The 53,791-nt window shown below is 44.3% G+C and carries 43 protein-coding genes and 3 tRNA genes; 14 read left to right on the top strand and 32 right to left on the bottom strand.

Annotation, left to right across the window (positions count from 1 at the left end; all coding sequences use genetic code 11):
• Positions 1 to 407 precede the first annotated feature (407 nt).
• Positions 408 to 1,046 (bottom strand): helix-turn-helix transcriptional regulator, encoded by a 639-nt coding sequence (locus DWV53_RS08700; RefSeq protein WP_006847727.1) that lies wholly within the window; start codon positions 1,044 to 1,046, stop codon positions 408 to 410.
• 87 nt (positions 1,047 to 1,133) lie between these two features.
• The gene (locus tag DWV53_RS08695) at positions 1,134 to 3,737 is read right to left on the bottom strand and encodes a DUF5686 and carboxypeptidase-like regulatory domain-containing protein (protein ID WP_259305855.1); all 2,604 of its coding nucleotides are present in this window, start codon (positions 3,735 to 3,737) and stop codon (positions 1,134 to 1,136) included.
• Positions 3,738 to 4,101: 364 nt separating this feature from the next.
• Between DWV53_RS08695 and DWV53_RS08690 the strand changes: the two genes are divergently transcribed.
• The 9 genes from DWV53_RS08690 to DWV53_RS08645 all read left to right on the top strand — a co-directional run bounded on the left by DWV53_RS08690 (position 4,102) and on the right by DWV53_RS08645 (position 19,019).
• Positions 4,102 to 4,644 carry a phosphatidylglycerophosphatase A family protein gene (locus DWV53_RS08690; protein ID WP_117694481.1) on the top strand — a complete coding sequence of 181 codons (543 nt, stop codon included), beginning with the start codon at positions 4,102 to 4,104 and terminating at the stop codon, positions 4,642 to 4,644.
• A gap of 72 nt (positions 4,645 to 4,716) precedes the next feature.
• Complete coding sequence (locus tag DWV53_RS08685; protein WP_118063543.1) at positions 4,717 to 5,385, top strand: CDP-alcohol phosphatidyltransferase family protein; 669 nt, start codon at positions 4,717 to 4,719, stop codon at positions 5,383 to 5,385.
• Between the two features lie 35 nt (positions 5,386 to 5,420).
• Complete coding sequence (locus DWV53_RS08680; RefSeq protein WP_118152982.1) at positions 5,421 to 6,257, top strand: phosphatase PAP2 family protein; 837 nt, start codon at positions 5,421 to 5,423, stop codon at positions 6,255 to 6,257.
• Positions 6,230 to 6,643 (top strand): GtrA family protein, encoded by a 414-nt coding sequence (locus DWV53_RS08675; RefSeq protein ID WP_117587282.1) that lies wholly within the window; start codon positions 6,230 to 6,232, stop codon positions 6,641 to 6,643. The genes DWV53_RS08680 and DWV53_RS08675 overlap by 28 nt, the downstream gene beginning before the upstream one ends.
• A 356-nt stretch (positions 6,644 to 6,999) precedes the next feature.
• Entirely contained in the window at positions 7,000 to 8,022 is a 1,023-nt protein-coding gene (locus tag DWV53_RS08670) for a LacI family DNA-binding transcriptional regulator (protein WP_118152986.1), read from the top strand.
• Between the two features lie 55 nt (positions 8,023 to 8,077).
• Complete coding sequence (locus DWV53_RS08665; RefSeq protein WP_118152980.1) at positions 8,078 to 12,214, top strand: hybrid sensor histidine kinase/response regulator transcription factor; 4,137 nt, start codon at positions 8,078 to 8,080, stop codon at positions 12,212 to 12,214.
• A gap of 114 nt (positions 12,215 to 12,328) precedes the next feature.
• Entirely contained in the window at positions 12,329 to 15,283 is a 2,955-nt protein-coding gene (locus DWV53_RS08660) for a TIM-barrel domain-containing protein (protein ID WP_118152978.1), read from the top strand.
• A gap of 1 nt (position 15,284) precedes the next feature.
• A complete protein-coding gene (locus DWV53_RS08655; protein ID WP_118152976.1) occupies positions 15,285 to 17,786 on the top strand; it encodes a glycoside hydrolase family 2 TIM barrel-domain containing protein in 2,502 nt (833 codons plus the stop codon).
• A gap of 657 nt (positions 17,787 to 18,443) precedes the next feature.
• A complete protein-coding gene (locus tag DWV53_RS08645) occupies positions 18,444 to 19,019 on the top strand; it encodes a GNAT family N-acetyltransferase (RefSeq protein ID WP_022120562.1) in 576 nt (191 codons plus the stop codon).
• Between the two features lie 247 nt (positions 19,020 to 19,266).
• On the opposite strand, the gene DWV53_RS08640 is transcribed toward DWV53_RS08645, so the two are convergent.
• From DWV53_RS08640 to DWV53_RS08630, 3 genes are all read right to left on the bottom strand, one after another.
• Entirely contained in the window at positions 19,267 to 20,643 is a 1,377-nt protein-coding gene (locus tag DWV53_RS08640; protein WP_118152972.1) for an alanine/glycine:cation symporter family protein, read from the bottom strand.
• A gap of 78 nt (positions 20,644 to 20,721) precedes the next feature.
• A complete protein-coding gene (locus DWV53_RS08635) occupies positions 20,722 to 21,294 on the bottom strand; it encodes a DUF4230 domain-containing protein (protein ID WP_118081534.1) in 573 nt (190 codons plus the stop codon).
• A 17-nt stretch (positions 21,295 to 21,311) separates the two neighbouring features.
• Complete coding sequence (locus tag DWV53_RS08630; RefSeq protein WP_118152970.1) at positions 21,312 to 21,983, bottom strand: DUF4230 domain-containing protein; 672 nt, start codon at positions 21,981 to 21,983, stop codon at positions 21,312 to 21,314.
• A gap of 371 nt (positions 21,984 to 22,354) precedes the next feature.
• Between DWV53_RS08630 and DWV53_RS08620 the strand changes: the two genes are divergently transcribed.
• Positions 22,355 to 22,924: a DUF4738 domain-containing protein gene (locus DWV53_RS08620; RefSeq protein ID WP_118152966.1), complete on the top strand. Its 570-nt coding sequence runs from the start codon at positions 22,355 to 22,357 to the stop codon at positions 22,922 to 22,924.
• Positions 22,925 to 23,354: 430 nt separating this feature from the next.
• On the opposite strand, the gene DWV53_RS08610 is transcribed toward DWV53_RS08620, so the two are convergent.
• The 3 genes from DWV53_RS08610 to DWV53_RS08600 are packed head-to-tail and all read right to left on the bottom strand — an operon-like array spanning position 23,355 to position 24,992.
• The gene (locus DWV53_RS08610; protein WP_117586697.1) at positions 23,355 to 23,735 is read right to left on the bottom strand and encodes a hypothetical protein; all 381 of its coding nucleotides are present in this window, start codon (positions 23,733 to 23,735) and stop codon (positions 23,355 to 23,357) included.
• 56 nt (positions 23,736 to 23,791) lie between these two features.
• Positions 23,792 to 24,268: a 6,7-dimethyl-8-ribityllumazine synthase gene (gene ribH / locus DWV53_RS08605; protein WP_006846254.1), complete on the bottom strand. Its 477-nt coding sequence runs from the start codon at positions 24,266 to 24,268 to the stop codon at positions 23,792 to 23,794.
• A gap of 28 nt (positions 24,269 to 24,296) precedes the next feature.
• Positions 24,297 to 24,992 (bottom strand): tetratricopeptide repeat protein, encoded by a 696-nt coding sequence (locus tag DWV53_RS08600; protein ID WP_118085965.1) that lies wholly within the window; start codon positions 24,990 to 24,992, stop codon positions 24,297 to 24,299.
• Between the two features lie 209 nt (positions 24,993 to 25,201).
• On the opposite strand from DWV53_RS08600, the gene recF reads away from it, so the two are divergent.
• Both recF and DWV53_RS08590 read left to right on the top strand, forming a co-directional pair.
• Positions 25,202 to 26,299: a DNA replication/repair protein RecF gene (gene recF, locus DWV53_RS08595; RefSeq protein ID WP_118152962.1), complete on the top strand. Its 1,098-nt coding sequence runs from the start codon at positions 25,202 to 25,204 to the stop codon at positions 26,297 to 26,299.
• Positions 26,300 to 26,584: 285 nt separating this feature from the next.
• Positions 26,585 to 26,875: a DUF721 domain-containing protein gene (locus tag DWV53_RS08590; RefSeq protein ID WP_118152960.1), complete on the top strand. Its 291-nt coding sequence runs from the start codon at positions 26,585 to 26,587 to the stop codon at positions 26,873 to 26,875.
• Positions 26,876 to 26,895: 20 nt separating this feature from the next.
• Here DWV53_RS08590 and DWV53_RS08585 read toward each other — a convergent pair whose 3' ends face one another.
• The 17 genes from DWV53_RS08585 to DWV53_RS08505 all read right to left on the bottom strand — a co-directional run bounded on the left by DWV53_RS08585 (position 26,896) and on the right by DWV53_RS08505 (position 43,397).
• Positions 26,896 to 27,441, bottom strand: coding sequence for a 5-formyltetrahydrofolate cyclo-ligase (locus DWV53_RS08585; RefSeq protein ID WP_118152958.1), 546 nt, complete (start codon positions 27,439 to 27,441; stop codon positions 26,896 to 26,898).
• A gap of 3 nt (positions 27,442 to 27,444) precedes the next feature.
• Entirely contained in the window at positions 27,445 to 29,172 is a 1,728-nt protein-coding gene (locus DWV53_RS08580) for a S41 family peptidase (RefSeq protein WP_118152956.1), read from the bottom strand.
• A 45-nt stretch (positions 29,173 to 29,217) separates the two neighbouring features.
• Entirely contained in the window at positions 29,218 to 29,670 is a 453-nt protein-coding gene (locus tag DWV53_RS08575; protein WP_118152954.1) for a deoxycytidylate deaminase, read from the bottom strand.
• A gap of 4 nt (positions 29,671 to 29,674) precedes the next feature.
• Positions 29,675 to 31,762 (bottom strand): M3 family metallopeptidase, encoded by a 2,088-nt coding sequence (locus DWV53_RS08570; protein ID WP_118064258.1) that lies wholly within the window; start codon positions 31,760 to 31,762, stop codon positions 29,675 to 29,677.
• Between the two features lie 95 nt (positions 31,763 to 31,857).
• Positions 31,858 to 32,532 (bottom strand): Crp/Fnr family transcriptional regulator, encoded by a 675-nt coding sequence (locus tag DWV53_RS08565; RefSeq protein WP_118152952.1) that lies wholly within the window; start codon positions 32,530 to 32,532, stop codon positions 31,858 to 31,860.
• A gap of 6 nt (positions 32,533 to 32,538) precedes the next feature.
• Entirely contained in the window at positions 32,539 to 33,558 is a 1,020-nt protein-coding gene (locus tag DWV53_RS08560; protein WP_118152950.1) for an FAD:protein FMN transferase, read from the bottom strand.
• A gap of 21 nt (positions 33,559 to 33,579) precedes the next feature.
• A complete protein-coding gene (locus DWV53_RS08555; RefSeq protein WP_367379681.1) occupies positions 33,580 to 34,275 on the bottom strand; it encodes a DUF6048 family protein in 696 nt (231 codons plus the stop codon).
• Positions 34,226 to 34,705, bottom strand: coding sequence for a DUF6452 family protein (locus DWV53_RS08550; RefSeq protein WP_118152946.1), 480 nt, complete (start codon positions 34,703 to 34,705; stop codon positions 34,226 to 34,228). Before DWV53_RS08550 ends, DWV53_RS08555 begins: the two co-directional genes overlap by 50 nt.
• Complete coding sequence (locus DWV53_RS08545) at positions 34,693 to 35,664, bottom strand: glycosyltransferase family 2 protein (protein ID WP_117727737.1); 972 nt, start codon at positions 35,662 to 35,664, stop codon at positions 34,693 to 34,695. Before DWV53_RS08545 ends, DWV53_RS08550 begins: the two co-directional genes overlap by 13 nt.
• Positions 35,665 to 35,699: 35 nt before the next feature.
• A complete protein-coding gene (locus DWV53_RS08540; RefSeq protein ID WP_117691990.1) occupies positions 35,700 to 36,314 on the bottom strand; it encodes a DUF4199 domain-containing protein in 615 nt (204 codons plus the stop codon).
• A gap of 207 nt (positions 36,315 to 36,521) precedes the next feature.
• Positions 36,522 to 36,595: transfer RNA gene (locus DWV53_RS08535), tRNA-Thr, on the bottom strand.
• A gap of 192 nt (positions 36,596 to 36,787) precedes the next feature.
• Positions 36,788 to 39,361 (bottom strand): endonuclease MutS2, encoded by a 2,574-nt coding sequence (locus DWV53_RS08530; RefSeq protein ID WP_118152944.1) that lies wholly within the window; start codon positions 39,359 to 39,361, stop codon positions 36,788 to 36,790.
• A gap of 106 nt (positions 39,362 to 39,467) precedes the next feature.
• On the bottom strand, positions 39,468 to 40,148 hold the full coding sequence (locus DWV53_RS08525; protein WP_118152942.1) for a thiamine phosphate synthase: 681 nt from the start codon (positions 40,146 to 40,148) through the stop codon (positions 39,468 to 39,470).
• Between the two features lie 41 nt (positions 40,149 to 40,189).
• A complete protein-coding gene (gene thiD / locus DWV53_RS08520; protein WP_118152940.1) occupies positions 40,190 to 41,011 on the bottom strand; it encodes a bifunctional hydroxymethylpyrimidine kinase/phosphomethylpyrimidine kinase in 822 nt (273 codons plus the stop codon).
• A gap of 8 nt (positions 41,012 to 41,019) precedes the next feature.
• The gene (locus DWV53_RS08515) at positions 41,020 to 41,922 is read right to left on the bottom strand and encodes a radical SAM/SPASM domain-containing protein (protein WP_259318949.1); all 903 of its coding nucleotides are present in this window, start codon (positions 41,920 to 41,922) and stop codon (positions 41,020 to 41,022) included.
• Between the two features lie 181 nt (positions 41,923 to 42,103).
• Positions 42,104 to 42,188 (bottom strand) — tRNA-Ser (locus DWV53_RS08510).
• Between the two features lie 333 nt (positions 42,189 to 42,521).
• Positions 42,522 to 43,397 (bottom strand): FAD-dependent thymidylate synthase, encoded by an 876-nt coding sequence (locus DWV53_RS08505; protein ID WP_022121629.1) that lies wholly within the window; start codon positions 43,395 to 43,397, stop codon positions 42,522 to 42,524.
• A gap of 111 nt (positions 43,398 to 43,508) precedes the next feature.
• Between DWV53_RS08505 and tsaA the strand changes: the two genes are divergently transcribed.
• Positions 43,509 to 44,189, top strand: a complete 681-nt coding sequence (gene tsaA / locus DWV53_RS08500) for a tRNA (N6-threonylcarbamoyladenosine(37)-N6)-methyltransferase TrmO (protein WP_006846275.1) — start codon at positions 43,509 to 43,511, stop codon at positions 44,187 to 44,189.
• A 27-nt stretch (positions 44,190 to 44,216) separates the two neighbouring features.
• Here the strand turns inward: tsaA and DWV53_RS08495 are convergent, their stop codons facing one another.
• The 6 genes from DWV53_RS08495 to sppA all read right to left on the bottom strand — a co-directional run bounded on the left by DWV53_RS08495 (position 44,217) and on the right by sppA (position 50,794).
• Complete coding sequence (locus DWV53_RS08495) at positions 44,217 to 45,620, bottom strand: glycoside hydrolase family 28 protein (RefSeq protein WP_118152936.1); 1,404 nt, start codon at positions 45,618 to 45,620, stop codon at positions 44,217 to 44,219.
• A 134-nt stretch (positions 45,621 to 45,754) separates the two neighbouring features.
• Positions 45,755 to 45,827: transfer RNA gene (locus tag DWV53_RS08490), tRNA-Phe, on the bottom strand.
• Positions 45,828 to 45,938: 111 nt separating this feature from the next.
• Positions 45,939 to 47,051, bottom strand: coding sequence for a thiamine-phosphate kinase (gene thiL, locus DWV53_RS08485; RefSeq protein WP_040552461.1), 1,113 nt, complete (start codon positions 47,049 to 47,051; stop codon positions 45,939 to 45,941).
• Positions 47,052 to 47,074: 23 nt separating this feature from the next.
• The gene (locus tag DWV53_RS08480; RefSeq protein WP_082231209.1) at positions 47,075 to 47,884 is read right to left on the bottom strand and encodes a purine-nucleoside phosphorylase; all 810 of its coding nucleotides are present in this window, start codon (positions 47,882 to 47,884) and stop codon (positions 47,075 to 47,077) included.
• On the bottom strand, positions 47,769 to 48,944 hold the full coding sequence (lpxK, locus tag DWV53_RS08475; protein WP_117727747.1) for a tetraacyldisaccharide 4'-kinase: 1,176 nt from the start codon (positions 48,942 to 48,944) through the stop codon (positions 47,769 to 47,771). Before lpxK ends, DWV53_RS08480 begins: the two co-directional genes overlap by 116 nt.
• 65 nt (positions 48,945 to 49,009) lie before the next feature.
• A complete protein-coding gene (gene sppA / locus DWV53_RS08470; RefSeq protein WP_118152934.1) occupies positions 49,010 to 50,794 on the bottom strand; it encodes a signal peptide peptidase SppA in 1,785 nt (594 codons plus the stop codon).
• Between the two features lie 264 nt (positions 50,795 to 51,058).
• Between sppA and DWV53_RS08465 the strand changes: the two genes are divergently transcribed.
• Positions 51,059 to 51,868, top strand: a complete 810-nt coding sequence (locus DWV53_RS08465; protein WP_259318948.1) for an alpha/beta hydrolase — start codon at positions 51,059 to 51,061, stop codon at positions 51,866 to 51,868.
• 393 nt (positions 51,869 to 52,261) lie between these two features.
• Here the strand turns inward: DWV53_RS08465 and DWV53_RS08460 are convergent, their stop codons facing one another.
• Positions 52,262 to 53,659, bottom strand: a complete 1,398-nt coding sequence (locus DWV53_RS08460; protein ID WP_259318947.1) for an undecaprenyl-phosphate glucose phosphotransferase — start codon at positions 53,657 to 53,659, stop codon at positions 52,262 to 52,264.
• Positions 53,660 to 53,791 lie beyond the last annotated feature (132 nt).

Genomic DNA, 53,791 nt, shown 5'->3' with positions numbered 1-53,791 from the left:
TATTATATAATAAGGTACGCGAGGGGGACCATGCAAAAAACAGCTGTTAACTGTTAACCCTGTTAACCCCCCCCACTAAAAAAGTTGATAGTTTATAGTTGATAGTTAATAGGGCTTAGCCGTTTGCAAGATTGCTATAAACTAACCGAACTCAAGTTTCGTAAGTAAGCCCCACACGCCCTGAAAGGGCAGAAGCTCCTAGCCCAGGGCATCGCCCTGGGTGTTTATGGGCGCAAACCTGTCGCCCTGTAAGGGCAAAAGCTTTCAAATACCTGACAATATACAAAGCTTTTGCCCTTACAGGGCGCCTTGCTGATTGTCATTATACCCAGGGCGATGCCCTGGGCTGGGAGCTTTTGGGCCTTCAGCCCGTACTTGAACCACATGCGAAACTTCAGTAACCGAAGTTAAATATAGTATTCTGCCGAATCAACCAAACCGGCTCTCAGCGCATATTTCGTAGCCTCGTGAACGTTGTTTACGCCCAGCTTGCGGAATATGTTCTTGCGGTGGGTATTGACCGTATGGAAGCTGGAAAAGCGCTTCTCGGCTATTTCTTTCGTTGTCATTCCCAACGCAATGTCTTTCAGAATCTCTGTCTCAGTTTTGGTGAGGTTGATTTTCTCCTGCTCCTCCTGTTTCGGAGCCAGAAGAACCTCCATCATGCGCTGGCAGACAAAACGGTTGCTTGCCACACAGAAACGTATCGCCTCCTTGATTTCCATTAGCGAACACTCCTTCAGCAATACGCTGAACTGCGTACTGCTGGCGATGAGAATCTTCACGAAATCGGCACTCAGATCCTCACTGAACAGTAGCCAGCGCGTGTATGGGAAACGCTGGTTTAAAATAAGTAACTCGGCAGCATCATTGATGTCGAAAAGGGTGTAGTCGAGTATTACAACCGTATCCTCATTCTCCTTTAAGGCAAGCATCAGGTCTGCCTTGTCTTCGATGGTCCGGGTTTCCAAACCCTCTATCTTACTGATCACATAGCTCAATCCGGCTCTTGTGATGTCCTGTTTGTCTGCTAGTAGAATCTTCATTGTGTTTACTCTCTTATATGTTGTTTATATATGTACGCAAATGCCTTGATGCAATGAAAATACTGCATCAAGGCATCTTTTTTCTTATTAGAATGACATGAGGAAGCCCATACGGATGCCCCATTTTGAGATGTTTGCATGGTCATAATAGTTGAGGCGGCGAACATAATCTATTCCGAAGAACTTGAAGATGTTGTGCACGCCGGCTACAAACTCCCAGTATGGCGTCTTGCCAAAGGTATAGGAGTTGGTAGGGAATTTGAAGAGCTTCTCATCATTGAGGTTCTTGCTCGGGTCGTTCTTGCTGGTCAAATCGCCCCATACACCCTTGATGGCTACATATTCACGCCACTTCAGCTTCTTGATGAGCGGAATGCGGTTGAGCAACTTGCCGTTCATATCCCAGGCTACTGACCAGAACAGCTGGCGGTCGCTCAGGAACTCCCAGTCCTTCATCATGCTGATGGTTGCCTCCTGCTCGAAGAGAGAGAGGTTGACCGGTGGCTGGATGAGCATGGTGAAAGGCACTTTGCTCCACTGCGCCTTGCCCACGATGTTGAAATCCATATAGCCGAAGCTTCCCAGCCACTGGCGCTTGTAAATGCCCAGCGTGGTGAGGTTGCTCTGATACTGGCCGCCCATGAATCCGTCTAAGCCCATGGTGTGGCGAAGCGAGATTTCAGGACTGTCGAGGTTGATAGGCAGGCGCTGCTGCTTGGTGTTGACATAGGTGACACCCGGGTTGTAATCTAAGCCTACACTCGCCTCTGTGGTGCGTATCTTGCGTATTTCCTCGCCGTCGCTCACCCTGAAGTAGTGGAGATTGCCCACGGTGCGGTTGCTCTGCCAGCGGAGGCTGGTGTCGAAGCGGAAGCCCCAGTCGGTTTCGTAGGTGAAGGTCACCTTCTGGCGGTGATACTGATACATCTGGTCCTGCGTAGTGGCACGGAGGGTCATGAAGAAGTTGTCCTTGTTGTGCAGCAGGTTATCATCGGATGGAGATGTAATATCATGCCCCAGTTCGAAGGTAAGCTTGCGCATCGGGAACTCGAACGGACTGTTCTTCTTCTTGTTGAACGAATAGGTGAGCACATGGCCGTAATACCACTTGTTGCTCTTCAGACCATAGGCGCCGTAACCATCCCAGAAGAAGTGAGGGTTGAGGGCTGCCATCGTCCTGCCCGCCAGACGCAGGCGCACGCCGTCTACGTAGTTGTTGGAGAGGAACGTGTTGATAGGTCCGAGGTCGAAGAGGCTACGGCGGTCGTTGATGATGCTGTCTCTTTCAACACCCAGACTGTCTTTCACCGTTACCTTTTTGCCCTTGGTATGAGCCACTTCCACATAGTTCTCCATCAGGGCTCTCACACCGAAAATGATGTATTTGAATCCCTTGGAGTTCTCCATGCGGTGGATAAAACTGTCCATCGACGATTCACTCTTCGTGAGGTCCACCTGCCGGTATTTGTTCCAGTATGCCTCATCGCGGTTCATCGCATCCATATCGTGCCTGATCTTCGCCTTGCCCTTGAAGAGCTGCTTCGGCAAGGCATCGAAGGCATAATCGGTGATTCGCGTGTTTCGCACCACCAGCAGGTCCTGAAGGAGCTTGTTGACGTGCAGTTCGGCTATCATATCGTCTTTAGAGAGCACCCACTCGCCGTTGTCGAGTTTGGTGTACTCCTGTTCAATCTTCATGTCAGTAACCCAGTTTACATCGCTGTTGTGAGGCATGTAGAGGTTACATTTCTTCACGTGCAGGCTGCTGTCGGCAAGCACATAGAGTTCGCCTCGGAATCCGAAGTCCTGGCTGTTGGCTGGGATAAACTGCAGATGGTAGCAGAGATCTCTTTCCACATACACCGTATCTTCGATGTAATAATGGTAGAAGCTGATGGCTGTTCTGCCGATAGGAGATGGGAAGGGATACTGCAGCAGGCGCACGTAATCATCGTAGATGTCCACATCGGTGAACACCTCTTTCAGGGCGGTGTTGAGAATCTCTCCGGTCTGGATTACCTGTCCGATTCCATTGCTCTGCTGACCCTTGATGATGTCCTTTTCGGTCTTCGGATCTTTGCGGTAAATATGCTGTGAAACCGTCTCGTCGATGCTGACAGGCAGGGTGAGCTTTCCGTTGTATGGAGAGGTTTCTACCTGGTCGAGGAGATACTGGCGGCGCTGGAAGAACTTGCTTTCGAGCTGTTCTTTCTTCAGGTCGTTGAGCGCGAGCGTAATCTTCTGGTACTTATCATATTGCACATAGTCGTGATTGCTCAGGTCGCTCTTTTTCTTGGCAGCAATCACGCGCCGCATCAGTTCTACGGCAGGATTATCCTTACGTTTGTAGCGGCCTTTTTTCGATTTCACCACCACTTCGGTAAGTTTGTGCGTATCGTCTTTCAGTTTGATTTCCAGGAAGTTGGTCTTTTCGTCAACCTTCACCGATGTGCTCTTGTAGCTCAGTGCGCTTACGGTGAGCATGAGTCCCGGCTTCTTGTCAATGGTAAACTTACCTTCTCCGTTACTGGAAACCGCAATTTTATGTCCTTTGTATTGCACGCTTGCATACGGTACGGCAAAACCGTCGTCATCAATGACACGACCTGTTATCTTCTGCTGAGCCATCATCTGAAGCGTAGAAATCATCAGAAGGATGACCGTAAAATACAACTTTTTAATACCTTTCATTTTTTATACCTTATTATATATAGGGGCTCTCCGCCCATGATTTAATGCTTTCAGGATGCAAAGTTATAACATTATTCGTAAATAGACGCAAAAACCTATTCATTATTTCAGTTTTTTATGAGATTTTCAGAAAAAGGCTTCCATGCAGTTCCTTCTGCAGCCTGTTCTTGCTCTTCGCCGTGCGAGCCTGAGTGGTATAAATCCCCTTCATATTGCTCTATTTCACCTTTTTATCTGTCAATATCTGATGAAATTCAGAAAAATAACAGAAAACTATTTGGTTAATTTAATTTTTTAGCGTAATTTTGCACACTGAAATTTAAAGAAGAAACGCCCTTCTGCGGGCTTATTAAACATTAAGAGAATGAATAACAAGGGAAATCTTACCGACGAGCGGCCTCCTTTGCTGCCCGTCATCATAGGCACCGGTTTCGGCAGTGGCTTCTGGCCTTGGGGACCGGGAACGGCTGGCTCTGTATTGGCAACCCTCATCTGGGCAGCCCTGGCTTACGGACTCGGTATTACGGGCGAGAGTCTGCAGAGCATCACCTTCTTTCTCGTCATTGTTTCCACTATTCTGGGCACTTGGGCAACAGCGCAGTTGCAGCCTTACTGGGGTGAGGATCCCAGTCGTGTGGTCATCGACGAGATGGCTGGCGTGTGGATTCCCCTGTCGTTGCTAACCCCGCTTACCGCTCAGGGCGAAGTGAAAGATGCCTGGTGGTGGGCATTGGTGGCACTTGTTCTCTTCCGCTTCTTTGATATGGTGAAACCGCTGGGCATCAAGAAACTGGATAACAGACAGGGCGCCTTCTATGTGATGGCTGATGATCTGCTGGGCGGCCTCTATGCAGCCGTTTCTTTAATCATCATCAAAATCATACTGGTTTCGGCTGGAATCATCTAGTCTGGCATTTCTTAAAGAAACAAATTCTTAAACAGACATTTCTTAAACAGGCAATAAAAAATAGATTAAAATATGAATTATAGAGATTTCTTACAAAAAGTTATCTATGCCATCATCAATCCACTTATCAAGGCGATGATAGCAGTAGGTATTACTCCTAACATTGTCACCTTCGTAGGATTCCTGGGCAATATCGTGGCAGCCGGTTTCTTCCTCGATGCTGCATGGATGCTCGGAACAGAGCAGGCTGATTATGCATCTTGCATGGTTACTGTAGGATGGGGTGGATTCATCATCCTTGCAGCCGGTCTCTTCGATATGATGGATGGCCGTCTGGCACGTATGAGCGGCAAGAGCAGTCTCTTCGGCGCACTCTGGGATTCTACACTCGACCGCTACAGCGAACTGGTAAGTCTCTTTGGCATCTGCCTCATCTTCGTACGTATGCAGGGCGATATGACCTGGTTCTGGATGGGCGTAGTCACCTTTGCAGCGATGATCGGTTCTGTGATGGTAAGTTATGTCCGTGCCCGTGCCGAGGGTTTGGATATTGAGTGCAAGGTAGGTTTCATGCAGCGTCCTGAGCGCGTTGTCGTTACTGCCGTTACTGCGATGATTACCGGCTTTACAGGCAATATCTGGTGGCTGGCTGGCGGAATGATTCTGATTGCCGTTCTGGCAAACATCACCGCTTTCTGGCGCATCTGGCATTGTTATGTTGTGATGAACGCTCATAAATAATAAACTCAAGTTCTATCTATAAAAAGTAGAAAAAAGTGTTTAGTATCTATCTGATTATCCTCCTGGCGGTACTCGCAGCCTGGAAGAAGACACGCCGTTTTGCCTTCTATTTTCTGCCTTGGTTCCTCTTTGGAATCATCTACGATTCGATGCGCCTTTATCCTAACTATATGGTGAACGATATTGACGTGGCGAATCTCTATCATGCAGAAAAGTCGCTCTTCGGCATTGCTGCTTCATCCTGCGCAGAACTGCAGGCTGTAGCCGACCATAGCCAGCTGATGATTCCGGGCGAATACTTCAAGGTTCACCATTGCGGTTTTGCTGATTTCTGGGCAGGCATCTTCTATCTCTGCTGGGTTCCGGTGCCTATCGCCTTTGCTCTTTATCTGTATCTTACGAAACAGCTTAACTGGTTCAAGCGTTTCTCCTGGGCTTTCCTGCTGGTGAATGTCATCGGCTTCATCGGCTACTACATCTATCCGGCTGCTCCACCTTGGTACGCGATGAACTATGGCTTCAAGGCTGTGCTCAATACACCGGGCAATGTGGCTGGTCTGGGCAGATGGGACGAAATGACCGGACTGCACGTGTTCCACGGACTCTACGGCAAGAATGCCAATGTCTTTGCTGCCGTGCCTAGCCTGCATGCTGCCTATATGTTCCTCACTACGATTTATGCTGTGATGAGCCGTAAACGCTGGTATACGGTGGTGCTCTTCGCCTGCATCTGTCTGGGCATCTGGTGGACGGCAGTCTATTCCGGTCATCATTATATCATCGATGTCATGTTGGGTATTCTTACTACGATAGTAGGCGTACTGCTAATGGAATCCAAGAGAATATGGGCAAGATTAAAGAAGAACTCGTAACCTTCGGCAAGGCGGAACTGACCGCCTCCTGCGCCTCAGTGATAGACTTCGGACTGGCATTCTTCCTCTCAGATATCATCGGCATTTATTACGGACTTGCCAATGCGCTGGGAGTGATAAGTGGCGGCATTACCAACTGCATACTGAATTACCGTTATGTGTTCGGCGATTCCAAGAGCAAGAAAAAGAGTGTAGCCTGGCGCTATTTTATCATCTGGGGCATCAGCTGGATGCTCAATTCGGGCGGCACTATCGCCCTGACCGAATTTCTGAATGCGCACGAACATATTCAGCTGCATTATATGATTCCGAAGAGTATTGTATCTCTGCTGGTAGCGATATTCGTCAACTATCCCGGACAGAAGAAATTTGTTTTTAAGCAGTAATAACCATATCAGATGGGGGCAGTATTCAGTATGTGCCCTCATCTTTTTTTGTATCCTATCAGGTAATCTGCTGACATCGGGACATAAAAAAAGAGTTTGGATTGTCTCCCGACATTCCAAACCCACGCTTGTTTCTAACTAACTTATTATCAACTATTCATTACTTTTCATTTTGCAAAATTACGAGTTTTTTCACAATAAAATAAACTTTTTCAAAAAAATAATAACGTAAACGTTTGCGTTTTCGAAAGAAATTGTTATCTTTGCAAAGAATTCACTAACTTTGCTGTCGAAAGACGAAAATATGCAGAATATGTGAATACAAAATGTATATCGATAATAAGCATAAACTGAATATGAAACAACGAAGAACATCTTTGAAAGACCTCGCCGACCGACTTGGCGTCAGCATAGCAACTGTATCTAGAGCCTTGCGAAACAGCCATGAAGTGGGTGAGGAGATGACTCAAAAGGTGAAAAGCCTTGCCAAGGAGCTCAATTATCGACCAAACCCCTTTGCACAGAGCCTCAGAAAAGAAGCACCTAGGGTGATTGGTGTAATTGTGCCAAACCTGGTGACTCATTATTATGCTGCCGTGCTGGATGGTATAGAAGATTATGCCGTAAGGAATGGTTATTCGGTGATCAGCGCCAATAGCCACGAGAATACAGAACACGAGAAGAGAGCGGTAGAAAACTTCCTGAATATGCATGTGGAAGGCATCATCGCCTGTCTGGCACAGGATACGGTCGACTATTCTCATTTCGAGCAGTTGCATAAGATGGGAGTTCCACTGGTGTTCTTTGCCCGTTGTTGTTTAGAAGATAAGTTCTCCCAGGTAGTAGGCAATGGTGATGTTGCCGCCCAGGAGGCTACCCAGCATATGATAGATACCGGTTCGCGCCGCATCGCCTTCATCGGCGGTCCAAACCATCTTGATATGGTGCGCCGCAGAAAACACGGTTATCTGGAGGCGCTGAGAGAGAACCGCATCCCTATCGACCGTGACCTCGTGGTTTGCGACAAAATCGATTTCGATGTGGCCCGAAACGCTACCCTCCGTCTCCTCGAAAAGGAGGACAGACCTGATGCCATCCTCGCCTTTAACGATATTATCACCTATGCCGCCTTCGATGCTATCAAGGAAAAAGGGCTCCGCATACCAGAGGATGTTGCTATCATCGGTTTTACCGATGGTGATACTGCTGCCTTCGTTACGCCGAAACTCTCGGCTATCATGGACAAGGCACACGAACAGGGAACCACAGCCTGCGATCTACTCATGAGAAGTATCAATGGAGATGATAGAATCTACAAAAAAGTGGTACCGATGATTCTGAAAATACGCGAAAGTTCTGAAAAAAACGACGTGAAATAAAACCTATTATAGAAATAAAAAATCTTTTCAGATAAATATATATAAACCTACGATTATGATGATAAAAAAACAAAACTACTTGAAACATGCCATCGTGCTGTTTCTGCTCTTGCTGCTCATGCAGCCGGAGAGGGCATGGGCTGCCTATGAAAACGTAGAATTCAGCAGCCTCACCAATCATGATGGACTTACGAACAGTCAGGTGGGTGCCATCCTCAAGGACACCAGAGGCTACATCTGGTTAGGTACCCAGTCGGGACTGTGCCGCTTTGACGGCTTCCGTATGAAAACTTTCTATTATAGCAACACTGATGATAAGTCGCTGCCTAACAATTCGGTAGATGAACTTCAGCAAGACTATGATGGAAATATCTGGGTGCATACCTCTGTGGGGTACAGCATCTACAAATATGATGAAGAGCAGTTTAACCGCAAACCGGAAGAATGGCTCAAAAACATCCACGTGCAGGGACCTCCTTATAAACTCCTGATAGATAAGGATAAGAACATGTGGATAGCAGTCTACGGACAGGGACTCTACTTTCATAATGCCAAAACCAAAAATACCTACCTTTTTAAATTTACCAAAAAGGCTCAGCCGGGCTGTCTGAAAGAGGGAAATATCAGTAAAATAACCGAGGTTGACGGCGATGCGCTCATTACCTATGCTGATGGTACAATCTGCCGTGTCAACGGACAGAAACAGAAGGTTCTCTGGTCCAATTCCTTCCTTGCTAACCATAAAGCTGCCGGTGATAATGGTGCCTATACTTTCTATGATGGTATAGGTGGTTTCTGGGTTTCTGTAAGTAATGCCAATTACGTGTATCAGTCTAAAACCGGAAAATGGACCGATGCCCGTTCTTATCTTACAAACATGGGCATTGCTATTCCTTGCCCAACCCGTATTCTGATGCGTGATATTGCCCGCGATAAGGCAGGCAATCTTTGGGTGGCTTCCGACCATAATGGTCTCTTCTTTGTTGATTTCAAACGCAAAATCTGTCGTCAGTATGTTCATTCCGAAGCAAAGGGAAGTATCGTTGACAATTCCCTGCAGAAGGTTTATGTGGATGATGAGGGAGCTATCTGGGTAGGTAGTTACAAGAACGGCGTGGCCTATTATTCGCCTGCCGCTCAGAAATTCACAACTATTCCGCTTGGTGATGTGTGTACAATCACGCAGGATCTGAATGGTAATCTCTGGTGCGGAACCAATGATAGCGGTATTGTTTGCTACAGTCCGCTTACCGGACAGAGCTGGCGATTCTCACAGGCTGAAACCGGTCTGACTTCGGATATTGTGGTCAGCAGCGTAACCATGGCTGATGGTACGATGTATTTCGGCACCTTCAATGGTGGACTTGCCCAATATAAGAACGGCAGATGGAAGAGTTTTCAGGCAGCTCCTGGCGGACTTGCCAATAACAGCGTCTGGTGTCTTGCCGAAGATCCGTATCATCGCCTGATTATCGGAACCTTGGGTTCAGGCTTCCAGATTTATAATCCTGAGAGCGGAAAGTTTACAACCTACAATGTTCAGAATTCGGGTATTACCAGCGATTTTATCAACTCGCTCTTCCTGCCGAATAAAGATGAAATTCTGATAGGTCATTCGCAGAACTATTCTATCTTTAATTTCGGAACCCGAAAGGTAACCAATGTGAATACAACCAAGGACGGACAGCCTTTCCCTAGTCCTTCCTTGAATTACATGATGAAGGATAGCCGAGGCATCTTGTGGATGGCTTCGCCTGCGGGTGTCACCATGTATGATGAGGCTTCAGGACAGTTGGAGTCAATCAATGACCTCAATGGTACGCAGGGTACGGTAGGCTGTATGGTGCTCGAAGATAAGCAGCATAACATCTGGCTGGTTTCTGAATTTATCGTTACCCGTGTTACGCTGACCAAGAATAATCAGGGAAAATGGGACATTACGATGATCAGCTTCAATTCGCTCGATGGCTTGCAGAGCCGCCAGTTTAACCAGCGTTCTGCCTGTCTGATGAGAAATGGAGCCATCGCCATCGGTGGACAGGATGGTATTAATATCATCAATCCTGCCAAGATTCTTCCTGCCCAGAAACATGCACATGTCTTGTTCAGCGGTTTCGTACTCTTCGATCATCCGCTGAAGGCAGGTGAGGAGTTTGAGGGAAGAGTGCCTCTGGAAAAATCGCTCGATACTCATCCTGAACTGGATCTCAGTTATAAGGACAAGGCGTTTACCATACAGTTTGCTTCCGACCAGGTAAGTATTCCGGCCCGTTGCCGTTTCCTCTATCGCATGAAGGGACTTGATGACAAATGGATGCTGACACCGGAGGGACGTCCGGAGGCTACCTTTACCAATCTCTCTTCAGGCAGCTATGTCCTGGAGGCAAAGGTGGTGAATGCTGATGGTAGTGTGAGCGAAGAGGTGAACACGCTGAAGATTCATATTCACCCGCCTTTCTATCTCTCTTTATGGGCGTTCATCGTATATATTATATTAATAGGTGTAGCTTTCTATCTCTATCGTAAACGCATGCTCGAAAAGCAGCGTGTTAAATTCGAACTCCAGAGCAAGGAAGACAGTATCAAGAAAACCAAGGAGTTGAACGAACTGAAGCTCAACTTCTTCACCAATGTGAGTCATGAACTCCGTACTCCGCTCACCCTGATTATCTCGCCGCTGGTTAGTATGATCAGAGAAGAAAGAGATGAGTCTAAACGCAGAAAGCTGGAGATGATTCATCGCAATGCTACCCGTTTGCTCAATCTGGTAAACCAGATTCTTGACTTCCGCAAGATAGACCAGAATAAGGAAAAACTTACCCTGTCGCATATCGACATTGTGAGCTTCGTTGACAATATCTGTACTTCGTTCCGTACTTTGGCAAACAGCAAAGTAACGCTTGCCTTCGATTCTACGGTGCCTAGTCTGCAGATGTCGTTTGATGCTGATAAGGTAGGAAAAATCGTGAATAACCTCTTGAGCAATGCCTATAAGTTTACGCCAGATGGAGGATTTATCACCGTTTCTCTGAGTGTTGCACTCCGCCAGCGTGTAGGAGACAAGGATTCGGATATGCTCCGCATCTCAGTATCTGATACTGGCAAGGGCATCAGCGATAAGGAGAAGGAACATGTGTTTGAGCGCTTCTATCAGGTTAATGGTACTGAAATGCAGCCGCAGGGTGGTAGCGGAATAGGTTTGAACCTGGTAAAGAAGTTTGCCGAACTGCATGGCGGTAAAGTAGATGTTACAGATAATCCAAGCGGAGGAACCATCTTTATGGTAGACCTTCCGATAGAGAGCAGTACCACCTCCAATTCTACGGCACATCTCGGTTCCTTGCGAGCAGCCCCTATCATAACCACGGTGCATCAGGCTACTGATGAGGATCCGGATGCAGGTAAGAACGTTCTCTACGGAATGAGTAAACATGCGCATCAGCCTGGAGAATCGATGATCAGGAAGCCGGTAGTGCTCCTCGTTGACGACAGTGAGGACTTCCGTGAGTTTATGAACGAAGTATTGACAGACTATACGGTTGTTGAGGCTGTCAATGGTCAGGATGCCTGGAACAAGATCATCGACCGTCGTCCAGACATCATCCTGAGCGATGTGATGATGCCTGTGATGGATGGTAACGAACTCTGCCGGATGTGTAAGGACAATGACGAAACAACAGCCATACCTTTCATCATGCTCTCAGCCCGTATGGGAGATGAGCAACGTAAGGAAAGTCTGAAGTGTGGTGCTGACGAGTATATTGCCAAACCATTCGATATTGATATGTTGAATCTCTGTATTCTGAACCTCTTGAAGAAACGCAAGAATGTGAGCACAGAATATGTAATAACAGAGGCCGACCGCAAATTTATCGATGAGGTAAATGCTTATATCCGCGACAATATGAGCAATCCTGAAACATCGGTAGAATCGCTGAGTACTCATCTTAGCATTTCACGCGTACAATTATATAAACGCATGATTTCGCTGACGGGTATTACACCTTCTGAGTATCTCAGAACCAAGCGTATCAAATTTGCAGAGCATCTGCTCCGCTCGGGCGACTTGAACATCAGTGAAATAGCCTATAAGGTGGGATTCAATAATCCACGTTATTTCACTAAATACTTCCAAGACGCGTATGGCGTTACGCCGTCTCAATATCGTAAGAATCTGTCAGAATCAGAGTAGTTTACGCTTCTAGTTAACATTTTATACACATACAGATAACATTTGCGCACAAAGATACGGGAATTTTCTCGTATCTTTGCCGCAGATTTTTAAATTTTCCTTTAAACGTATAAAATGAGACTAACTAAAACATTATTGATTTCAGCAGTGCTGCTGATGAGTGCCACAGGCATGCAGGCAGCCGGTTTCAACCAGAATGGTAATTATCTCACTGTTCAGTTGAAGCAACACCAGAATTTTGGTCCTAGTCAGATTCGCCTCCAGGTGGTGAGCGATAAGATTATCCGTGTTCAGGCTACAGCCGAACAGAGTTTCCGTAATAAACAGAGTCTGATAATAGTGCCTCAAAACAGCAAGGCAAAGTATAAGGTGGAAGAGCAGGGAGACAATCTCATCATTACCACTGCAGCTATGCGTGCTGTCATGAACGAGGCTACGGGTCAGATTACCTTCTATGACCTGAAAGACAATGTCCTTCTCAACGAGGTTGCTCAGGGCGGAAAAACTTTCAAGCCGTTCACTGTGCCTGACCGTGAAATCGGTGTAGACATTGCCAAGGTTCCTGAAGCACAGAAGCACGGATGGTCATGGCGTGCGCTCTTCAACTCTCCTGATAACGAAGCGTTCTATGGTCTTGGTCAGCATCAGAGTGAGGAACTCAACATGAAGGGTAAGAACGAAGACCTCTTCCAGTATAATACCAAGGTGAGTGTGCCTTTCGTCATCTCTAATAAAAACTACGGCATCCTCTGGGATTCTTATTCTTATTGCCGTTGGGGTAATCCGGAAGATTATCTCCAGCTCAACCGTGCCTTCAAACTCTATGATAAAGATGGAAAGGAAGGTCAGCTGACAGGTACTTATGTAGACAAGAACGGTAAGAAGATTGTTCGAGGCGAAGATAGCATTTACTTTGAGTATGCAATGCCTGAGGCTTCTGAGATTTGCAACAAGACAGATAAGGGTGGTATTCAGAACCTGCCAAAGGGCTTCGCGCTGAATGGTTCCAAGGTGGTTTACGAGGGTTATGTAGAGGCTCCAACCAACAGCTTCTATCAGTTTATCCTCTATTATGCCGGTTACATGAAGATTTATATCGATGGCAAACTGGTAGTTCCTGAGCGCTGGCGTACAGCCTGGAATCCGAACTCTTATAAGTTTGAAACTCCTATCAAGAAGGGTGTAAAGACTCCTATCCGTATCGAGTGGCAGCCAGATGGTGATGTTTCCTACTGCGGACTTCGCGTAGCAGCTCCTCGTTCTGAGGCAGAGAAGAACCAGTTGAGCATCTGGAGTGAAATGTCGCCGGATATGGATTATTATTTCATTGCCGGTCAGAATCTCGATGAGGTGATTTCCGGTTACCGTACGCTTACCGGCAAGGCTTCGCTTTATCCTAAGTGGACCCTCGGTTTCTGGCAGAGCCGTGAGCGCTATCAGAGCAGCAAGGACATCGAGGACAACCTGAAGAAGTTCCGCGACCTGCATATTCCTGTAGACAATATCGTTCAGGACTGGAACTACTGGAAACTGGATTCATGGGGAAGTCATGAGTTTGAGGCTGCCCGCTATCCAAACCCACAGGCGATGCTCGACAGCGTACATGCGATGAATGGCCGCTTCATGATTTCCGTATGGCCTAAGTTCTATGATACGGTCAAGAATTATAAGGAACTCGACAGCAAGGGCTGGATGTATCATCAGGCTATCAAGGATGATATTCACGACTGGCTCGGCTTCCGCGGTTCATTCTATGATGCATATTCTGATGGCGCCCGCAAGATGTTCTGGCGCCAGATGGACGAGAATCTTTATACCAAGTATAAGTTCGGAGTCGATGCCTGGTGGATGGATGCATCAGAACCAAACGTTCGTGACTGTACCCCGATGTGGTACCGCAAGGCCCTTTCAGGTCCTACTGCCCTCGGTACATCTACCGAATATTTCAATGCTTACAGCATCGTGAATGCTGATGCTATCTATAACGGACAGCGCAGTGTGAACCCTAACCAGCGTGTCTTCCTCCTGACCCGTTCCGGTTTTGCCGGTGAGCAGCGCTACAGTACGGCTACCTGGTCTGGTGACATTGCTACCCGTTGGGAAGATATGCGTGCCCAAATGACAGCCGGTTTGAACTATTCTATGGCAGGTCTGCCTTTCTGGGGAATGGACCAGGGCGGTTTCTGTGTAGAGAACCGCTATGTGGCTGCCCAGCAGGAGTTCGATAAGACCGGTAAGGAAAATGCTGACTTGAAGGAATGGCGCGAGTTGCAGGCGCGTTGGAACCAGTTCGGTTGCTTCGTACCTCTTTATCGTACTCATGGCCAGTGGCCTACCCGTGAGGTCTGGAACATTGCTCCGGCAGATCATCCTGCTTATAAAACCATCGTTGCATACGATAAACTCCGTTACCGTCTGATGCCTTACCTCTACAGTATGGCGGGTATGGTTCATTTCAAGGACTATACCATGATGCGTGGTTTGGTAATGGACTTCAACGGCGATGACAATGTTTACGACATCAAAGACCAGTGGATGTTCGGTCCTGCTCTCATGGCTTGTCCTGTAGGCGAGTATCAGAAGTACAGCCGCAATGTTTATCTTCCTAAGCAGAAGGGCTGGTATGATTTCTATACAGGTAAGCACTATGCCGGTGGACAGACAATCGTAGCTGATGCGCCTTTCGATAAGATTCCTGTCTTTGTTCCAGAGGGTTCTATTCTTCCTGTGGGTCCAGAGATGGAGTGGAGCGATCAGAAGAAGGCTGAGCTCATCGACCTCTATGTCTATGCAGGCAAGGACGGTTCTTATACACTCTATGAGGATGAGGGAACCAACTACAACTACGAGAAGGGTAAGTATGCTATGATAGACTTCAAGTATAATGATGCTCAGAAGACCATTACTATCGCTGCCCGTAAGGGTGCTTTTGATGGTATGCTCCAGAAGCGTCGCTTCAATATCGTACTTGTTAGTGATAACAACCAGCAGGGTATCAGCCTCGCCAAGGCGCCTAAGGGCAAGATGGTGAAGTATGCTGGTAAGGCAGTTACTGTAAAACTGAAGTAATATGAAGAAGATATTTGCTTTAGCAATCTTTCTATTGGGCGCTCAGTCGTTGAGCGCCCGTGATCGCCAGTCTTTTGATAAAGGCTGGCTTTTCACTTTAGCAGATAGTGCCGGAATGTCGAAATCTGATTATTCAGACCGGCATTGGCGAAGTTTGATTCTTCCTCACGATTGGGCGATAGAGGGCGATTTCTCTCCTTCGAATCCTTCGGGATCCGGTGGTGGTGCATTGCCGGGTGGCATCGGATGGTACCGTAAGCACTTCTCGGTAAATCCGAAGGAAAAGTATGACCGCTTTACCATCACCTTTGATGGGGTATATATGAATTCTACCGTGTATATCAATGGTCATAAACTCGGAACCCGCCCTTATGGATACAGTACATTCGAGTATGATCTTACACCTTATATTAATAAGAAGGGTGATAATGTCATTGCTGTGAAGGTAGACAACAGCGACCAGCCTAACAGCCGCTGGTATTCCGGTTGCGGTATTTACCGCCATGTTTGGCTCACCAAAACCATGAAATCTGCTTATATTCCTCAATGGGGACAGTATGTGGTAACTTCTCCACAGGGTGATGTCAGGGTGAAAGTGGATTTCGCTGCTTCCGGTAATAAGATGAAACTCTCTGTCCGTAACACCATCTATGATGCTGCAGGAAAGATCGTAGCCAAGAGTCAGGGTGTTCAGGAACAGAAACTCAAGGTGAAGAATCCGCATCTCTGGGACATCGGAAAGGGATATCTCTATACAGTCAAGAGCGAGCTGTTAGTAAATGGGAAGGTAGTGGATGTTGCTACGACAACTGCCGGTTTCCGTGATGTGAAGTTTGATGCAAAGAAGGGTTTCTTCCTCAATGGCAAGAATCTCAAGATTAATGGTGTCTGTGAGCATCATGATTTCGGTTGCCTGGGTGCTGCCGTCAATGAAGATGCGATGCACCGTAAGCTTACCATCCTTCGCGATATGGGCGTGAACGCTATCCGAAGCAGTCATAATCCTCCGGCACCAGAACTCCTGAACATGTGCGATTCGATGGGTTTCCTCGTGATGGACGAGAGTTTCGACATGTGGCGCCGCAAGAAATCGAATGGCGATTATGCCCGTTTCTTCGATGAATGGCATAAGAAAGATCTGTCAGATCTCATCAAGCGCGACCGTAACCATCCAAGTATCATTATGTGGAGTATCGGTAATGAGGTTCTCGAACAATGGTCGGATGCGGCTGCTGATACGCTCAGTCTGGAGCAGGCTAACCTGATTCTGAATGCCGGTCATGATGCTTCAACTTTGGCACATAGCGATGAACTGAGTGTCAATTCGCTTCTTACCCAGCATCTTGCAAAAATCGTGAAGGAGTATGATCCTTGGGGCTATCGCCCTGTTACTGCTGGCTGCAATGAGCCCGACCCGAAGAATCACCTCTTTAAGAGTGGGGCTATTGATGTTATAGGTTTCAATTATCACCATCAATGGGTGAAGGATGTGCCAAAGAATTTCCCTGGCAAGCCTTTCATTCTGTCGGAGAGTGTTTCTGCCTTGCAGACTCGTGGCTACTATATGATGCCTAGCGACAGCATTTATACTGCGCCAAAGGAATGGTGGTTGCCTTATACCGATCCATCGTTTATGTGTTCGGCTTATGATAATTTCCACGCATCATGGAGTAGTACCCACGAAGAAACCTGGGATGTGGTGAAGCACAACGACTTTGTGGGCGGACAGTTTATCTGGACCGGTTTCGATTATATCGGTGAACCTACTCCTTATGCTTATCCTGCCCGTAGCAGTTATTTTGGCATTATCGATTTGGCGGGTCTTCCAAAAGACAGCTATTATATGTATCAGAGTGAGTGGACTCAGAAAGATGTACTTCATCTCTTCCCTCATTGGAACTGGCTGCCGGGACAGACCATCGACATGTGGTGTTATTATAATCATGCCGATGAGGTAGAACTTTTTATCAATGGCAAGAGTCAGGGTATCCGTAAGAAGACTGTCTATGGTGCTAAGAACGAAGGCGATGCTTTCAGAAAGAGTACTGAATATCATGTGATGTGGCGAGTAAACTTTGAACCGGGAGAAGTGAAGGTTGTAGCCAGAAAGAATGGTAAAGTTCTTAGAGAGCAGGTCATAAAGACTGCAGGAGCTCCTCATCATCTTGTGTTGAAGAAGACCTATCAGGGCTGTCAGGCTTTTGGCTCTTCAGAACCGACCACCTTTATCGAGGTGAATGTAGTAGATAAAGATGGCAATCTCTGTCCGAACGCAGATAACCAGATCTTCTTCTCTGTTTCTGGTGAACAGGGTGCAAGTGGTCATGGTTTCCTGAAAACGCCAAAGATTTTGGGAACAGATAACGGTTGTCAGACTTCTTTGGAGCGTTTCACCGACTCACATCGCAAGGCTTTCTTCGGAAAATGTGTCGTTGTGATAAAAGGAAAGGGAACCCTCAAGGCACAGGCAGTAGACTTAAAGGATGCTTCTGTAGCTCTGTGATTATAGTAATATTCTGAAAATCAAAACATTAAGGATTTATATTGCGAAGAAGAGGATGTGTCATAAGTTTATGATTCACCCTCTTCTTGTCGTTGGTAAATATGGGTTATGTTGCTGGAAGAGATAGGATATGTTGCTGAAAGAGATAGGGTATGTTGTTGAAAGAGATAGAATATGTTGTTGAAAGAGATAGGATATGTTGTTGAGACAGTCAGTATCTTCGGTCGCACAACAGCTGTTGTGCGCTTGCATAACAGCTGATATGCGCATGCACAACACCTGTTGTGCATGCGGTAGTCAACTGTTATACACCAACTATTATCCTGATTTATGACACACCCTCTTTTTTCGCTCTTAAAAACGAAAAAGGTTTTGAAGCATTGGGACCCAAGGGATTTGGGTATCTCTATTATACTAGTAATAGAAATTTAGCTTCAAAACCTGCGGCAAAGATACATCTTTTTTTCGAATAAAAAAACTTTTTCGAATAAAAAATATAAAAAACTTGCTCTTATCAAAAAATATACGTAACTTTGTAAACGATAAGGCATCAAACCCAATCTGCAATCATGAAAAAGTAATCTTTGTAGAATTTCCTCACGATGCTGGAGCATGAAAGAAATAACAATAATAAAACAATAAACAAAAAATAGTATAATGAAAATTCAAATAGAACAGGCTACGCCTGACAAGGCTTCGCATATCGCATCGCTTATCATGGAGGCGATGAATGCGCAGTGTTGCCAAAATTTTGCTGGTCCTCAGCATACATTGGTTGATTTTCACCGTATGATGACTAAACTTGTAGAGATGGAGGACAGTCAGTATAGTTATAAGAATACATTGGTTGCTATGTCTACTGATGGCATTCTTGTTGGCATCTTGGTTGCATACGATGGTGCTGACGTCAAAAGATTACGTAAGCGCTTTATTGAGGCTGCAATCGTGGCTTTTGGAATAGACTATTCGGCTATGGAGCTTGAAACAGAGGAAGGTGAGTTCTATTTGGATAGTTTGGCAGTTTCTAACCAATACCGTGGAAAAGGTATTGCATCTAAACTGTTGGATGCTGCTATCTCTCGCGCAAGAGAATTAGGACTTCCTGCTGTAGGTTTGCTTTGTGATAAAGGCAATCCGAAAGCGGAGCGTCTCTATACGAAGGTTGGTTTCCAATATGTCAATGATACCACTTGGGGTGGTCATGCAATGAAACATCTGCAGTATAAATTGTAATCTGATAGGGCAAACTGTGCAAACGTTTGCCCAATAAAAAGTATAGAAATCAACAGAAAATGTGCTGTTTATTGCTCAAACGGTAGTATCTTTGCACCATAAGTTCATAACGAATAGGTTTTTTGGTTTTTAGAAAAGATATTTTATTAGTTTTTGTTGATTTAATAATAAAAGCTCGGTCTGCAGTGATGCAATGCCGAGCTTTTGTATTTTTACTCCCTTTCAGGGTATTTTCTTTCTGTGTCTTTTATTCTAATTCCTCTATTTCTTTTTCGTCCATGTCTTTATCTAACTGGTCTCTCCACAGATACTTTCTGGTTTCATGCACTATGATACCACTCAGGCAGAGCAAGGAGATAAGGTTTGGTATCGCCATTAAAGCATTCATGCAGTCGGCAATGTTCCAAACCAGTCCCAGACTGATGACACTACCCAGGAAGATAGTAGCAATATAGACTATGCGGAAACAGAGCATCCACTTTTTGCCTTTCAGATATTCTACACACCGTTCTCCATAATAACTCCATCCCAATGTCGTACTGAATGCAAATGTTGCCAGTCCGATGGTCAATATCGGAGCTCCGATATATGGAATTTTACTGAAGGCAGCCTTGGTGAGTGCTGCTCCGTTATGATAGTCGATGTCTGGGTATGCTATGATACTTGAGGTGATGACAAGACCTGTAAGGGCACAGATGATGACAGTATCCCAAAAGGTACCGGTAGATGAAACCAATGCCTGACGCACAGGGTTACGGGTTTGGGCTGCTGCAGCAACGATGGGTGCCGAACCCAGACCACTTTCGTTAGAGAACAATCCGCGGGCTATACCATAGCGGGCTGCAATCATCACGGTACTTCCAGCGAAGCCGCCACCTGCAGCCTTTGTTGTGAATGCTGAGTCTAAGATTACGTGGATGGCAGGCAATAAATAAGCATGATTTACACAGAGAATGTAGATGCAGCCTAATACATAAAAGAGTGCCATGAAAGGTACCAGCATGCCGCAAACCTTGGCGATACTGTTCACGCCTCCAAGAATCACAGCTGCTCCTAAAGCCGTAACGATGGTTCCAGTAATGTATGGAGATATGCCGTATTGGTTTTCTACCAGGGTAGAGATGGCATTTGCCTGTACCGTGCTACCGATTCCGAATGATGCCAATGCGGCAAAGAGGGCGAACAGGACTGCAAGCCATTTCCAGCCCAATCCTTTTTCCAGGGCATACATAGGACCACCCAACATCGTGCCTCGCTTGGTCTTTACGCGATATTTTACGGCGAGTAATCCTTCGGCATATTTGGTAGAAATACCAAAGACACCGGTTAACCAGCACCAGAGTACGGCTCCTGGTCCGCCAAGAGCGATAGCTGTAGCCACACCGATGATGTTACCGGTACCAATTGTAGCTGCCAGTGCTGTTGCCAGTGCTCCGAACTGTGAAACATCTCCTGTGGCATTCTTGTCTTTCTTTACAGACAGTTTGATTGCCTTGAAAATCTTGCGTTGTGGAAAGCGCAAGCGGATGGTCAGAAAGATGTGGGTTCCCAACAGCAGGATAATCATAGGCCATCCCCAAAGGAATGAACTAAATGCGGTGAAAAAATCGTTTATTGCATCCATCTCTTAAAAATTTTATGTTTATCTTATATCTATATTTTTTATACCTGATAACGCAGTTACTTATGTGTTATAACCTTGTTATTTCTCAAATTCTATCTTCACGTTTTTGAATCCCATTGCTTTCAGCATCTCTCTAAACTGAGTCTTGGCATTCGCCTGTGCAGTATAGATATTGGTGCGGTTTAAGCAACGTTTCTTCATGGCTTGATAAGCACGCTCATACATAGCCTGTCTGTCGCTGCCTGTCCATTTGCCTTCTTCAAAGAAACTCTTGGTCTTCGCTTCGTCTATGAAGTTATGGTCCAGCAGTTTGATAGGAGGTAAAGTGCAAACGATGCTGTCCTGGCTGGCTTGTAGCCATCCTTTTTTTACATCCTTCATATCGATACCCAAGCGCAACGTTCCGTAATAGATACGTACCAGTTGGTCATCGCCCAAAAAGCCACGGCGTATAGTATCTATCAGTTCTTCATCACTTACAGATAGAAATTCCCATTGACCGATATTCTCGATGCTTTCTACCTGAGTGGGTGAGAGAGTTGTCTTATCTTCCTGTACCACGCTGACCTCGTTGTCTTTGGTGAGCCAATAGAAGGCTCCACCCAGAATAAGGATCAGTGCTAATAGTACGATGATTTGTATTCTTTTCATATCATTGTTCTCCTCGCTTAGTGATTCTTTTCAATAGTTGTCTTATCCAAAAGAGTCTTCAGATCGTTGAAAGTGAATTTCTTCCTGAAACTGATTTTGATATTCTCTTCAGCGAATCCCATGTCCTGTAGCATCGGAATCAGGGTGTTTGCTGCACTTTGGCGTGCCTGCTCAAGAATATCTAGGTTCGGGATATCGCGAATAATACTTTCCCTGCCTTGTTGTTCGAATTGTGACAGTTCTGCATCACTGTAGTTCTTTCTGGTGAGTGAAACGAATTGTCTTACTCCTTCGTGATTGATTTTACTGCTTGTGAGCATCACTTTGGGGTCTGGTAAGATGATTTCTATCTTGTCACCTTGTCGGTTAACGTTCTTAGCAGAGAATCCTGAAAAGTCTACATAAGCTTTTAATGTCGCATCCATCGGAATGGCCACCTTGCGGTTTGAGCCGGGAACATGAATGTTGAAGTCTTTCTTGAACAGTGAGCCCTTCAGATTGAGCTGGTCATCATGTGTTATAATCTTATGAACATGAGCTTCTGCTGTATATAAGCGATTGCATTTCTGTATCTGCATCACCATCACAGGTATTGTGTCGATGACTTGCTCCTTCTTTTCTGTTTGCTGATGCGAACATGAAATGAAGGCAAAAAATACAGAAATGATAAATATTAACCTCTTTTTCATACTAAATGTCTTTATTATGCTGCAAAGGTACGGCAAATTGTTCGAAAAACAAAACAAAATCGTTTTTTTTGATGTTCTTTTGCTAAGAAATGAAAAAAAAAAGCAGAAAAAGCACTTTTTTTATATCTTGATTAAACCTTTTCATTTTCTTTACGTCAAAGTTACGATTAGAATTCATAAACTGAACTTTTATTATATCGTGTAAGATTCAATAGGAAATTTATTAGTTAGTATTTAGGTATGTAGGGCGCCTGCTTGTGAAAGTAGACGCCTTTTTTGCATCTGATTTTGTGTAAGAATGTAGATTTCGGTTCTTTTCTTTGGCTATTTCAAAAGAAAAATGTACTTTTGCAGTAATAAAAAATAACGGAATGAAACGAATTGATTATATATTAATAGGTCTTTTGGCTATTTCTAGCTTGACGGCTTGTACAGAAAAGAAGAAGAGTAATATCATTATTGCTCCTAAACCGGTGGCTAAGGTTGTGAACAAAGCTACTCAGAAAATGAGTGATTATGAGCAGACCAGGGAGGCTGACTGGGTTGGTTCCCATTATAAAGTGGTGGTGAAGCGTAGTTCTGACAAGGAACTTCCGGTTCTCCAGTTGGACGAAAACACCAAGTATTATGATAACAGAATTTCGGTTAAGGTATTGAGAAGCGATGGTTCTGAATTCTTTAGCCGTACTTTCACAAAGAAAGATTTCACATCCTATATTGACAAACATACACAGGACATGGGTGCTTTGCTTGGTATTGTGTATGTGAAAGCAGAAGGTGATTATCTTTACTTCGCAGCAAGTGTAGGATCGCCTGATGTTACCAGCGATGAATATGTACCTCTGGTACTTAAGATTTCCCGAATGGGTAGTATCGCTATATCAAAAGATGAGAAGTTGGATACCAACGCTTCTGCTGAAGAGGAAGAAGATGGGGTATAAAGCGGTTCTTCCGTTAAATGTATGAGTATTTGCTTTGTTTAGTATACTATTAGTGTAATAGCTAATAGGTTAAATAGCCATATCTCTACGTTTTAATAGTTCCAATATCTAGAATTGTACGATTGCTTGCATATGCCGGCAACCTTGCGGGCAGCTGCCGACAACATTGCTGCCATATGCCAGCAACCCTGCTGGCGTTTGCCGACAATCAGATTTATCTGATTCTTTGAGCCAATAGATATGTTATCTCTGATGATATCATCTATGAGTTGAAGTACGATAAACAAGCGTTTCTTAGCTCTTTAAGATACTTATCACTATTTATTTCAGATACTTTTATTTATCAATGCATCTGACTGAAGAAACATAAAAAAACTCCTGAAGTTTGTTTCAAACAACTTCAGGAGTTTGATTATTATGTATTGACAGTTTATTTCAATAACTTTTTGTAGTCCTTATCAAATCCTTGAGGATGACGTCCGATGAAAAGAACATTGAGTAAGCAGTTAGCTGCCAGTTCTACATCATTGAGATCAGCGCCTTTGCCTTTTTTGATTTCCTTTCCCAGGCATACATCCCATGTGGACTGGAAACAGCTATCATTTGCTCCAACAAACATATCATTTGAGTCAGGATCTTCCATCAGTTCAAACTTGATAACCTTTTTGGATGTGATAGGTTGGATATTGCAAAGCATATCGAATGCTTTTTCAAAAATATCGCGATGCAACTGTGCATTTGGAAACATCACATTGACTGTTGGAAAAATTTCTTCAAATTCAAACGACTGCAATAGCTGGTAGAGTTTCATATGCTTATACCTTATTATATATATAACATTCAGTTTATCAACTCTCGTTGTGAAGACTAGAACTTAGCCATCTTGATAGCATCTATAGCACACTCATCACCCTTGTTACCCAACTTGCCGCCGCTACGATCCTTAGCCTGCTGCAGATCGTTGGTAGTCAAGAGACCATAGATAACAGGAATTTCCTGAGTGGCATTCAGACGGGCAATTCCGTAGGTAACACCCTCGCAGATGTAATCGAAGTGAGGAGTTTCACCACGTATCACACTACCTAAAATGATGACTGCATCATAGCCGCCATTCAAAACCATTTGATGGGCTCCATAGATAAGCTCAAAGCTGCCTGGAACAGTTTTTACATGGATATTCTCAGTGAGAGCTCCATGTTTTTCGAGTGTTTTTACTGCTCCGTCGAGCAAAGCGCCCGTTATCTCAGGATTCCATTCTGCTACAACGATACCAAAGCACATGTTGCTGGCGTCTGGTATTTTAGTAAAGTCGTATTCAGATAAATTATGAAGTGCTGTTGCCATATTGATTTCGAATTGTTATCAGTACAGATTAGTTAGAAGCGCGCTCGATGTACTTGTCGATTTCGCCACTCTGTACGAGCATAGCGTTAACATACTTCTTCTTAGCATCCTGATAAAGCTTCAAAGCTTCGTCTTTCTTACCCTGGCTTTCGAGAATCTCGCCTGCCTTGATAATGAATGTAGGAGAAAGACTGTTGTTTGTACCATCTTCGGCCTTGCTGTCAGCCATAGAAGCAGCCTTCTTGAAAGCATCTACAGCCTTGTCGAGCTGGTTGAGATGCGCATAAGCATCACCTAAGGCAGCTTCAGCAGCAGGACTGATCATCTGGTCGTCTTCTGAAGAGAAAGCTTCCAGACTCTTCTGAGCTTCTGCCCATTTGCCGAGGTTTGCATAGCAAAGACCTGCATAGAGGTTTGCCAGGTTACCTGCATCTGTGCTGCTGTATTCGTCAGCAATCTTAGTAAAACCTACATAGCCAGCGCCATCACCCTTCAATGCCTGCTCATACATCTGGTTAGCAAAGTAGGTCTGACCCTTAGCAAGCATAGTGCTAGCCTTGTCCTCACGAGGACCTGAGATCTGAGATACATAACCGAATACACCTGCAATAATAACAATGATAGCTACTACTGCAATGATAATTGCCTTCTTGTACTTCAAGAAGAAGGCCTCACGAATGTTTAGGCTCTCTGTTTCCTGAGCCTGTACGTTGTTGTTTGCCATTTTTATTTTGCTTTTTTATTATTCTATACTTTTTCGTTTCTGGTTTTGTGGCAATCTGTTCAATAGAAAGTTAGCTTTCAAATTGTGGAATGCCGCTAAACTTCTGCAAATTTACTCAATTTTATTCAATTATTGAAATTTCTAGCCTATTTTTTTTGTTTTTTCCTCTTTTTCTGCTAACTTTGCACTATAAAAGCAGAAAAGAGACTATGATTTTAAAGAATATTTCCATTATTAACTTTAAAAATATAAAGAGCGCCAATCTGGAGTTGTCGCCCAAAATCAATTGTCTGATAGGACATAATGGCATGGGAAAGACTAATTTCCTTGATGCCATCTACTATCTCTCTTTCTGTAGGAGTGCCTATAATTCTATCGATTCCCAGATTATTACTCATGATGAGCCTTTCTTTATGCTGGAGGGAAATTATGATAATGATAAGGGGGAGATAGAGAATGTTTACTGTGGCATGAAACGGGGTACCAAGAAGCATTTCAAGAGAAACAAGAAGGAGTATAAGCGTCTTTCGCAACATATTGGGCTTATCCCTCTGATTCTGGTTTCTCCATCTGATGTTTCTCTGATAGAAGGAGGAAGTGAAGAGCGCAGAAAACTGATGGATGTGGTCATCTCTCAGTATGATTACTCTTATATAGAGGCTTTGTCCAACTATAATAAGGCTTTGCAACAGAGAAATGCTTTGCTGAAAATGGAGGAGGAGCCTGATATTACGCTGCTGGAACTTTGGGAACAGCAGATGGCGAGTAATGGTGAATTGCTGTACCGGAAACGGCAGGCTTTCGTTGACGAACTGATTCCGCTGTTTCAGCAGATTTATCAGCAGATTTCGGGTGATAAGGAGCAAGTCCGTCTTCACTATGTTTCTCATTGTCAGAGAGGTCCTTTGCTGGATGTTATCCAGCGCGACCGGTTTAAGGATCGTGCTGTAGGGTATTCTCTGCATGGTGTTCACCGTGATGATCTGGAGTTTTTGCTGGGTGATTATCCGATGAAGAGAGAGGGAAGTCAGGGGCAGAACAAAACTTTCGTGATTGCCCTGAAACTGGCTCAATTTACTTTCCTGCAGCGCACGAGTTCCAATACGCTTCCTTTGCTCCTCTTAGATGATATTTTCGATAAGTTGGATGCACAGCGGGTTGAGGCTATTGTGAAACTGGTTGCCGGTGACCATTTCGGACAGATTTTTATCACGGATACGAACCGTGATCATTTGGATAAGATTCTCCAGAACATGCAGGGAGATCATACGATATTCTATGTAGAGAATGGGGAAATAATAAAGTAGAAAACTAAAAGGGTGTGTCATAAGTCCAGATAATGGCAGCAAGGTCGGGCTGAAAGCCCAAAAGCTCCTAGCCCAGGGCATCGCCCTGGGTATAATGGCAATCAGCAAGACGCCCTGTAAGGGCAAAAGCTTTGTATACTGCCAGGTATTTTAAAGCTTTTGCCCTTACAGGGCGACAAGTTTGCGTCTGTAATAACCCAGGGCGATGCCCTGGGCTAGGAGCTTCTGCCCTTTCAGGGCGTATTGGATGTGACTTATGACACACCCTCTTAAAATTTTAAGAATATGTTTAAAAGAAAAGTTAAGTCAATAGCAGAACTCTTGCCCGAATTTCTGAGAAAGGAAGGCTTGGAGACTCCTTTACAGCAGAAACGCCTGATAATGAGTTGGGATTCTGTAGTAGGGGAAAATATTGCTGCATATTGTGGTGATAAGTTTATCAAGAACCAGACTCTCTATGTAAAGATAGAGAATGCTGCATTGAGGGCTGATCTCACGATGAGCCGTGCTACTCTTGTAAACCGTTTGAATGAACAGGTTGGTGCACAGGTTATTGCGGATATACGCTTTTATTAATATTCCCCGCTCTATATACTCTATATGATTTCGTCCATGCATATATCTGTAGGTGTAACGGGAAGGAGTCCTTCCTCTGTTATCTTCTGGAAGTCGAAACAGATGCCTATTTTGTATGCATGCGGAATCTGGACAAGAAATCTGTCGTAATAGCCTTTTCCTCTTCCTAACCGGTTGCCTTTCATATCGAAACTCATACCTGGGATTACGGCAAGTTCTATCTCAGGATATTTCTCTTCCGGATAAATCCTGCCTTTCGGTTCAAGTATATGATAGGCTCCTTCCTTCAGGTCTTGAACTCCGGAATATTCTCTCAGTTCCATATTCGTATCGTCCAGTACAACGGGCAGTATCACCCGTTTTCCCCTGGAAACAAGTTGGTCTATATAATGATGGGTGTCCACTTCATCAGGAAGCGAATAGTACATCAGTATGGTTTGGGCATTCTGAAGATGCGGGTTGGAATCTAAACGTGATAATACAGAAAGCGACAGTTCCTCAAGTTGTCTTGAGGAATACTGTCGCTTTCTGTCTTTTATGATTTTTCTTAATTCTTTCTTGTCCATGCCTTAAGCATTTGCTATCATACAATTATTATGGTGTAAGGAAGAATAGTTGTAGGGCGTATTCGCCATAGCTATCTTTTCTTTCTTCGCAGCGCGTTTTTTGGCTGGCTCTGGTTTCTTTGGAAATGCTGCATGGTTCTCAAATACATCCAGCGTCTTTTTGATGACTGGATCATCAAGATTGATGTATTGGGTCCATGCCTGCTCGTCCAACATATTGTAGATGATACGGCTGTCGATGACACGGTCTAACAGTTTGTGTGATTTCTTGATTAAAAGATTTCTACGTTTCAAACCACGTTTATCAGCATAGCTGGCAAACTTTTCAACCATGTCCTGACTGTCAAGATAATCGGCAAGTTCCATCATCTCCTTGAAGTTGTTCAACTTCGGACGGTTATCGTCTGTATAAGTGAAGGCAAACTGCAAGATGAGACCACTCAGACTAGCCTCCTTGAAATAGGATGTCATGCCGAGCGTATCTTCAGGAACAAAGATGTCTGGGGTGATGCCACCTCCGCCATAGACAATACGGCCGTTACCTGTATGATAAGCCGGTCCTGTATGCTTGATGCTATCCTGTGAGAAGAACTCTCCGTGCTGGTATCTGTCAAGCAAGTCCTGCTCATAATCCTTGTCATCGCCCAGCGTATATGGCTTCTGGATGCATCTTCCTGAAGGAGTATAGTAGCGCGCAATGGTCAGACGGATGAGGCTGTGGTCAGGGAATTCTATCTGTTGCTGAACCAGTCCCTTACCAAACGAGCGTCGTCCGATGATGGTAGCACGGTCATTATCCTGCATGGCACCCGCAAAGATTTCTGCAGATGATGCAGAACCTTCATTGATGAGAACTACCATCGGAATCTTCTGGTAGGCACCCTTACCGTCACTCATATAGTTATGTCTAGGCGATTTGCGTCCCTGTGTGTAAACGATGAGCTTCTTGTCTGGCAAGAATTCGTTTGCCATGTTTACTGCAGCCGTCAGGTAACCACCTGAGTTATCACGAAGGTCAATACAGAGGTTGGTGAATCCCTGCTGTGAGAGTTTGGCCAGAGCAATCAGCATTTCCGGATAGGTGTTCTCGCCAAAATTCTTGATACGGATATAGCCAGTTTTATCGTTAAGCATGTAAGCTGCTGTAACACTCTTTGTCGGTATTTCACCTCGGGTTACGGTAAAGGTCTGAACCTTCTTGCTTCCATATCGTATAACTCCGATTTTCACCTTGGTATCCTTTGGACCCTTCAGGCGATGCATTGCCTCCTGATTGGTTACAATCTTGCCGACAAAAGGTTTGCCGTCTACGGCTACAATCTTATCTCCTGCCAAAAGTCCGGCTTTCTCGGCAGGACCATTCTGTATCACATTCTGTATATGTATTGTATCTTGGCGGATGACAAACTCTACGCCTACACCCGAGAACGAGCCTTTCAGATCGTCGGTGGCCTGAGCTGCGTCTTTAGCACTGATATATACGGAATGTGGATCCAGTTCAGCTAAAATCTGTGGAATTGCCTTATCTACCAGCGAGTCGATGTTCACGGCATCTACATATTGGTCATCAATAAGATGGAGCAGGTTGTTCAGACGGTTGCTTCCACTATTGATAACGTTGAGGCGATTTCCAGAGAAATGGTTGGAAAAGAATGTTCCGATGATAATGCCTATCACAACACAGAATGCCATGATGAATGGCATAAAGCGGTTGGTCTTATTCTTACTCATGTTCATAACAATTCTCTTTTTACTAACGTTTTATCTATCTTATCTCTAATCTTCTACAGAAGATGTCTTTTCTTCAGGATTGAGGTATTCTACCTTGATTCCTGCTCGTTGCATCAGTTTGATACCATCGTCCAGACGGTATTTCTCTGCATATACAACACGTTTTATGCCCGACTGTATGATCAGTTTGGCACATTCTATACATGGAGAGGCGGTGACGTAAAGCGTACTTCCCTCACTGTTATTGCTGCTGCGGGCCAATTTCGTAATAGCATTAGCCTCCGCATGGAGAACGTATGGCTTGGTTACGTTGTTATCCTCACAGACATTTTCAAATCCGCTCGGTGTACCGTTGTAGCCATCACTGATAATCATTTTATCTTTTACAACCAGTGCACCTACCTGTCGGCGTTTGCAATAGCTGTTTTCAGCCCATATACGTGCCATTCGCAAATAGCGAAGGTCGAGCTTGGTTTGTTTGGAAAGTTCGTTTGCCATCCTCTTATCCTTTATGTTGTACCTTGATTTCGTTACGTTCCAGCAGTGCATCGATGGTTGGCTCTTGTCCACGGAACCGTTTGTAGAGAACCATAGGATGCTCTGTTCCACCCTTAGAGAGTACGTTGTCACGGAAACTTTGAGCAGTCTTCTGGTCGAAGATTCCATTCTTCTTGAATACACTGAAAGCATCAGCATCCAATACTTCTGCCCATTTGTAGCTATAATATCCTGCGGCATAACCTCCTGCCATGATGTGGGAGAACTGTACGGTCATACAGGTTTCCTGCAACTGTGGCAATATCATCGCCTTTTTCCAGGCTTCCCTTTCATAAGGCATGATGTCGGCAGTAAATTCTTTCTTTTGGGTGTAGTATGCCATGTCAAGCAATCCGAAACTTACCTGGCGCAAGCAACCGTAGGCTGTCATGAAGTTGCGACTCTTCACGATGCGCTCTATGAGTTCATCTGGCAATGGTTCACCTGTCTGATAGTGGAAGGCAAATGTACGGAGAAAATCTTTCTCTATTGCATAATTCTCCATAAATTGTGATGGCAATTCTACGAAGTCCCACCATACGTTGGTTCCCGAAAGACTCTCGAAGCGGGTATTGGCAAACATGCCGTGAAGACTGTGACCAAACTCATGGAGGAAGGTTTCTACTTCTCCTAATGTCAAGAGAGCAGGCTTTTCTTCTGTTGGCTTGGTAAAGTTCATTACCACACTTACGTGAGGACGTATGTTGTTGCCCTTATGGTCTATCCACTGTCCCTGGAACTCTGTCATCCAGGCACCTCCTTGCTTGCCCTTGCGAGGGAAGAAGTCGGCATAGAATACAGCCAGATAGCTTCCGTCTTTATCAAATACCTCGTATGCCTTGACGTCTGGGTGGTATACCGGTATCTCTTTGTTCTCCTTAAAGGTGATGCCATACAGCTTGTTGGCGAGTCCGAACACACCGTCTATCACTTTGTCCAGCTGGAAATAAGGGCGAAGCATTTCTGCATCGAGATTATATTTCTCCATCTGGAGTTTATGAGAATAGAAGCCGAAATCCCATGGCTTCATTTCGAAATCTTTACCCTCCAGCTTCTTGGCAAGGGCTTCCACTTCTTTCACTTCCTTTTCTGCCGTTGGCTTATAAGCCTCTATCAGGTCGTTGAGAAGTTTATATACATGTTCTGTATTGCTTGCCATACGGTGGCGAAGAACATAGTCGGCATAGGTTTCGAAACCGAGCAACTGAGCGAGTTCTCTGCGCAGGTTTACCAGTCGTTTGCAGATTTCCAGATTGTTCTGCTCGTTATCATGGGTACATACCGTATTGCGTGCCATATACATCTGTTTGCGGAGCTCACGCTGGGTAGAGTAGGTCATGAAAGGAGAATAACTTGGATAATCGAGTGTGAAGATCCAGCCTTCTTTTTCCTGCTCTTTGGCGGTATGCGCAGCGGCAGCTTTTGCTGTTTCTGGAAGTCCGTCAAGCTGAGCTTCGTCTGTGATATGGAGCGTAAATGCCTTGTTTTCTTTTAAGAGATTCTGTGAGAACTGCAGAGTGAGCATACTGGCTTCTTCTGTAAGTTCGCGAAGTTTCTCTTTGCCTTCTTCATCTAAAAGCGCACCGCTGCGTACGAATCCGTCATAGCTGGTGTCCAGAAGCATCTTCTCTTCAGGAGTCAGTTCTCTGTTTGGATGATCGTGAACGAACTTGATGCGCTCGAAGAGTTTCTTGTTCAGCGTGATGTCATTTGCGTGCTTGGTGAGAATCGGACTCATCTTCTGCGCAATCTCTTCCATCTCATCGCAGGTTTCAGCACTCATCATGCATGAGAAAACGTTAGATACACGGCTTAAGAGATCGTAATAGTGTTCGCCCTTTTCGGTATCAACTCTTGCAATGGTATTCTCAAAGGTTGGTTCTGCCGGATCGTTTACGATCTTGTCTGTAGCCTCGTCATCACGGCGGATTCCCTCCATGAATGCTGGTTCATAATCTTCGAGACGGATTCGTTCGAATGGTACTGTATCGTGCGGTGTATTGTAAGGCACGAAGAATGGGTTGGTTCTATTTTGTATTGTATTGTCTTGCATATTGTTACTTTTTAGCTGCAAAGTTAGCAAAAAAATGCTTTATTGCCTTGATAATAAACGTTTTTAACTTATATTTATCGGTCGTTATACTTTCTTTAGCGTTTGATGAGATTTTCCAGTGCTGGGATATAGATTCTGCCTCGTTCTAGCTGGATAAGTCCTTCTGCCTGTAGTTCGTTGAGGGCCTTGGATACATAGATACGTTTTACATTCATCTCTTCTGCCAAACGGGTCATCTTGATATGAAAGATTTTCTCGCCTGCCGGGCGGACGCTGTGGCTCTCGAAGAAACGGATCAGACGCTCACTCAGTGTCTTGGCAGGAACTCTGAACAGTCTGCGGTTGTTCTTTTGGGATTGGGTGCAGACCAAGTTCAGAAGATTGATGCGGAATATTTCATATTCATCGGATAACTTCATGATCTCTTGCTTGCTGACTGACATGATGCTGCAGCTGTTCTTTGCCACATAAGTGTGGGTGAAGCGCTGGGTAAGACCGAAAAGTCGTTCCAGCTGGAATGATTCCGGTGCCGAAATGTCTTCTTCTACCTGATAGCCGTAGTCATCTGCCTGGGTTATCACCTTAATGTCTCCACTGATTAAATAATATAGACGTGTACAACTGGTGCCTTCTTCAACTATAGTTTCACCCGCTTCCAGTTTTTGAAAGTCAAAACGGGTTTTACCAGCTACATTTTGGAAGTCATAGCAAGTCATTCCCAGGAATAATGGGAGTGATAATAAACTGTCGTATAGTCTATTGGTTGACATGTAAGTTTATTTATTTAATATCTTGTTTTTGAGAGAAGGTGAATACCATATCTTGTTTTGTCCTTTCTCGTCAGCATAGATGAGATATGCACAGAGGTCCGGATGCTTTTTCAGAATCTGTTTTGCGCCCTCCATTCCCATTACCATAAACGAGGTAGCATAGGCATCGGCTGTAGCACAGTTCTTGGCTAAAACCGTTGCAGATAAGATGTTATGCTGTACAGGATAGCCTGTTTTTGGGTCTATGGTATGTGCATACTTCTTGCCGTTTTTATAATAGAAGTTTCTGTAGTTACCACTCGTAGCCATGGCTATGTCGGTAATATCAAGTACATCCTGAATTTCCTGACTCGTATTGGTAGAATCGTCAGTTGGCTTGTTGATACCAATATGCCAAGGCACTTGTTTCTCGCTAACACCGTTTACTACGATTTCTCCACCAATCTCAACCATAAAGTTGCTGATACCTTTCTTTTTCAGGAATCTGGCAACAATGTCGCTGCCATATCCTTTGGCGATAGCAGAACAGTCAAGCATGATCTTAGGATTTTGCTTGATGATGCGTCCCTTTTCCAGGGCTACTTTCTCATAACCTACCAGCGTTTTGATACTGTCTATCTTGGCTTTCGTAGGAGGTACCCCCTGCTTGAATCCAAAGCCCCAGAGGTTTACCATTGGGGCAACCGTGATATCAAAGGCTCCATTGGTTTCTTTTGAGATGCTTTCTGCCATGCGGAATACTTCGGTAAACATTTCGTCTACCTCAATATCTTTACCTTGGTTTACCTGTGTGATGACAGAGGTCTTATTGAAAGGAGACAAGGATTGGTCTACCTTCTTGAGTTCTGTTTCTATCTCTTGCTGGTAGTTGGTATCACTCTGATAGGTAATGTGATAGATGGTGCCAAAGATAAAGCCGGTATCTTTCTGATAGGGCGTATTATGCTGCTGACGTATGATAACGATGGTACCAACGATAAGTATCAACAGAAATGGAATTTGCCAGATAAGTTTCTTTTTATTCATTCTTTACACATTATGAAGTCTTTAAATCTCTAGGGTTACATTGAATGTTCCGCCAAGGCGTGAACCTCCCTGCTTACCGTAGCCTGGCACATACCAGGTGTTGCCTAATTCTCCATCGTTCTTGAAGAGGCGGCGTTTGTATCTGAAACTCCAACCCATACGGACGGGACCCCAGATTTTGGCATCAATACCTATTACGCCTTCCAGCCAATGATAGTTGCAGGAAATGCCATTTCCGCCATAGGGCGTTTCGCCGCCCCATACTGGGTCTGTAACGGGTGGGGCGCTCAGGTCATATTCATAATAGGTGCAGGCATAACGGAAACCGCCAAACAGACGGTAGTCGTCGTGTTTGTTCTTCAGAAGATTCCAGTCTATACCTAATCTGAAATAGGGAGCGCTGGTCTTGTAGGTGATTTGGGTTGCCTCATCGCTGGCATCTGCCTTTCCATAACCCAATTCGAAAACAGGATAATACTTGTCTTTCAGATTGATACGGAGAGATGCTTCGTACTGCCCATAGTCGCTAACCATCAACTGTACGGGACCTATCAGGTCAACTCCCACAGCCATACCTCTAAAAAAAGGTATGGTATCAGGCTGCTGCTCTATGATCTTCTTCTTGCTTTGGGCATGACAGGGGAGAACAGCAAATAGGGATAGCATACTAGTTGCGGCTGCCAAAATATATGTAGAAATGTGCTTTGGATGCATCATAATTTACCTCTTTTTGATTGATGACTATTGAGTCAATATAATTGTGAGTAGTCTTTACATCGGTTATCGTATGGAAGAACGATGGACTGCAGTCTACCGACTCAAAATGAGAGCGGTTTTCCTTTGATACAGTCACGGTGTCCTTGAATACTTGCTTTGATAGGGTATGTATCTCGAAAAACAATACGTCTTCATCCAGGCTGTAACTCATAGGCAGACTGAAACTGTCTACGTTTACATCCTTATTGATCAGCACACTATCTGTTCCTGCTATCTTTTTCGTAGAAATCGTTAGCGTGTCTTTTAGCGTCTTGTTGTCGCCCATCAACTTGTATTTGGTATATACGGTATTGTTGAGTGGGCAGTCGAGAGATGTACATCCCATCATGGCCAGAACCATGAAAACGACGAAAGGTATTATTTTCCGCATCTTATTTCTTTTTCTATTTGATAATCGTTACGGTTTGGGTTCTGGCGGCTGATAAGGTCGCCCAGGAATCCGGCAAGGAACAGCTGGCTACCCAAAACCATCGCTACAAGAGCAATGAAGAAGTAAGGTGAATCGGTAATGAGATGTCCGTAGATGCCGTTGTGCAGGTCGATGACCTTGTCTATACCTAAGCCGATGAGCGATAGGAAGGCTATGAAGAATACAACGCTGCCCAGGAATCCGAATACGTGCATTGGCTTTTTGCCAAAATTGCTCAGGAACCAGAGAGTCATCAAGTCAAGATAACCATTTACAAAGCGATTCCATCCCATAAACTTTGATTTGCCGAACTTTCTTGCCTGATGATGAACAGGCTTTTCGCCTATCTTGGCAAAACCTGCATTCTTGGCTAGATATGGGATATAACGGTGCATCTCACCATATACCTCGATATTCTTAACTACGTCGAGGCGATAAGCTTTCAGACCGCAGTTGAAGTCGTGCAGATTGTGTATGCCGCTTACTTTGCGTGCAGTAGCATTGAAGAGTTTGGTAGGGATGGTCTTGCTCAGAGGGTCTCCTTCTTTACGGTTCTGCTTGTAACCTGACACGAGGTCGTATCCCTCTTTCTTAATCATCTGGTAGAGCCCCGGAATCTCGTCTGGAGAATCCTGCAGATCGGCATCCATAGTGATGACAACATCGCCCTGCGCTTCTTTGAAACCACAGAAGAGTGCTGGACTCTTTCCATAGTTTCTGCGGAATTTGATACCCTTTACTTGCTCGTTCTTCTCAGCAAGTTCTTCTATGACGTTCCATGAACGGTCGGTAGAACCGTCGTTCACAAAGATGACTTCATAAGTAAAATCGTTTGAGTCCATTACTCGCTTTATCCAGGCGAAGAGCTCTGGTAACGACTCTTCCTCATTGAAAAGAGGAATTATTACTGAAATATCCATTATCTTGTATTTATCTGTTTGTTTCTTATTTATTGTTATTTTGTATGCTGTTGTTTATCCTTCTTTGCCATTACAGCAGCAATAATCGGACTGAGTACAGCACCTGCTACCAGGTCGGTAATCATAAACATGGAAGCCCAGGCTATCGGTTTCATCATACTGACGGCATCAAGAAGGGTTTTAGATTCCTCTGCAGTTAACTGATACGCTTGTGCTACAATCTGATAGTTGGTTTGCAGTTGGTTCATGAATAGACCCGTATCCATAAAACGGAACCAAAGATATTGCACAAGGGTAAGCAGAAGGGTTGCATTGAAGAATGTCTGGATGCAATAGTAGAATGCATGACGGAAAGAGATATGTCCGTCTCTTGCATAGTCACGGAATGCCTTCAGTCGCTTGGCCACAACAAATGGGGTTGCTATGATGAGAATGTTGGAAATGAATCCCAGCATCTGGTATTGCGGGTCTACTGCCAGCATGGTACATACGAAACTGACAATCCAGACAGCTCCGAGGATGGCACCATCTTGCCGGGCGAATGCTTTGGTTTGTCTTATCTTGCCTGTGTCGATGATAATCGTTTTAACCTTATGCATTTGCTGGCTTGTCTTCTTTTCTTCCTGATTCTCGTTATTTTCTGTATTCATTGTTTTTATTGTATTTCTACGGATGTAACATATCAATTTGCAAAAATACAACTTTTTTATTATATAAGGTGTAAAGGGTGATAATATTTATATATAATTAAAGATAGAACCTCGTAAAATTGAGGTTTCAACTGTAATGTTATGAAATATAGAAGTAAAATGTATGTAAATAAAAAAAGGAACCTTCTAAAAGAAGATTCCTTTTTGAGCCTCTTGTCGGATTCGAACCAACGACCCCGAGATTACAAATCACGTGCTCTGGCCAACTGAGCTAAAGAGGCGGGTGGACAAGCGATTCATATCGCACCGCTACAACCAAGTACCCTTGCTATGTTCCCATCCTGGGGGATTCCGAGGGAGCTGGTCGTATGAGACTTGTCCGTCTCAATTTTTAAGCGGGTGCAAAGGTACGGTTTTTCTTTGAACCCGCCAAATGTTTTGCCGAAAAACTTCAGTTGTTTAACGTTTGTTTGCTAAAAATCAACTACCGTAATGCCTGATCCGCCAAATTGTACGTGTTCATCTGCATAATGGGTCACATTAGGCACACTACTCAGATATTGGCGAATGAGCTGTCTTAGGATGCCATTTCCCTTTCCGTGAAGGATTCTGACTCGTGGCATTCCTACCAGGATAGCATCATCGATGAAGTATTGTACCGCATTAAGTGCTTCATCGCCTCGCATTCCGCGAACGTCCAGATCCTGGTGGAAGTTGGATTTATGAGAGTCAATGGTCTTTCTGGTTTCCTTACTGATACCGTATGAAGCCAGATTTTCCTTGCGCTCTTCTGTCTTGTCTGCATTTTCAACAGGAGTTGTGGCATGCTCCAGACGGTTCAGGCGCATCTTGGTTCTCATTCCTCCAAATACGGCAGTTGCTGTATCTCCAGTAATGTTTTCTATCTTTCCGACAGTAGTCAGTCCCTTGATGCGCACCGTATCGCCAATCTGAATATCACGTTTACTATCTGCTTGAGTCTTGTTCTGTGCATTCCTCAGTGCTGCTGCAGCCTTTTCCTGATTCTCTTTCTTTTCAGCCTGGCGCTTGGCATGGCGCTCTTTGCGTTGTTGAATCTGGGCTATCTTGCGGGCAATTTTGTCATCGGTCTCCTTGGTATCAATTTCCTGAACCTCTTGCTTGAAGGTATCAAGTTCCTGACGGATACGGCGGGTTTCTTCTTTTTCAGCCTGGCTTTCTTTGATTTCCCGGATGGCGTTTTCGATTCTCTTGTTACTTTCTTTCAGAAGTTCTGCGGCTTCTTCTTTTGCCTTTTTGAGAATAGCCTTTCTGCTTCGCTCAATATCCTCTATGTCGTTTTCGTACTTGGAGATTGTTTTCTCCATGTCTTTTTCACGCTGATGGATATTCTGGCGTTTGTTTTCCCAATATCGCTTGTCACGAACTATATCCTGAAGATACTTGTCGCTTTGAATGTATTCAGAACCAACGATATCTGATGCTTCCTTGATTACTTCTTCGGGTAATCCTATCTTTCTTGCAATTTCGATAGCGAAAGAAGAACCTGGTCTGCCGATAGCTAATTGGAAGAGGGCTTTCATCTCATGGCGGTCGTAGAGCATGGCGCCGTTAACCACTCCTTCATGGCTGTCGGCAAAATGCTTCAGGTTCTGATAGTGGGTGGTAATCACACCATAAGCTTGCTGCTTGCAGAACTTGTCGAGTACAGCTTCGGCGATAGCACCACCTATGCCTGGCTCTGTACCTGTACCAAACTCATCTATCAGAATGATGGTCTCGCCATTGGCTGCCTTCATCATATTCTTCATGTTCAGAAGATGAGATGAGTAGGTACTCAAGTCGTTCTCCAGACTCTGTTCGTCACCTATATCAATCATGATGTTCTGGAAAACACCTGTCTTTGAACGCTCACTTACAGGGATGCTCAAACCGCATTGCAGCATATACTGTAATAATCCGACGGTTTTCAGACAGACAGATTTGCCGCCTGCATTTGGACCGGAGATGATAAGAATGCGTTTGTCCTGTGTAAGCATGATATCCAACGGAACTACTTTCTCGTTTTTTTTCTGTAGAGATAGCTGCAATAATGGGTGTATCGCACGGGTCCAGTCTATGTGTGGGTGGTCTTCTACCTCGGGTTCTATGGCTTTGAAGATTTCTGCCAGTTTTTGCTTGGCTTGTATCAGGTCAATGATGGCAAGAAAACGGTAACTGTCCAGAATTTCTTTGGAGTATGGGCGTACCTTGTTGGTAAAGTCGGTGAGGATGCGAATGATTTCCTTTCTCTCTTCACCCTCCAGTTCACGTACACGGTTGTTTGCCTCTACCACCTCGGTAGGTTCTATGAAGACTGTTTTACCTGTGGCACTCTCATCGTGTACGATACCTTTGATTTTACGCTTCAGAGTAGGGATGACGGGAATAACCAGTCTGCCATCACGCAGGGTAGGGGTAACATCTTTTTCTACGATGCCTTCACTTTGTGCCGAGCGCAATATACTATATAAGGTACGCGAGATGCTGCCCTCTGTCTTTGCCAGTTCTCTGCGAATCTGAAGAAGTTCAGGGGTTGCATTATCTCTTATCTTGCCGAATTTGTCAAGTATCTGGTCGATGCGCTGAATCAGTTGTGGAAAAGTAACTACATCCTGTGAAAGGCGATGTAGGGCTGGGTAGGGATATTTTTTCTCTCTTTTCCATCCGTCTTCCGGCTCGTCATCGTCATCGCTGTGATTCAATATTTTCACCATATCTGCTATGGTAGATAGTGAACGTCGCAAGTCAAACAGCTCGTCCTCTTCCAGGTGACTGTTTTCAACACGGATACGGAGGATGCTCTCCCTTACATCATAGAAATATTGTAGGGGAAAGTCTTCTACTTCCTCCATCAGTCTGCGGAACTCACGCACCTGCATGAGCCGTTCGTTAACTTGTTCTGCATCGCTGCTGAATGCCATCTTGTCTACCTGTTCCTTTCCGAGTGGAGAGAGGCATCTTTCGCGCAGCATCTTGCGGATTTCATTGAATCCTATCTTATTTTCAAAATTATCTGGATATATCATGGGTGCAAAGGTAGTGCAAATCGAAGACAATACAAAATAAAAAAGCATTTTTTTATTTTTATTGTTGAGATTCGGCCTGTCTTATTAGAAAGTAGTGTATTTCCCTCTACCAAATGTTTGAACAGTTAAGCGTATTCTGGGCATTTCCGGGGGCAAGTTTCTGCTTAATTACGGCAAGATATTCCGTCCATTTTGCATCAGTTCTTCTGTTCCAGATGTCACCTAAGAATGCAGCTCCGCCAAAGTTCCATGCTCTCAATTGTGGAATATATTCAGGGGTGACACCTCCTAATGCGACTACTCGCTCATTGATGATTCCATTGATGCCTGCTTCCTCTAAGTCTTTGTTAGAGAAGGAATGTTTGTAGCCTTTCTTTGAAATGCTGTCAAAGATTGGACTGAGGAAAACATAATGGCAGGCAGGTTTGAGAATCGCGCTCTTTTCGTCTTTGTTCTTGGGTGATATAGTCTGTAGAGCTTGTTCTACTTCCTTAAAACTATGGCAGGATTGTGAGATGCTTCCTTGAAAGCCTTCTGGAATCTCGTGGTTTCTTCTGTTAAGATGAATACCATGAAGATGAAATTCCTGACAAAGTTCGAAGTGATCGTGTACTACGATCTTTTTATGCCATTTCTTGTCGATTTCCTGTATCAGTCGCTTACACTCCTCTATATTTGATTCTGGTTTGCGCAGATGTAGCAGGTCTATACCTGCTTTAAAGAGTTGGTTGATATAGGTTGATTCATTCTCTATAAAATCGGGCAGAGTGATTACTATCCATTTCATATTCGTCGTGACTTTATTTGTTTATATAAAGGTGTTGGCTGTTATTTGATAAACAGTGCCTTGGGTTCATAGAAATGATTCACCGGACCATGACCTTTTCCTATCTGTACATCTTTTCCTGCCAGAATTGCGCCTGAAAGATAGGTTTTTGCCATGGCGATAGCTGTATTCATATCCATTTCTCTTGCCAGGTAAGAAGTGATGGCTGAGGAAAGGGTACAACCTGTACCGTGGGTATTGCGTGTGTTTACGCTAAGGCCTCGATAACTGGTAATAGGTTTTCCGTCTTCGAAGAGGTAATCAATCTTTTCTGCTCCCTGGAAATGGCCGCCTTTGATGAGTACATATTTACAGCCTAACTTACTGATGGCTAAAGCTGCGTTCTGGATGTCTTCCTTATTCTGTATCTTCATACCTGCCAGTATCTCTGCTTCCGGGATGTTAGGTGTTAGCAGGGTAGCTAGTGGTAATAACTCCTGTATGAAAATGCTGAGAGCATCCTCCTGCATGAGTCTGCAACCACTGGTGGAAACCATCACTGGGTCAATGATGAGATGCTGATATTCTCCTTGGTATCTTTTCAGGGTTTCTGCGATTGCCTGGATGGTGGCACGGTCGTTAACCATACCTACTTTGATGGCATCTGGGTGGATGTCGTCCATCACAGCTTCTATCTGGCCCTTTACGATTTCGGGGTTGATGTCTTGGATGGCATAAACTCCCAGGGTGTTCTGTACGGTAATGGCTGTAATGGCCGATGCGGCATATACGCCTAGTGCTGACATTGTCTTGATGTCAGCTTGTACGCCGGCTCCTCCGCAACTGTCTGAGCCAGCTATTGTCATTGCTGTATAATATTTCATAATTCCTATTAACTTCTTGCTTTTCCTCTAAAACTGTTTCTTACCAGGGCTGATTCACAGGTCTCACAGAGATGTTCTGTGGCTTGATGGTGCTTGAAACCTTCTATCATGGCTTGGGCACGGGGTGAAGCCAGAATTTCTTCCAGCGATTGTTCAAGCAGGTTCCCAAGTGCTACATCTCCGTTGTGGTCCAAACAGCAGGGTACCAATGTTCCGTCTGCCAATACGCCTATCTGTTTGAGTAGGGCTTTACAGAAAACTTCTCTTTTTTCTTCTCTGATACCTGATTTCTGATTTTCTTTTATCATTTCCTTTTCTTCGATATGGTTATCAAAGTTGGGCCATTCGAATTTCCTGTCAAACTCCAGATAGAGATTATTGGCAAGTCTGTAACCGTCAGGTCGTTCTTTCCAGGGTTTGGAAACAAATTTTTCGATGTGCTCCATTACTTCTTCATTTTCCCGGTCTTTTCCTCCTTGGTTCCAAAGTCTGAGAACTATGCAGGTTCCTTTCTCTGCGGCTTGGGTTGAAAAAGTCATCACCTCGTTCATGTAACTGGCAAGCTCTCCCTTGGCATTACTCTCGTGTGAGTGGAGCGAGAGCTGTATTTTGTGGGGAAGTGTGTCAAGGAGATCCATAGCTTTGGGTAGCAGAGTGCCGTTGGATGTAAGTACGGTTTTGAAACCTTTCTCTCTTGCCATATTGATAAACTCGGGTAGAAGAGGATGTAGTAGGGGTTCGCCCATAATGTGGAAATATAGGAAACAGACCTTCCCGCGTATCTTGTCGGTGAGCAGGTCGAATTCCTCAGCACTCAACTGTCTTTTCTTCCTTGTATGTTTTGGACAGAAGTGGCAGTTGAGATTACATGTATTAGTGATTTCTATGTAACAGCGATCTATCATTGTCATGTCTTTTCTTGCATATAGCTTACTTTTTAGCAAAGTTACATGTTTTCTTTGATATGACCAAATAATATAGCATAATTTTGCATTTGAAGTCTTCTTGTCGTGGATAGTGAATGAATATGAAGGAAATATACAAATACGGAAATAAAAAAAGCCTTCTGAAATTTCTTTCAGAAGGCTCTTGCGGAGAGAGAGGGATTCGAACCCCCGGTACCTCTCGGTACGACGGTTTTCAAGACCGTTGTAATCGACCACTCTACCATCTCTCCATTGTTTTAGCCTGGATGACTATAGCTTGGTTTTCTTAAGCGGTTGCAAAGGTACTACTAATTTCTGGTTCCACCAAATTTTTCGCCAACTTTTTTTCATTTTTCTTCAAAAAAATGCGTTTTGGGGGCTAATAAGTGGCAAAATCGGCAAAAAATAGAGAGGTAAGGCTGAAAAAGACAATAAAAAAGGGCTACCGCCGTAGCCCCAATCTTGATAACCTTAAATCTAATACTATGAAAAACACACTGCAAAAATACAAAATATATCTATTCGTTATGTCAAAAGAATAGAAAATCTGTATTTTGAAAGGGTGCTTTAATATTTTTTAAACCTTAGAGGTAACCTTTCTGCTTAAACTCTTCCATCAGTGGCAAGGCTAAAATCTTGGCATCAGGATGTGGTGCACCGGTAGTACCTAATGCGCGAAGGTCGAAGAAATGTTTCCAGTCACTCACGAAAGCGGTATGAACCAGTTCTGTGTTGCAGTCCAATGGTAGGATGGCTCGTGCTTCCTGTGGTTTGCAACCTGCCTCTATCAGTTTCATGTAGGCATATTCGGCAGCCTGATTGGCGAATATCCAAGTTGTGAGTTTACTCCATTCAGCAGTTCTTCCTTCTGCAATGTCAGCACACATATCTTCTATTCGGTAGTCGCTGGGATCTTGTGAACCATCGAAGCCTTCTGCTTCTACCCATGTAGGCAGGTTGATGGTAATCTCGTTATCAAACTTATTCTTCGAATAGTTGCAGTAACGGGTACTCTGTTCTGCCATAGAGTTGGCGCGATGTCGGTTATATTCTCGGGTTATGGAAATCTGAGTAGTAAAATGAACGGTAATACGGAGTTCGTGCTTACCTTCTTCATAGTTGCTGAGGTATTTCAAATCATCCATCGCCTTGTTTTCTGCTAATACTCGGAGATTGGTTGTAATATAGTCTTTGCCGTCTAAAGTTTTCAGACGTGAGAACTTGTTGTGGGTATAAAGCGGCAACTCTCCATGTTTGCATACCAGATACACGGTTCCATGTTCCAGCATGGCAAAGTGTTCACTCTGCACCATCCGATCCACGAAAGGTTTGGCAGAATTCACAGTGGTATTATTCTCACTTTTATAGCATACTCTTCCTGCTCGTTCTATCTGCTGGTAGATACCGAGCTCACCTGGTTTCTGTAACCAGATTTCATACGATGGTCTTTGTATTTTCATTTCTTTTTGTTTTTTGTTCTGTCTGCAAAGGTACATTATTTTGTGCATACGGCAAAATAATTCATGCCTTTTTTCGTCTTATATATAATTAAGGTGTAATAATTAGTAAATATGGAGATAAAACCAATAGCATATTTTCGTTCTCCCTTCAGTAGTAAGTTTGGTATACCCAAACAGGCTGGATTGGTAGCAGAACTGGAAGGACAGATTGTTTTTGAACCCGAATTTCGTAACCCTGATGCGCTGCGTGGCATGGAGGGCTTTGATTATCTTTGGCTGATTTGGGAATTTTCTGCCAATAGGCACAAAGCGCACAGTCCGGTTGTTCGTCCTCCTGTGTTGGGAGGCAATGAGAAAGTGGGTGTCTTTGCCACTCGAAGTCCTTTCCGTCCCAATAATATAGGTCTTTCATCGGTAAAAATTTCTCATATCGAATGGGAGACTCCTCATGGTCCTGTCATTCATGTTAAGGGAGCTGATCTTATGGACAAGACACCGATATTTGACATCAAGCCGTATGTGGTGTATGCCGATTCTCATCCTGGGGCAAGGAGCGGTTTTGTTGATGACCGCAAATGGCAGAAACTTGATGTAGAGATTTCTGAAGATGTAGACAGACATCTGCGTCTGCAGGGATTGAATGCAGAAAAGATTGAAATATTGAAAGAGGTACTTGCCCAAGATCCCCGTCCGCATTACCAGAAAGACCCTCATAAGGTCTATGGAATGCCTTATGAGGGTCTTGATATTCATTTCACGGTTTGCGATCATACGCTTACTGTTGTCAAGTAGACTTCTTGAATATGTTGAGTAGAAAATTTACTTTGCGAAACTTTCAAAACGTACGTTTTCCAACAGAATTTTGCAGGCAGCATCGATATTCTTGGCTTCCTTGGTGTAGAAGATATTGGAGTTCTTGATGGTGATATCGTGTACCATACCTTCTGCACCATGTGCTTCAATACCTGTTTCGCAACCTCGTACGTAGATGTTGCTCATGTGGATATCCTGAAAGTTTGGCAGGAATTCCTGTTTTATAGGAGCGGTTTGTTTCTTGGCACCTACGTGGTTGTCAAAATAGGTGGTCTCAAAGGTGATGGCTGCATCCTTGATATCGGTCATGTAGATATGGTCGATATAGATGTTCTCTGATGTTCCGCCTCTCTTCACTGCACTTTTAAAGCGTAAACCGGTATCTGTTCCCAGGAAAGTATTGTTGCGAACAACAATATTCTTCATGCCGCCAGAGAACTCGCTGCCGATAACAAAACCTCCATGGGCATGGTATACGGTGTTGTCCTGGATATTGATGTTTTCACAAGGACCTGCTGCCACACCTGCTGCGCCGGCGCCACCCTTCATGCAGATACCATCATCACCAGCATCAATCACATTGTTTACGATGAGTACATCCTTACAGCTGGAGATATCAATCGCATCACCGTTCTGGGCATTCCAAGGACATTTTACGGTGATTCCGTCGATAATTACATTCTTGCATCGGGTAGGGATGATGTGAAACTTAGGACTGTTCAGAAGTGTAACACCCTGTACGAGTACATTCTCGCAACTGGTGAATCTGATCATGTGTGTTCGGGTTTTCTCCTGTGTATCCATATTCTCTGCCACGTTAGGTTGATGTTTCAGATTGAATGGATACCAGATGTCACCCTTCTCATTCAGTGTTCCGCCCATAGCCTGGAATTCTTTCCATTCTACGTCACTAACCTTACTGCGCTTTACCGGTCTCCACCATTCTCCGTTTCCGTCAATGGTGCCCTCGCCTGTGATAGAAATATTTTTTCTCTTGCTGGCATTGATGGCTGGAGTAGCACGGCTTTCTTTCTTTCCTGTGGTCTTGTCTATCTTGAAATGGTCGTTCTTGTCTTCTGAAAGAACGATGATGGCATTCTTTTCCAGATGCAGGTCAATATTGTCCTTCAGTGAGATGAGACCGGTGAGGTAGATACCTGCTGGCACATTAAGATGACCGCCGCCCATCTTGTTCAGTTTGCTGATGGCTTTGGCAAATGCCTGGGTATTCATGGTGAGTCCGTCACCATTACCGCCACATTCTAAGATACTGACATGATTGTCTGGGATGCTAGGCAATGTTGGTTGCTGCATCTGAACTGGTAAGTTCTGATAATACTTACTGTAATCTTTGGCATTGGCTGTCACAAATGAGAAACAGACCAATAAAGCTATTAAAATCTTCTTCATAAGCTTTTTAAGTTTAGTTTGTTTAATAAATTCTATACTTTGTCTTGTTTGTAATATCTGTTACCTTAAGGTATGGATATAAAAAAAAGACGGCCCTAACCACAGTTAGTAACCGCCTTTTATGAAAGGAGGAGTGGTACCACCAGGAATCGAACCGGGGACACAAGGATTTTCAGTCCTTTGCTCTACCAACTGAGCTATGGCACCATCTTGCTTTTTGCGGTTGCAAAGGTACAATAAATATTTTAATTGAGCAAGAGAAAACGAAATATTTTCTCTTGCTTAATGTTTATTAACTAAATATCCCCTTGCTTGAAATTAATCTTTCAGCGGATTCCAACCTTGTGCTTTCAGTTCAAATTCCTGTCCGTCTCTGGTAATGAGGAACTTGCCCAGATTTTCTTTGGTGATGTAGCCAATCTGCCTTACACCCTCCATAGTCTCAATCTTCTCGTGGTCACCGATAGGTACGGTAAAGAGAAGTTCATAATCTTCGCCACCATTCATAGCACAGGTGGTAAGGTTCATATTGAATTCTTCTGCCTGCACGGCTGTCTGGTAGTCGATAGGTATGTTCTTCTCATATACTCTGCATCCGCAATGACTCTGTTCGCAGATATGCATCAATTCACTGCTCAGACCATCGCTCACATCCATCATGGCGGTAGGACGGATACCTGCCTCACGCAGTTGTGCTATCACATCTCCGCGTGCCTCAGGCTGCAGTTGTCTTTCCAAGAGATATTCCTTGCCGGCGAAATCTGGCTGGAAGTTGCGCATATTCTCTAAGTCTCTGTTCAGAAGAGCCAGTTTCTCGTTATCACCATTTGCTTTAGCCTCAGCCATCTTCTTTCGGATATCTTCTATCTGTCCGTAGTATACAGCCTTTTCGCGTTCCAGCAGTTGAAGTCCCATATAGGCACCGCCCAAGTCGCCCGACACACAGATCAGGTCTGTTTCCTTGGCTCCGTTGCGGTATACGATTTCTTCTTTTGCTGCTTCTCCGATACAAGTAATACTGATGGCTAAACCGGTGAGAGAAGAGGTAGTATCACCTCCTACGATATCTACTCCCCATTTGTCGCATGCCATTCGAAGACCCTTATAGAATTCATCAATGTCTTCTACTTTGAATCGTTTACTCAATGCTATGCTTACTACCATCTGACGTGGGGTTCCGTTCATAGCAAAGATATCACTGATGTTTACCATTGCACTCTTGTAACCCAAGTGAACCATGTCAATATAGGTAAGGTCGAAATGTACGCCCTCCATCAGCATATCTGTAGTCATGAGCACCTCCTTGTCAGGATAATGCATCACGGCACAATCGTCGCCTACACCATAAACTGTAGACTCGTTTTTCTTTTCATAACCTTTGGTGAGATGGTTTATAAGACCGAATTCACCTAACTTTGAGATATCCAAAATAAATAATAGTTTATAATTTATACTTAAGATCTGCGGATGATTTCTCGCATAATCTCTGTCATCTTAGGCTGTGCGGCATTGGCTGCAATCTGCACTTCCTCATGACTGACTTCTACAGGTACATCGAAACCGCCAAGATCGGTGATGATGCTGATGCCGAAAACCTTGATTCCGCAATGGCGGGCAACAATCACTTCAGGTACAGTACTCATACCAACAGCGTCACCACCCAATACACGATACATGCGATACTCTGCCGGTGTCTCGAAGGTAGGTCCCTGAACGCCAACATATACACCATGCTTTGCATCAATTCCCTTCTCCTTAGCGATATCGTCGGCAAGGTCGCGGAGTTTCTTGTCGTATGCTTCGTGCATATCCGGGAAACGTGGACCGGTAGGGAAGTTCTTTCCGCGCAATGGATGTTCTGGGAAGAAGTTGATGTGATCATCGATAATCATCAGGTCTCCAATCTGGAATTCCGGATTCATACCGCCCGAAGCGTTGCTAACAAAGAGGGTTTCAATGCCCAACTCGTACATCACACGTTCTGGGAAGGTTACAGCCTTCATGTCATATCCTTCATAGTAATGGAATCTTCCTTCCATAGCCATGATATCTTTACCTCCTAACTTACCGAAAATCAGTTTGCCTGCATGACCTTGAACGGTAGATACTGGGAAGTTTGGTATTTCACTATATGGAAATTCATAACTGTCAGTTATTTCTGAAGCTAATTGTCCGAGACCGGTTCCCAGTATGATTGCTGTCTTCGGACTTGTTGTCATCCTTTCTTTTAGCCAGGATGCTGTTTCTTGAATTTTTTCGTACATAGCTAATGATTTTGTCGTTAAAATTATCTTCTTGTTCCAGCATGAAACTAACCTTGATAGGCAGTTCGTATATGCTTTTCTTAACTATTTCATAGAGTCCCTCTGTCTCTTTTAGTCTCACGGCATCTTTCTCTGTCGTGATAATCAGACGGGGTTCTGGCATCTGTTCAAACGCCTCGTTGATGCGTGTGATGTCTTTATTCTTGAAGCGATGGTGATCACCGAAACTCAGCGACTGCATACTCTTGACCATTGGCTTCAGGTCGTGTTCCATCTGCTTAGGCGATGCGATACCAGTAACCAGCAGAGCATGGTAGTTTTTCAACTCCTCCTTGGCTATCTGCTGATCTTCGAAAACTCCCTTTGGCGTATCATAGTTGATGCAGGTGAAGTAGAGCTTCTGGAAAGGGTAAAGGTCCATAGCCTTGGTGAGTACTCGAAATTCCATTGGCTTCAGGTCCTTTGGACATTTAGTGATAATCACAATGTCTGCACGGTTCTTACCGCTTAGAGGTTCTCTCAGTCTTCCTGCCGGCAACATCTTGTCATAGATGATCAGACGGTGGTAATCTACCAGCAGAATGTTGATACCTGGCTTCACATAGCGATGCTGAAAGGCATCATCCAGTAATACTACATCTACATCCTTGGTCGGTTCTTCATTCTGCAACTTTTCGATTCCTCTCACACGCTTAGCGTCTACGGCTACATAGATATCGTCAAACTTGCTGTGCATCTGGAAGGGTTCATCGCCAATCTCTGACATTGTCGTATCTTTATCTGCCAGCACATAGCCACTGGTCTTTCTTTTGTAACCACGTGATAGCACAGCTATCTTAACCTTGTCGTGCAACAAGCGTATCAGATACTCCACATGGGGAGTCTTGCCCGATCCGCCCACCGTGATGTTACCCACAGAAATGATCGGGATTGAGAATGACTGACTCTTTTTCAGTCCGATATCGAAGAGCCAATTGCGAAATCTGACCATGCCGCCATAAATCCAACTCAGTGGTAGCAGCCAGTCGTTGATCTTGATAAGATCGCCTTCTGTTCTCATGTCTGTTTCCTTTCTCTTAATTCGGTATGTCTATATATTAATGTACGCATACCTTATTATAAATGTTATTGTATGTTCAGTACGTAAGGAAGTGCAGCCTGTATAGGCTCTTTCTCCTTCATATTGCGTATCATGATGAATGGCTGGTAGAGATCACCCAATGCCAGACGCAACTGTTCGTCGAGGTAGGTTCCCTTGTTTCCGCCCGCCATATCCAGCAACTGTTCCATCCATCCAGCCAATGCCGGATATTCTACCGCCTGATAACTGCTGAGATGAGCCAATTCTGCAGCCTTGTCGATGGCGTCGCTCAAGCCGCCGAATCCATCAATTAACTTGATCTTCTTGGCGTCTGTACCCAGCCATACTCTTCCTTGAGCTATCTTCTCAACCTGTTCGGTACTCATTTTTCTGCCCTCAGCCACACGATTGCGGAAGAGGCTATATCCACGGTTCACATAGTTTTGCATGGTGGCAATCTCTTCTGCACTCCATGGGCGTGACATGCCTGCAGAGGCATAGGTACTGTTGCGGTTGGTCTTCACTTCATCATACTTGAAGCCTAACTTCTTTGTCATCAGGTCACTGAAATCTGGCAGGGCTCCAAAGATACCGATGCTGCCGGTCAATGTTGTAGGTTGTGCCATGATATACTGGGCACCCATACTCATATAATAAGCACCCGATGCTGCCATACCACCCATCGAAACCACTACCGGCTTCTTTTTATTTAATTCTTTAACTGCTCTCCAGATCTGTTCCGAAGCATAGGCATCTCCACCGCCCGAATTGATACGCAGAACTACGGCCTTTACCTGACTGTTATCTGCAAGTTCCTGAAGGTCCTTGATGACCTTTGTACTTACTATCTGTTGCTCTGAATCATAGATGCTAGGAGTCTCCATCCTGACAATGGACCCCTGACAGTAGTATACGGCAATCTCTTCGCCCATCAGATTCGAGTCGTCTATAGTCATATCTACGTCGTTATAGTCAACCTGATTGATGGTCTCGTCAGCCTTCAGTCCTAACTGTTTCTTTACCACGTCTCTGATTTCATCATAATAGCAGAATCCATCTACCATCTTTCGGGATTTCAGCAGTTTGGTATCATCAAACACCATCAGCCCGTCAGCATAGCGGTTCAGTGAATCCTTGCTGATGTTTCTGCTTTTGCTCACATCTCCCAACATCTGTAGCCAGAGTCCACTGATATAGCGTGAAACCTGCTCTCTGTTGGCATCCGACATTTTGTCTTCGGTGTATGTTTCAGTATAGCTTTTGTATTTGCCTACCTTCACTACCGTAAAGTGAACGCCAAACTTGGCTGCTACATCTTTGATATATTGTGGCTGCGATGCAATACCATGCCAGTCCACATTGCCTTCTGGGTTTACATATACCTTGTTGGCAACCGAAGCCAGATAATATCCACCCTGTGAGAGAGCATCACCATATGCGATAATCCATTTGCCGCTCTTCTTGAAATCGGCAAGTGCATTTCTGATTTCCTGCAAAGTGGCATAATCTGTCTCCAAGATACCCGTTTCCAGATAGATGCCCTTCACTTTATCCTCATTCTTTGCCTTGCGGATAGAAGAGAGAATCCTGTTCATGCCTAGGTTGTTAAACTGCTCGCCTGTCAGTTCGCCGAGCCAGTTGTCTTCAGTACGGTCTTCAATCTGTCCTTGTAGTTTCATTACCATCACCGCATTGTCTTTCAGTGCCGGTTTACTGTTGCTCGATGCCACCATTCCGATGATACAGATGAATCCCAGAATGGTCATGATCAGCCCGAAGGCAAACAGTCCTACGATAGTGGCTGCCACGTTCTTGAAAAAATCCTTCATTATTCTATGTCAATATTTTATAAGTGAGACTTCTAAATAAATGCCAGCGGCAGAAGAGAGATGTTTTCTCCGATTGCCGTTTACAGCAATTTTTCTGCAAATATAGCAAAAAAGAACCAATAATCAAAGCGATTGGAACAAAAACACCAAAAAAAGAAGAAAAAATAACATAGGGTTAACGAAAAAATGCCTATCTTTGCATTATCTTAGCAAAACAGAATAAAGATATAAACAACAAAACAAAACAGAAAAATGAAAAAGACAATGATTTCTTTTCTTCTGATGCTGACAGCAATTACAGCATCAGCTCAATCTACCGCTCGCAAGTTCGTATTGAAGAACAGTAGCGACGGTCTGAGTGAACTCACCTGTTATCTTCCTAAGAATCCTTCAGGAAGAGCTGTAGTAGATTGTCCTGGAGGTGGGTATTCTCATCTTGCAATGGATCATGAGGGACATCAGTGGGCTGAGTATTTTAACAAACAGGGTATCGCTTTCTTTGTCTTGAAATACCGTATGCCTAAGGGAAACCGCAATATTCCGTTGAGTGATGCCTATCAGGCGATGCGTACCGTTCGTGACAGTTCTGCAGTATGGAGAATAAACAAGGAAGATGTTGGTATCATGGGCTTTTCTGCCGGTGGTCATTTGGCTTCTTCCGTCAGTACTCATGCTGAGGCGGCTGTGCGACCTGATTTCTCGATTCTTTTCTATCCGGTGATTTCAATGGATGAGCGTATCTCTCATAAGGGATCATGTGTGAATTTCTTGGGTGAAGAGCGTAATACCAATAAGAAACTGGTAGAAGAGTGGTCTAACGACAAGGCTGTTCGTCCTAATCTTACCCCTCGTGCCATCATACTGATGTCTTTTGATGATAAGGTTGTTCCTCCTGTAACCAATGGCGTAGCCTATTATTCTGCCATGAGCAAGGCTGGCAACGAGTGTACCATGCACATCTATCCGACTGCCGGACATGGATGGGGGTTCCGCGATGCCGCTCATGGCTTCCCGTATCACGACCAAATGTTGAATGACCTTACCTGTTGGCTCAACAGGCTTCCGTCTAAGTAATCTAAGTAATAAGTAAAGAGAATACCTAAAAAGAGGGTGTGTCATAAGTTAATGATACACCCTCTTCTTGTTGCTGGAAGAGCTAGGTTATGTTGTTGGAAGAGCTAGGTTATGTTGTTGGAAAAGCTAGGATATGTTGTTGGAAGAGCTAGTATATGTTGTTGAAAGAGCTAGTATATCTAGTATATGTTGTTGGAAGAGATAGAATATGTTGTTGAGACAGTTAGTATCTCCGGTCGCACAACAGCTGTTGTGCGCTTGCATAACAGCTGATATGCGCATGCACAACAGCTGATGTGCATGCGGTGTCCAACTGTTGTGCGCCAACTATTTTCCAATCTTATGGCACATCCTCTTTTTTCTTTTTATAGACTTCTAATAAGTTATAGACTCCTAATAAGCATTCTTGTCAGGGCAGATAATGCTCTTGGCTGTCATGAAGATAATCTTGATATCAAGCCAGAACGACCAGTTCTCTATATACCAGATATCACGGCGGATACGTTCCTCCATCTGCCAGAGCTCCTTGGTCTCACCACGGAACCCGGTAACCTGAGCCCAACCTGTGATACCAGGCTTGGAGAAGTGGCGAACCATATACTTATCTATCAGGCTTCCATACACCTCTGTATGATGCAGCATGTGAGGGCGCGGCCCCACAATACTCATGTCTCCCTTAAGAACATTGAAGAATTGAGGAAACTCATCTATGTTCGTCTTTCTCATAAAGTTGCCGAAAGCAAATTTACGTGGGTCGTTCTTTGTTGCCTGTGCCTTGTCTGCATCCTTGTTCACATGCATGGAACGGAATTTAAGACAGTAGAAGGTATCACCATTCAGACCCGTTCTTGCCTGCTTGAAGAAAATTGGACCAGGACTCTGAATCTTGATGATGAGAGCTATGAATGGAATGAATGGTAGAACGCACAAACATGCAAGCCCGCTCACCACGATGTCGAAGCTACGCTTGATAATGCGGTTTGACATGCTTGTTAGGGGTTCTATGCGGTTTGAATATACCGTCCTTCCCATAAAATTCTGGGCATCAAGATGCAATTTGTACTCACCAAACACACGTGGCAGGTAGTAGAAGTGTATCACATTCTTATCACAGAAGTGCATGATATTGATGATTTCAGGATCTTTATGCGACAGGCAGCAGAAAACCTCGTCAATACTGGAAGGTTCACCATTGATGGTATCATTCATGGTAGAAGAGATAATCTCTTTGAGCTGTTTCATGTTTCCTATTCTTTTCAACCCTTCCGGATTATCAGTGATGTCTTCATCTGCATAATATCCTTTTACTATATAACCTGCCGAGGGATCTTCTGTCATCGTCTTGTACATCTCGCTCACGGCAGGATCGTTACCTACAAAGACGACGGTGCGTGAGTTGCAGCCCTTAGAGCGGAAATACTTTAGTAATTTGAGCTCGCAGAGTCGGCTTATGATGAGAGACAGATAGAATGTTATGCCGAAGATAATGCTGAAGGAGAACATCTTTCCCCCGTGACCGAGTAGTCTTGAGAATGTAAAGAAACAGAATGTTGTTGCTGCAGCCAGATATAAAGTACGCCTTGTAACCTGCAGGAACCCGATCTTTCTGACATGAATGATGGTGGAATAGAAGTATTCGCCTAGGAACAAGGCTGCATTAGCAACAAAAAAGGTAATCTTTGTTGCTTTGTCGAAATACGCGGGTATGAGTTCTTGACCATATTGGGTATAGAACAACAGTACGATGTTGAGAATAACGAAATCGGCACCTATCACCAGTCTCCTTATCATTTCATTTCCTTTATAATGCTTGTTCGTCATTTGCTTATGTTTTTTATACTCCTAGTTATTTATATCAATACTGCGTTAAATTAATATTTAATCGTCTGAAAATCAATAACTTATATTAAGAAATGCTTATGA

Source organism: Segatella copri, from assembly GCF_003465495.1.
In the GTDB taxonomy this organism is placed as follows: domain Bacteria; phylum Bacteroidota; class Bacteroidia; order Bacteroidales; family Bacteroidaceae; genus Prevotella; species Prevotella copri_G.
Note: the sequence above shows the minus strand (reverse complement) of the source record. Positions and strands in the feature narration are given on the sequence as shown.

Coding starts and splice junctions, on each gene's coding strand:
- DWV53_RS08585 (WP_118152958.1), bottom strand. CDS start 27,441: ATGGACAAGAAAGAATTAAGAAAAATCATAAAAGACAGAAAGCGACAG.
- DWV53_RS08660 (WP_118152978.1), top strand. CDS start 12,329: ATGAGACTAACTAAAACATTATTGATTTCAGCAGTGCTGCTGATGAGT.
- DWV53_RS08665 (WP_118152980.1), top strand. CDS start 8,078: ATGATGATAAAAAAACAAAACTACTTGAAACATGCCATCGTGCTGTTT.
- DWV53_RS08675 (WP_117587282.1), top strand. CDS start 6,230: ATGGGCAAGATTAAAGAAGAACTCGTAACCTTCGGCAAGGCGGAACTG.
- DWV53_RS08460 (WP_259318947.1), bottom strand. CDS start 53,659: ATGATAAGGAGACTGGTGATAGGTGCCGATTTCGTTATTCTCAACATC.
- DWV53_RS08540 (WP_117691990.1), bottom strand. CDS start 36,314: ATGAATACAGAAAATAACGAGAATCAGGAAGAAAAGAAGACAAGCCAG.
- tsaA (WP_006846275.1), top strand. CDS start 43,509: ATGGAGATAAAACCAATAGCATATTTTCGTTCTCCCTTCAGTAGTAAG.
- DWV53_RS08670 (WP_118152986.1), top strand. CDS start 7,000: ATGAAACAACGAAGAACATCTTTGAAAGACCTCGCCGACCGACTTGGC.
- DWV53_RS08575 (WP_118152954.1), bottom strand. CDS start 29,670: ATGGCAAACGAACTTTCCAAACAAACCAAGCTCGACCTTCGCTATTTG.
- DWV53_RS08700 (WP_006847727.1), bottom strand. CDS start 1,046: ATGAAGATTCTACTAGCAGACAAACAGGACATCACAAGAGCCGGATTG.
- DWV53_RS08610 (WP_117586697.1), bottom strand. CDS start 23,735: ATGAAACTCTACCAGCTATTGCAGTCGTTTGAATTTGAAGAAATTTTT.
- DWV53_RS08505 (WP_022121629.1), bottom strand. CDS start 43,397: ATGAAAATACAAAGACCATCGTATGAAATCTGGTTACAGAAACCAGGT.
- DWV53_RS08480 (WP_082231209.1), bottom strand. CDS start 47,884: ATGTACGAAAAAATTCAAGAAACAGCATCCTGGCTAAAAGAAAGGATG.
- DWV53_RS08580 (WP_118152956.1), bottom strand. CDS start 29,172: ATGAGTAAGAATAAGACCAACCGCTTTATGCCATTCATCATGGCATTC.
- DWV53_RS08640 (WP_118152972.1), bottom strand. CDS start 20,643: ATGGATGCAATAAACGATTTTTTCACCGCATTTAGTTCATTCCTTTGG.
- DWV53_RS08495 (WP_118152936.1), bottom strand. CDS start 45,620: ATGAAGAAGATTTTAATAGCTTTATTGGTCTGTTTCTCATTTGTGACA.
- recF (WP_118152962.1), top strand. CDS start 25,202: ATGATTTTAAAGAATATTTCCATTATTAACTTTAAAAATATAAAGAGC.
- DWV53_RS08590 (WP_118152960.1), top strand. CDS start 26,585: ATGTTTAAAAGAAAAGTTAAGTCAATAGCAGAACTCTTGCCCGAATTT.
- DWV53_RS08690 (WP_117694481.1), top strand. CDS start 4,102: ATGAATAACAAGGGAAATCTTACCGACGAGCGGCCTCCTTTGCTGCCC.
- DWV53_RS08530 (WP_118152944.1), bottom strand. CDS start 39,361: ATGATATATCCAGATAATTTTGAAAATAAGATAGGATTCAATGAAATC.
- DWV53_RS08630 (WP_118152970.1), bottom strand. CDS start 21,983: ATGAAAAAGAGGTTAATATTTATCATTTCTGTATTTTTTGCCTTCATT.
- DWV53_RS08560 (WP_118152950.1), bottom strand. CDS start 33,558: ATGAATAAAAAGAAACTTATCTGGCAAATTCCATTTCTGTTGATACTT.
- DWV53_RS08645 (WP_022120562.1), top strand. CDS start 18,444: ATGAAAATTCAAATAGAACAGGCTACGCCTGACAAGGCTTCGCATATC.
- DWV53_RS08685 (WP_118063543.1), top strand. CDS start 4,717: ATGAATTATAGAGATTTCTTACAAAAAGTTATCTATGCCATCATCAAT.
- thiD (WP_118152940.1), bottom strand. CDS start 41,011: ATGAAATATTATACAGCAATGACAATAGCTGGCTCAGACAGTTGCGGA.
- DWV53_RS08695 (WP_259305855.1), bottom strand. CDS start 3,737: ATGAAAGGTATTAAAAAGTTGTATTTTACGGTCATCCTTCTGATGATT.
- DWV53_RS08465 (WP_259318948.1), top strand. CDS start 51,059: ATGATTTCTTTTCTTCTGATGCTGACAGCAATTACAGCATCAGCTCAA.
- DWV53_RS08570 (WP_118064258.1), bottom strand. CDS start 31,762: ATGCAAGACAATACAATACAAAATAGAACCAACCCATTCTTCGTGCCT.
- DWV53_RS08635 (WP_118081534.1), bottom strand. CDS start 21,294: ATGAAAAGAATACAAATCATCGTACTATTAGCACTGATCCTTATTCTG.
- ribH (WP_006846254.1), bottom strand. CDS start 24,268: ATGGCAACAGCACTTCATAATTTATCTGAATACGACTTTACTAAAATA.
- DWV53_RS08515 (WP_259318949.1), bottom strand. CDS start 41,922: ATGACAATGATAGATCGCTGTTACATAGAAATCACTAATACATGTAAT.
- DWV53_RS08565 (WP_118152952.1), bottom strand. CDS start 32,532: ATGTCAACCAATAGACTATACGACAGTTTATTATCACTCCCATTATTC.
- DWV53_RS08600 (WP_118085965.1), bottom strand. CDS start 24,992: ATGGCAAACAACAACGTACAGGCTCAGGAAACAGAGAGCCTAAACATT.
- DWV53_RS08525 (WP_118152942.1), bottom strand. CDS start 40,148: ATGAAATGGATAGTAATCACTCTGCCCGATTTTATAGAGAATGAATCA.
- DWV53_RS08550 (WP_118152946.1), bottom strand. CDS start 34,705: ATGCGGAAAATAATACCTTTCGTCGTTTTCATGGTTCTGGCCATGATG.
- DWV53_RS08545 (WP_117727737.1), bottom strand. CDS start 35,664: ATGGATATTTCAGTAATAATTCCTCTTTTCAATGAGGAAGAGTCGTTA.
- DWV53_RS08620 (WP_118152966.1), top strand. CDS start 22,355: ATGAAACGAATTGATTATATATTAATAGGTCTTTTGGCTATTTCTAGC.
- DWV53_RS08555 (WP_367379681.1), bottom strand. CDS start 34,275: ATGATGCATCCAAAGCACATTTCTACATATATTTTGGCAGCCGCAACT.
- lpxK (WP_117727747.1), bottom strand. CDS start 48,944: ATGAGAACAGAAGGCGATCTTATCAAGATCAACGACTGGCTGCTACCA.
- DWV53_RS08655 (WP_118152976.1), top strand. CDS start 15,285: ATGAAGAAGATATTTGCTTTAGCAATCTTTCTATTGGGCGCTCAGTCG.
- sppA (WP_118152934.1), bottom strand. CDS start 50,794: ATGAAGGATTTTTTCAAGAACGTGGCAGCCACTATCGTAGGACTGTTT.